Origin of the sequence: Streptomyces canarius, assembly GCF_014650735.1 — a bacterium.
In the GTDB taxonomy this organism is placed as follows: Bacteria; Actinomycetota; Actinomycetes; order Streptomycetales; family Streptomycetaceae; genus Streptomyces; species Streptomyces olivaceoviridis.
This window is the reverse complement of record NZ_BMVN01000033.1, coordinates 1-56,126: the sequence shown is the minus strand read 5'-3', so window position 1 is coordinate 56,126 and position 56,126 is coordinate 1. Positions and strand designations below refer to the sequence as shown.

Sequence of the window (56,126 nt, the reverse complement as noted above, 5' to 3'; positions counted from 1 at the left end):
ATCGAGAACCTCGTCGACGACACCCCGTCGATGCGGTTCAGCACGGCCATGGACCTGCTGCTGCTCCTGAACGTCGGCGGGGCCAAGCACACCACCGACAGCATGGTCGGACGGCTGGAGGCGGCGGGCCTGGCGGTCCGCGACATCCGGCCGGTCAACCCGTATCTGCACGCGTTCGACTGCATCGTCCCCGCATGACCGGCTCCCCGCGCCCCGAAGGGGCGCGGGGAACTGCCCTCACCGCTGTTCCGGCGGAGTGCTCAGCCGGCGTCGCGCTCCCAGAGGTAGAAGCGCTCTGCCATGGCGTCCTTCGGGGACCGCCAGGTCTGCGGGTCGTACGCGCTGACGTACGCCGACAGCCGCTCGCTGACCTCCTTGAAATCGGGATGGGAGGTGACCTTGGCGATGGCCGGTCCCGGCTCCCGCTCGGACTCGATCAGGTGCATGTACACGTCGCCGAACTGGAAGAGGCTGCGCCGGACGACTCCGACGAGGTGCGGCAGCTCTCCCCGGTCGGACTCCGCGAACACCTTGGCGATGTCGGTGGCGGAGCCCGGGGCCATGCGGGCGACGATCAGGGCCTGGTGCACGGTCGTCTCCTGTCCGGCTCAGTCGGCCAGGGCCGGGGCGGGCCGCTCGCCGGCCGCCGCCTTCTCGATCTTCTGCCGGATCAGCTCCAGCTGGATCTTCGAGTTCTTGTTGATGTTGTCGGTCATCCAGTCGTCGTCGACCGGCGCGTCCGGCTTCATCGCGAAGTCCTGGGTCCAGACCATCCGGGTGCCGGCGGGGACCTCCTCGTACCGCCAGTGGATGTCCATGTGGGCGAAGGGCCCGGTCTCCACCCGGCGGGCCCTGACGGTGCGGGTGGCGCGGTCCGGCTCGCGCTCGGAGACCCAGCTCCAGACGGTGCCGTTCTCGTCCGGGTGCATGGTGAGCCGGAACGTCGTCTTGTCGCCCTCCTTCTTGAGGACCTCCACCGACGCGTACTCGCTGAACAGCTGGGGCCAGCGCTCCAGGTCGTTGGTCATGTCCCAGACCAGGTCCAGCGGGGCGGCGATGGTGATCTCGTTCTGGGTGTGTCCTGCCATGTCAGGCTCCTGCCATCAGGGTGCTGTTGACGAGGTTGAGGAACTGCTGGGGTGTCTTGCAGCGCTCGGCGTCGACCGGCATCGGGGTGCCGTGCGTGTTCTCCAGCTCGCCGACGATGCCGAGCAGGCCGAGCGAGTCGACACCGAGGACGTCGAAGCCGGTGTCCGGCTTCTCCTTCAGCTGCTGCGGGCTGACGGTCACACCGGCGGCCTTCTTCATCAGTGCGGCGAGTTCTTCCACGGTGATCTGGGGCATGTGCTCTCCTCCTTCTCTGTACTCACTGCGCGGTGCCGCGTCGCAGCACCAGCGCCGAGTTCGACCCCATGAGTCCGCGGCTGAGGATCAGTGCCGTCCGCAGTTCGGCGGCGCGGGCGCTGCCGGTCACGAGGTCGAGGTCGTGGCAGACGTCGAAGACGTTCGGCGTCGGCGGGATCAGGCCGTGCTCCATCGCGAGCACGGCCGCCGCGGTGTCCAGGACGGGGGCCGCGCCGTACCCCCGGCCGATCCCGGTCTTGGGTGCGGTGACCGGTACCCGGGTGCCGTGCTCGCCGAGGGCGTCGGCGATCGCCAGCGCCTCGGCCCGGTCGGCCTCCGGTACCCCGAGGGCGTCGGCGAAGACGACGTCGACCTCCTCGGGGGCGCACCGGGCCTCCGCCAGGGCCTGCCGGACGGCCTGGGCGAGCCCCTCCCGGGTCCGGTCCCAGCGGGAGGCGCCGGTGAAGGTGGCCCCGTGGCCGGCCACGACGGCCTTGATGTCGGCGCCGCGGGCCCGGGCGGCTCCGGCCGCCTCGACCACGAGCATCCCGCCGCCCTCGGCGGGCACGAACCCGCAGGCCCCGTCCGTGAACGGGCGGTAGGCCCGGGACGGGTCCGTCTCCCTGCTCAGTTCCTCGTAGCCGAGCTGGCAGACCATCGAGTACGGCGCGAGCGGCGCCTCGGTGGAGCCGGCCACGATCACGTCGGTGCCGCGCCGCACGGCCCGGGCCGCGTGGGCGAGGGCGTCCAGACCGCCGGCCTCGTCGGAGGCGACGACCGAGCAGGGTCCCTTGAAGCCGCGGCGGATGGACACCTGGCCGGTGCTCGCGGCGTAGAACCAGGCGATGGACTGGTACGGCCCGACGAACCGGCTCCCCTTGCCCCACAGTTGCTGGAGTTCGCGCTGGCCGAACTCGCCGCCGCCGGACCCGGCGGCGGTGACCACGCCGATGGAGTACGGCGCGTCGGGGATGTCGGCCAGCGCGAGCCGGGCGTCGTCCAGTGCGAAGTCGGCCGCGGCCATGGCGTAGTGCGTGAACCGGTCGGTCTGGACGAGGAAGCGCTCCTCGATCGTGGCGGCCGGTTCGAAGGCGCGGACCTCACCGGCCACCTTGAGGGGAAGGTGCTCACAGCCCTCGCGGGTGACCCGGTCGAGGACGCTGAGGCCCTCCTGGGTGGCCTTCCAGAAGGTGCCGGTGGTGGTGCCGTTGGGCGCGACCACCCCGATGCCGGTGATGGTCGCGTGCCGGTCCTGCGGTTCGCTCATCGTGTCCTCACTCCCTCGGCCGGGTCAGGATCACCGCGGACTGGAAGCCGCCGAACCCGCTGCCCACGGACAGCACGCTGGTCAGTTTCCGTTCGCGGGCGACGCGCGGGACGTAGTCCAGGTCGCACTCGGGGTCGGGGATCTCGTAGTTCGCGGTCGGCGGGACGACCTGCTTGGCGAGGGCCAGGACGCAGGCGACGAGTTCGATGGCGCCGATCGCCCCGAGGGAGTGCCCCACCATGGATTTGATGGAGCTCATCGGGGTGTCGTAGGCGTGGTGGCCGAGCGCCCGCTTCACGGCCGCCGTCTCGTGGCGGTCGTTCTGCCGGGTGCCGGAACCGTGCGCGTTGACGTAGTCGATCGCCGTGGGGTCGAGACGCGCCTGGTCGAGGGCGTTGTCAATGGCCCGCGCCATCTCCAGGCCCTCCTTGGTCAGGCCGGTCATGTGGTAGGCGTTGCCGAAGGTGGCGTAGCCGCCGAACTCGCAGTACACGTGGGCACCGCGGGCCCGGGCGTGCTCCAGTTCCTCCAGGACCAGCACCGCGCCGCCCTCGCCCATGACGAAGCCGTCACGGTTGTTGTCGAAGGGCCGGGAGGCGTGCGCGGGGTCGTCGTTGTTCGGTGAGGTGGCCTTGATCGCGTCGAAGCAGGCCATGGTGATCGGGGAGATCGGAGAGTCCGAGGCTCCCGCGATGCATATGTCGGCGCGGCCTTCCTGGACGGTGTGGAAGGCGTACCCGACCGCGTCGAGTCCCGAGGTGCAGCCGGTGGACACGGTCTGCACGGGACCCTGGGCGCCGAAACGTTCCGCCACCGCGGAGGCCGCGGTGCTCGGCGAGAACGCCCGGTGCAGCTGCGGCTCCGCCCCGGTGTGGTCGACGTCCCAGCGCTGCCCGCGATGGCTGACCAGGACGTAGTCGTGCTCCAGCCGGGTGGTGCCGCCGACAGCGGTGCCCACGGAGACGCCGACCCGCCAGGGGTTCTCAAGCCCGAGGTCGAGACCGGAGTCCCGGAGCGCCTCCTCGCCGGCGACCAGGGCGAACTGTATGTACCGGTCCGCCCGTTCGACCTGCTCGGCGTCCAGGCCGTACGCGGCGGGGTCGAAGTCGCACTCGGCGGCGATCCGGGACCTGAGCCCGGTCGGGTCGAAGAACGTGATGCCCCGCGTCGCGGTACGGCCGTCGGCGAGCAGATCCCAGAACGCCGGTACGCCGATCCCTCCCGGGGCGACGACGCCTATGCCGGTGACCGCCACGCGCCGGTTCATGAGCGGACCCGTGCCCGGTCGGCCGGATCGGCGGCGACGGCGACGGCCTCCGTCTCCTCGGTGTCGACGTGGCCGAGGGCCGGCCGGGGGGCCAGCGGGCCCAGGTGGAAGACGATCCGCGCCTCCACGTTGCCGACGTTGCGGAAGCGGTGCCGCATGTTGATGGGGATCATCAGCCCCTGCTCGGGCTTCAGCGGGAGCGGCTCACCGTCCAGGTCCACCTCCAGCTGTCCGCACAGGACGTACACGAACTCCTCGGAGTAGGGGTGGTAGTGCTCACCGATGCGGTCGCCGGGCTGCACGATGGCCACGCCCATGAAGCCGCTGGTGGAGCCCACCGTGGCCGGGGTGAGCATGGCGCGCAGATCGCCGCCGCGCCGGGTGTTGGGCTCGATCTCGCTGAGGTCCACGATCTTCGGAAGGGATTTGATCACGACGTTCCTCCGTTGGTGTGCTGGCCTGCCGGGCTCAGGCGTCCGGCGAGCGGCGGTCGGTGACGAGGTCCATGCCGACGGGCTCGCCGTCCAGCAGGGTGCCCAGCGCGGCCTGACGACCGGGCTCCGGCAGCAGAGCGCGGGCGCCGGGACGTACGTCGACCAGCCGGACGACGACGTCGTCGCGCTGGAAGATCGTGCTGCGCAGCACCGGGCTGTCCGGGTCCCCCGCAGCCGCCTCGTCCTGCTGGGCGAGCAGCTCCGCCAGCCGCATCCCGCAGTCCGGCCGGGCCGGGTAGTACAGCGCCTGCCGCTCGCCCTCGGCGAGTTCGTCCGCGGTGACGTGGTGCACGGCCGGCAGCGCCGCCCGGGTGAAGAACACCCGCGCGGACTCCTGGTCGCCCAGGTCCCGCTCCTGCTCCAGGTAGGGGTTGATGGCCTCCTCGACGGCCCGCACCTCGGGCTGCCGGGCGACGTGCCGCAGCGCCGCGAGCAGGTCGCCGCGCACCTCGATGGCCCGCACGACCCGGTTGCCGTGCATGAACAGGGAGGTGCGGCACAGCCGGGTCGTCTCGTCGACGCGCGCCTGGGGCGAGGCGTAGTCCGCGAGGATCCCCGCGACCTTCTCCTCGCTGCCCGGCCTGACCGTGAAGGTCAGCGCGTGCCGGATCACGCCGTCCCCGATCCGCGGGGACGCCTGGAGCCGGCGCCGTGACGCCGCCCCGGCCGGCGCGCCGCCGGTCTCGCGGACGATGTGGAACCGCAGCGACCGGGTGTCCCGGACGCAGTTGTGCAGCGGTTCCACCATCCGCACGTGCTCCTCGCTGTTCACCCAGGTGAGGAACGGCGGGGCACTCTCCCACTCGCTGGTGATGAGCCATTGGGAGGGGTTCTCGATCGACTGGCACAGCTGGTCGCTGACGTGGCCGGGCACCTGCGCCACCTGGTTGCACAGCTGCTCGTATGCCTCCAGGAACTGCTGCTGGGCGCCGTCGTTGACGTCCACGAGCAGGACGACCCGGAGACGGGAGCCGTCGAACACGGACTGGGAGACCCTCTTCGACACCTGGCGCGTCGACTGGTCCGACATCTTTTCCGACAAGGTGGTCATGCTGCGCATCTCCTTCACGGGGGCAGAGGCGAACGCCGGCCGCCGATGACGCGACGTCAGTGCTTCTTGATCCTGTGCCGCTTCCCGCACAACGCGCGACTCGCGTGAACCACGTGGGTGATTGCGCACGCGAAAGCCGTCCCACAGGGCACAGAAACAGCAACGCGCCTCACATCCCGACCCTGCCTCTGGAGCCTTGATGCAGCACAAAGCCGATCACCAGGTGCCCGTCCTCGTCGTGGGCGGTTCGCTGGTGGGCCTGTCCCTCTCCCTGTTCCTGGGCCGTCTCGGCGTACCCCACATGCTCGTCGAGCGGCACTCCGGGACCTCGATCCACCCGCGTGGCCGCGGCAACAACCTGCGGACGATGGAGCTGTACCGGGTGGCCGGCATCGAGCCGGACATCAAGGCGGCGGCCTCGCTGCTCGCGGCCAACCACGGCATCCTCCAGACCCCGACCCTGGTCGGCGACGCCGGCGAATGGCTGTTCAAGCACATCGACCCGGGCGGCGGGCTGGCCAGGTTCAGCCCCACGGCCTGGTGCCTGTGCAGCCAGAACGACCTGGAGCCGGTGCTGCTGAAGGGGGCCCGCGCGCTCGGCGGGGACCTGCGGTACTTCCACGAGCTGGAGGGCTTCGAACAGGACCCCGAAGGAGTGACGGCGTTCGTCCGGGACCGGGACAGCGACGAGCTGTACACGGTCCGCGCGGACTACCTGGTCGCGTGCGACGGCCCGCGCAGCCCCGTCCGGCGCCGGCTCGGCATCGGGCAGAGCGGCCCCGGCGACCTCTTCGCGAACGTGAGCGTCACCTTCCGGTCCAAGCTGCTCGCCGAGACGGTCGGCGACCGGCACTTCATCTGCTGCTACCTCACCAACCCGGAGGCCGACGGCGCCCTGCTGCCGGTCGACAACAAGGAGCACTGGGTCTTCCACGCGCCCTGGCACCCGGAGCAGGGCGAGACGCTGGAGGAGTTCACCGAGGAGCGGCTCCAGCGGCACATCCGGCTGGCCGTCGGCGTCCCCGACCTGGACGTCGAGATCACCGGCAAGGCGTCGTGGCGCGCCGCCGAACGCGTCGCCGAGCGGTACACGGCGGGCCGGGTGCTGCTGGCCGGCGACTCCGCCCACGAGATGTCCCCGACCGGCGCCTTCGGCTCCAACACCGGCATCCAGGACGCCCACAACCTGGCCTGGAAACTGTCCGCCGTCCTCGACGGCTGGGCCGGGCCCGACCTGCTGGAGACGTACGACACCGAGCGCCGGCCCGTCGCGCTGGCGACCAGCGCCCGCGCCTCCGCCCGCTCGGTGGAGCACAGCCACCCGGGCTTCGCGCCCACGCCCGGCGTCGGCGGCGGCCCGCGCAGCGGCATCCTCCCCGTCGTCCTCGCCTACCGCTACCTGGAGGGCGCCCTCATCGGCGCCGACCCCGCCCAGCCGGTCGTACCCGACGAGGTGCGGCTGACCGCGGACCCGGGCAGCCGGGCGCCGCACCTGTGGCTGCGCCGCGCGGGCGACCGGCTCTCCACGATCGACCTCTACGAGCGGTCACTGGTGCTGCTCTGCGACGCCGGGTCGACCGCGGGCGGGGCCTGGCACTCCGCCGCCCGGGGGATCGCCCGCACGGACGGCGTACGCCTGGAGGCGTACCGGATCGGTACGGGCGCGAACGCCGACCTCGCCTACGACGGGAACGGCCCCGGAGCCGGCACCGACTGGGCGGCGCTCCACGGCACGACGGCGGACGGGGCGGTGCTGGTACGGCCGGACGGCTTCGTGGCCTGGCGCGCGACGTCCGCCGCGACCGACCCGGAGGGGGAGCTGCGGGCGGCACTGAGGGTGGTGCTGCGGAAGGGGTGACGGCGGTGCCGCGGAGGGGGTGAGGCGGGTGATCCCGGTGGCGTGGCCGGTGGCCGCCGGGACCACGCGGTCGGACGCGTACCCCGGCCGTCCCCGACGATCACCGAAGTCGCTCGGTCAGATCCGTACCTCGACCGTCTTCGCGAGCCGGTCGTGCAGGCCGCGGCCGTCGCGGTCCCAGACCAGGGCGGGGATCGCGAGGCAGAGCAGGACGCTGCGCAGCAGGGCGCGCCCCGGGTTGACCGTGCCCGTCCGCAGGGCCACGACCCGGATGCCGAAGAGGCGCTTGCCGGGGGTGAAGCCGACCGTGCCGACGGTCAGGACGCTCAGGACGAAGAAGACACCGAGCGCCCAGTTGCTCGTCGCGGGGGCGCGGTAGCCGTCCGTGATCAGGCCGTATGCGATCAGGACGCACAGCGCCCAGTCCACGGCGAGTGCGCCGAGGCGCCGTCCGGGCCGTGCGATCGAGTTCGGCCCGTGCTCCGGGAGACCGAGCTGTTCGCCCCGGTACCCGAAGTCGGCGCCCGCCTCTTCCATGGCCGCGCGCGGTCCGGAGAGCCACGATCCGATTGCCTGCCTGTTGTCCACGCCTCCACGGTACTGTGCCCGGTTTCGGGCACTACGCACAGGGGTGTGTCGGGGCTACGGTGGACATGTGGCCGGTTAACTTCTGCGAAACAAACGGGTCACGCCCGAGAAATCACCCGTCCCTAGGGTCGAGGCCAGCGTGTGCCACCGCACTGGCCGCACGAACGATCTACCACCCCGGCGAGGACGGTCGGGAGTAGGAGGAGCTGGATGTTCCAGAACGCCGACGAGGCCAAGAAGTTCATCGCGGACGAGGACGTCAAGTTCGTCGACGTCCGCTTCTGCGACCTGCCGGGCGTCATGCAGCACTTCACGGTGCCCGTTGAGGCGTTCGACCCGGACGAGGAGCTGGCCTTCGACGGATCCTCGATCCGTGGTTTCCAGGCCATCCACGAGTCCGACATGGCTCTGCGTGCCGACCTGTCCACGGCCCGTGTGGACCCGTTCCGCCGTGACAAGACCCTTAACATCAACTTCTTCATCCACGACCCGATCACGGGCGAGCAGTACTCCCGTGACCCGCGCAACGTGGCCAAGAAGGCGGAGGCGTACCTGGCGTCGACCGGGATCGCGGACACCGCGTACTTCGGTCCCGAGGCCGAGTTCTACGTCTTCGACAGCGTCCGTTTCGCCACCTCCGCGAACGAGTCCTTCTACCACATCGACTCCGAGGCGGGCGCCTGGAACACCGGCGCCCTGGAGAACAACCGCGGGTACAAGGTCCGCTACAAGGGCGGCTACTTCCCGGTGGCCCCGGTCGACCACTTCGCCGACCTGCGCGCCGAGATCTCCCTGGAGCTGGAGCGGTCCGGCCTGAAGGTCGAGCGCCAGCACCACGAGGTGGGCACGGCCGGCCAGGCGGAGATCAACTACAAGTTCAACACCCTGCTCGCCGCCGCCGACGACCTCCAGCTCTTCAAGTACATCGTGAAGAACGTCGCCTGGCGCAACGGCAAGACCGCGACCTTCATGCCGAAGCCGATCTTCGGTGACAACGGCTCGGGCATGCACGTGCACCAGTCGCTGTGGAGCAACGGCGACCCGCTGTTCTACGACGAGGCCGGCTACGCGGGCCTGTCGGACATGGCCCGTTACTACATCGGCGGCATCCTCAGGCACGCCCCGTCGCTGCTGGCCTTCACCAACCCGACGGTGAACTCGTACCACCGTCTGGTGCCGGGCTTCGAGGCGCCGATCAACCTGGTGTACTCGCAGCGCAACCGCTCCGCCGCGATGCGTATCCCGATCACGGGCTCCAACCCGAAGGCCAAGCGCGTCGAGTTCCGCGCGCCCGACTCCTCCGGCAACCCGTACCTGGCCTTCTCGGCCCTGCTCCTCGCGGGCCTGGACGGCATCAAGAACAAGATCGAGCCGGCCGAGCCGATCGACAAGGACCTGTACGAGCTGGCTCCCGAGGAGCACGCGAACGTCGCCCAGGTCCCGACCTCGCTGAACGCCGTCCTCGACGCGCTGGAGGCCGACCACGAGTTCCTCCTCCAGGGCGACGTGTTCACGTCCGACCTGATCGAGACGTGGATCGACTTCAAGCGCACCAACGAGATCGCCCCGCTCCAGCTGCGCCCGCACCCGCACGAGTTCGAGCTGTACTTCGACGTGTGACAGACGCGCCCAGGCGCCGACCGAGGCCCCGCCGCTCCCCCGGGAACGGCGGGGCCTCGGCGTGCCCGGCTCAGGTCAGCGCGGACGCCGACGGTACGACCACGCCGTAGAGGTCGGCGACGGTGGCGAGGGCGCTGTGGTGGAGCTGATCCGCGGTCACCTCGGCGTGCGGGGTGCGCAGGGGGCGGGTCGCGCAGGCGTCGGCCACCACGGTGGGGCGGTTGCCGCGCAGGAACGCGCCCTGGGCGGTGAACAGGACGCACATGTGGGTCATGAAGCCGGCGATCACCACGTCCTGGTGGCCGGCGGCGTCCACGTGCTCGCCCAGGTCGGTGCCGTGGAACGCGTCGGGGGCGCCCTTCACGACGACGGGCTCGCCGTCGGCGGGGGCGACCCGGGGGTGGATCCGACCGATCTCGGCGCGGATGTCGTACGGGGTGCCCGGGCCGCCGTCGTGGACGACGTGGATCACCCGGGCGCCCGCGGCCCGCGCCGTCGCCAGCAGTCCGGCCGCGGCGTCGAGCGCGGCGTCCCAGCCGGCCAGCTCCAGCACGCCCCGCGTGTAGGTGTTCTGGTAGTCGACCAGGATCAGCGTGGAGCCGGCCGGTGTGGCCGGGGTCTGGTCGAGGCCGTTCAGTTCGCGCAGCGTCGTGGTGGGCATGACCGCCCTCTCCTCGGTGGTGTGGTGGGTACGCCGATCACGCTAGGAGCCGCCCCCGCATGGCAGCAATGTCGGGTAACTTGCAGATCCGGACATCCGGAGGGGGAGGGCGTGGGCGGGAGCCGGCGGTTCATCGTGATCATGCTGTTCGACGGCGTCGACCTGCTGGACGTCACCGGCCCGCCGGAGGTGTTCGCGCTGGTCCGGCGGGAGACCGGCGGGGATACCGGTTACGAGGTGGTCCTGGCCGCCGCGGCCATGGAGCCCGTCACGACCGCCGCCGGGGTGCGGGTGCTGCCCGACCTCACCTTCGCGGAGGTGTCCGGGCGTGCCATCGACACGCTGCTGGTGCCGGGCTCGGTCGAGGTCGACGAGGAGCGGCGGGTGCGGGCCCTGGCCGATCCCGCCGTCGTCGCCCAGGTGCGGACGCTCGCCGCCCGCAGCCGGCGCGTGGCGTCCGTCTGCGTGGGCGCCCACCTGCTCGCCGCCGCCGGTCTGCTGGACGGCAGGCGCGCCACCACCCACTGGTCGACCGCCCGGCAGCTCACCGCCGAGCATCCCGCCGTCCGGGTCGACGCCGACCCGATCTTCATCCGGGACGGTGGGGTGTGGACCGGCGCGGGCATCACCGCCTGCCTGGACCTGTCCCTCGCGCTGGTCGCCGAGGACTTCGGGGAGGCCGTCGCCCTGCGGGTCGCCCGGCAGCTGGTCATGTACCTGAAGCGGCCGGGCGGGCAGAGCCAGTTCAGCGTGCCCGTCGAGCCCGTCTCCAGCACCCCGCGCATGGCCGGTCTGCGCCACTTCGTCGCCGAGCACCTCACCGGGCCGCTGACCATCGCCGACCTCGCCCGGCACGCCCACGTCAGCGAACGCCAGCTCGCCCGGATCTTCACGGCGGAGCTCGGCATGACCCCGGCCGCCTACATCGAGGCGGCCCGCGTCGAGGCGGCACGGAACCGGCTCGAAACCACGGACGACACCCTGGACCGCGTCGCCACCGCGTGCGGCTTCGGTACGGCCGACACGCTGATCCGGGCGTTCCGCCGCAAGCTCGACACGACGCCCACGGAGTACCGGAGCCGTTTCCGCCGCTCCGGCTGACCGGCTTCCGCCGCCGTGCAACCTTTCCCGCTTCTCAGACTTCCTATTGTCGGGAGATCATCCCTCCGGATCGTGTCGGACGAGAGAGGTTGAACGGGGATGCCGGAACAGAACGACTGGGAGCGCGAGTTCGATCACACCTGGGCGAACTCCGCCGAGCACAAGGAGCCCTCCGCCCGGGCCCGGATGCTCGCCGCCCGCTGGAAGGAGAACCCGCCGAACCCGGCGCCCTTCCGCGCCGACCCGGACCCGGCGCCACGCCGGTCCTCCTGGGTCTCGACGGCCGTGGTCCTCGGCTGCGTGGCGGTGGTCATCGTGCTGCTGGGGTACGCCCAGATGCGCTCGCCGTACTAGGAGCCGAGCCGGAAGCAGCGAGCGGACGACACGGGCAGGAGACGTTCATGCGGGCAGGCGTCGCGGCGGCACTCCGCCTCGCCGAGGGCGTGGCGCTGGCGGACGCGCTCGACACCGGCGACCCCGCGGCCTGGCTGGAGTTGGACGAGGGTGTGCGGGTGGCCGGGCGGAGCGGGCCGTCGGCCGTCGGCCGGGAGCGGTCGGCCGGCGAGCACGCCCTGCTCACCGCCCTGGCCGCCGACGATCCGCTGAGCGACGCCCGGCTCGCCGTCGCCCTGTGTCACCGTGACGGCAGGGTCCGGCACCGTGCGCTGGGCCGGGTGGCCGGCCGTCCGGCGCTGCTCCCCCTCGTGGTCGTGCGGTGCACCGACTGGGCGGAGCCGGTGCGGGCACGGGCCCGTGACCGGCTCGCCGAGGCGCTGGACGCCGTGACGGCCGCACCGCTCGCCCCGCTGATCCGGCGCCTGGGCGACCGTCACCGCGGTGACTTCGCCCTGGGCCTGCTCGGCGACGTCCTGCGGCGGGCGCCCCGGGAGCGGCTGGCCCCGCTGCTCGCGTCCGGCGACCGTGCGGTACGCCGGTTCGCGTACGGCCTCGCCGTCGAGGAGGGCTTCCTCTCCCCCGCCGAACTGGCCCGCGCCGCCGCCCGCGACGACGACACCGTCGTACAGACGCTGTGCGCGGACGCGGCGCTCACCGCCATCACGCACGACACCGCGGCGGAGGTGCTGGACGCTCTGCTCGGCGCCCGCAGCCCACGGGCCCGGTCGGCCGGCGTGACCGCGCTGCGGCGGCTGGGCCGGCCGGACCGGGCGCTGGACTTCCTCGCGGACCGGTCGGCGCTGGTGCGGGCCTGCGCCCGCTACGTCCTGCGGCAGCACGGGACCGATCCGCTGTCCTGGTACCGGGCGCGCTGCGCCGAGGCCGCCGACCCGGTACTGCCGCCCGGTGCCGCGATCGGGCTCGCGGAGTGCGGGACGCGCGCGGACGCCGCCCTGCTGTGGCCGCTGTCGGATCATCCGGCACCGGGGGTGCGGGCACGGGCCGTGGCCGGGCTGCGGACGCTGGACGTGACGGACGTACGGCGGATGTGGCGGATGCTCGACGACCCGGCACCCGGCGTGGTGCGCGAGGCGACGCTCGCTCTCCTGCCGTCGGCCGCCGGGCTGCCGGGGCAGGAACTGGTGCGGCGGCTGGACCCGGCACGCCCCCGCTGGGTGCGGGTGTCGGCGTGGCGGCTGCTGCACGCGCACGGCGAGGTCGTACGCCTGCGGGCGGCCGTGGCGCTGCTCGGCGGTCCCGACGAGCGACTGCGGACGCGGGCGGCAGCGGTGGTGCGGCGCGCACTGCGGTGGGGAGCAGGGAGCCGGGCGGAACCGGAGGTCGCCCTGCTGCTGGCCCGGGGTCGTGCCCTGCTGGGCTGACCGAAGGCACCGCACCGGTGACACACAGGGACATTTTGCTGCTCCTGGGGACGTTCCGGACCACTTCATGGCCATCCACAGGTGCACACTGGACAGCGGGACGAGTGCCTGACTGCGGGGTGATGCAAGATGCGGAGCCGGTTCCGGAGCGATCGGCGGCTGACCGTGCGTATGGGTCTGACGCTGTTCCTGCTCGGGCTTCTGTACGTGGGCTTCGTCGCCGCACTGATCGTGCTGCTGAAGTCCTGGGTGCTGGTCGCCGTCCTGATCGGGGCGCTGTTCGTGGCGCAGTTCTGGTTCTCCGACCGGATCGCGATGTTCGCCATGCGCGGGCGGGTCGTGGAGCGGGAGGAGTATCCCGAGCTGCACGCCGTGGTCGACCGGCTGTGCGCGATCGCGGACCTGCCCAAGCCGGCGGTCGCCGTGTCCGCGATGGACATGCCGAACGCGTTCGCGACCGGGCGCAGCCCCGAGCACGCGGTCGTCTGCGTGACCACCGGGCTGCTGCGCCGGCTGGAGCCGGCCGAGCTGGAGGGCGTGCTCGCGCACGAGCTGTCGCACGTGCGGCACAAGGACGTCGCCGTGATCACGGTCGCGTCGTTCCTCGGGGTGCTCGCGGGCCTGGTCGTGCGGTTCGCCCTCTACTCCCAGGTCTTCGGCTCGGGCCGCCGGGACCAGAACACGGCCGCGGTCTTCGCCGCGGTCCTGGGCGTCTCGGCGGCCGTGTACGCGATCAGCTTCCTGCTGATCCGGTCGCTGTCCCGGTACCGGGAGCTGGCGGCCGACCGCGCCGCGGCGCACCTGACCGGCCAGCCGTCGGCACTGGCGGCGGCGCTCACCAAGGTCTCCGGGGAGATCGCCCGGATCCCGACCAAGGACCTGCGCACGGCCCAGGCGTTCAACGCGTTCTACTTCACCCCGGCGACCGGCCGGGAACCCGGCATCGAGCGGTTCTTCTCCACGCACCCGACCCTGGAGCAGCGGCTGGAGCAGCTGGGCCGGATCTCGGCGGAGCTGGGCGAGGCCGCCACCCCGGGGAAGGCGGGCTGACCGGTGGGGCTGCTGGACATCCTGCTGGGCCGTACCAAACCGGTCGCGCCCGATCTCGACCAGCTCTTCGCGCTGCCGTCGGCGGCCGTGACGCTGGAGGTGGCAGCGGGTTTCACGCCGACCGGGGTCGGGGCGGTGTGCTTCGCCACGGTGGAGGGCGCGGCCTTCGAGCAGATGCACCGTGAGGTGCAGGCGCTGCTGGACGCGGACACCGACCGGACCGGCCCGCCGGTGGAGCTGCGCCGGGACGGCTACGGCTACTCCTGGCTGGTGTCCCGACGCTCCCCCGACCAGCTGCCCGAACTGGTCAACGATCTGCACGCCGTGAACAGTTCGCTGGAGGTCAACGGCTTCGGCCCGCAGTTGCTGTGCTCGCTGGCCGGGTTCACGGACGGCACCGGCCGGAAGCTGGCGCTCGTCTACCTCTACAAGCGCGGCACGTTCTACCCGTTCGCCCCGCTGCCCGGCGCCGCCGAGCGGCGGGACACCGCGCTGGAGCTCCAGCTCAGGGCCACGCTCGGCGACGACCTGCGGATCGAGCAGGACCTCGGCCGCTGGTTCCCGGTGTGGGGCGCCCCCGGCCTGTGACGGCCGGCGACGCCCCCGCTCACTTCCCGCTCTTCTCCCGCCCCTGCCGCCGGGCCTCGAAGGGCCGCTCACGGCGGTAGCGGCGCTCCCACTCGGCCTGCCGGTCCCGGCGGTCCCGGTACGCCCGGTAGCTGTCGGGCGGGGTGCCGGTGCCGGCCGGCGGGGTGGTGCCGGGCGAGCCACGGCCGTGCGTCGCGTACAGATACAGCAGGGCGACGGCGGCGAGCCACCAGAGGTGGTTTCCGGTTCCGAGGATCACCAGGACGACGGTCCCGGTCGCGAGAATGCCACGCATGACGGACCTCCTGGGGTGTCGGGGGATACGCGCGGGTTCGCCCAGCGTAGCGATGCCATGACGGTCCGTGCACCGCGTTTTTTCTGGGCGCGTGCGGCCGTGAGTGAATGGCCCGCATGGATGAACTCACCGATTTCAACCACCCGTACGACGGTGAACGGCTCAGCGGGGTGAGCGCCGGGCGGCCCGGCCGTACCACGGCACTCCTGTTGCACGGCGCGGGCAACGGCAGCAAGCAACGGCTGCTGCCCCTCCTGGCCGACTTCGCCGCCCACGGCTGCCGCGCCCTGGCGTTCGACTTCTCCGGCCACGGCGAAAGCACGGGGGCGCTCGCGGAGTTGAGCCTGCGGCGGCGGTACGAGCAGGCGGTGGCGGTGCTCGACGCGCACGTCCCGGAGGACGACCCGCTGATCCTGGTCGGCTTCAGCGATGGGGGTCCCCCCGCGCGAGCGAAGCCGAGCGTGGGGGAGGGCAGACGGTGGCGGACCTGGTACGGCACTACGGGCGCCGGGTGGCGGCGGTGGGCCTGTGCGCGCCCGCCGTCTACACGCCCGAGGCCTGGGACGTGCCGTTCGGCACCGGCGAGGGCCGCTTCTCGGAGCTGATCCGCACGCCCGAGAGCTGGCGCGACTCCCCCGCCCTGGAGGCGCTGCGCTCGTACGAGGGCCGGGCGGTGCTCGCGGTCCCCGGCACGGACACGATCATCCCCCCGGCGGTGACCCGAGCCGTCCAGGACGCGCTCTCGACCCGCGCCCAGTGCACCCGCTTCGACCTTCCCGACGCCGACCACATGCTGGGCCTGTGGCTCCACGACCACCCCGAGGACCGCCGGGAGTTCGTGAAGACCCTGCTGTAGCCCGGCCCGCGGGGCCGCGGGCCGGTGTCGGCGCGCGGCTCCACCGCCTCGCCCCGCGCGCAGTGTCAGTGGCACCGGCGACCATGGCGACAACACATCGCGAGCCGAAGGGGAGGCCGGTATGGCGGAGGGACGGCGGTACGTCGACGTGGTGGAGCGGCGGGCCCGGCTGGCCGTGCGGCACCGGCTGGCCGGGGCGGCACGGGCGGTGACGCCCGAGGAGGTCGCGGCCTCCCTGGTCGCCCTGCACGGCTCGGACCCGGCGACCGTGCACCTGCCGGTGGCCGCCCGGCTGACCGACCCCGCGCAGGCGGTACCGGAGACGGAACGGGCGCTGTACGAGGACCGCACGCTGGTGCGGATGCACGGCATGCGGCACACGGTGTTCGTGTTCCCGGCGGACCTGACGGCCGTCGTCCACGCCTCGACGGGCCGCACGGTGGCCGCCCGTGAGCGTGCGAGCCTGCTGCGGGACATGGCGCTGGCCGGCGCCCCGGGCGCGGCGTGGCTGGCGGAGGTCGAGGAGGCCACGCTCGCCGCGCTGGCCCGGCGCGGCCAGGCGACGGCGGCGGAACTGGCGGCGGACGAGCCCCGCCTGCGCGAGCGGTTCGTCCACGCGGCCGGGAAGAGCTACGAGGGCGTCCACACGGTCTCGACCCGCCTGCTGCGCGTGCTCGGCGTGGAGGGCAAGGCGGTCCGGGGCCGCCCGCTCGGCTCCTGGACGTCGAGCCAGTTCCGCTGGGCGCCGGCGCCGCCCCACCCCGAGCTGGACGTGGCCGGGGCCCAGGCGACCCTGCTGCGCCACTGGCTGCGGGCGTGCGGCCCGGCGACCGAGGCGGACCTGAAGTGGTGGACGGGCTGGACGCTCCGCGAGGTCCGCCGCGCGCTGGCGGCGATCGGTGCCGAGGAGGTCCTGCTGGACGAGGGCACGGGATACGTCGGTGCCGGGGACGCGGAGCCGGTGACGGGCCCCGGCGCGCCCTGGGCGGCGGCGCTGCCCGCCCTGGATCCCACGGCCATGGCCTGGCAGCGGCGCGACTGGTATCTGGACCCGGCGCTGCGCCCCCTGCTCTTCGACCGCAGCGGCAACGTGGGTCCGACCGTGTGGTGGAACGGCCGCGTAGTGGGCGGCTGGGCCCAGCGCGCGGACGGCGGGATCGTCTGGCGGATCCCCGGGGAGGGCGTCCGCCGGGAGGCCGCGGCCGAGGTCACGGCGGAGGCGGAGCGCCTGCGCGACCGGCTGGGCGCGACCCGGATCACCCCGCGCTTCCGGACCCCGCTGGAGCGGGAACTGACGGCGTGACGGTGCCGGGTGCCCCACGCCGGTGACGCGGGGTACCCGGCACCACGGCCGGCTCAGCGCGAGTAACGCATCAGGGCCCGCACCATGTGGCACGTGGTGTCGGACGGCGGGCGCATCCCGATCCGCTCCGCCGTGCCGCGGATCGTCTCGTTGCGGGCCTGGTCCGGCAGATACACCCCGGAGTCGAGCAGGGCTATGGCCAGGCGCATGGCCTTCAGGCGCCGGTTGTGCGTGACGTACCACTCGCGCGGCCGTCCGGCCGGCAGCGGTCGCTTCGCCACGGGCTCGTAGGGCGAGTCGAACAGCGCGGAACGCTTGGCGGTGGACTGGGTCGGCGACGGCTTCGGCTTCAGGGCGGCAGCGGGCACAGGCATCCTCCTGTCGCGGTCAGGGCACACGCCGGGGTCCGGCGCACCCTCGAACACTGCTTCTATTCTACGGGCCACCACTGACAAAATCCCCTGGCCACAAGGGCTTTCGGGGCTCCAGTGACGGGGGTGCCGAACGGGTTTCGCGTACCGTGTGCGGCATGGAGATCTGGATCAATCCGGCCTGTTCCAAGTGCCGCAGCGCGATCAGCCTGCTCGACGCCGAGGGGGCCGAGTACACCGTCCGCCGTTACCTGGAGGACGTGCCGAGCGCCGACGAGATCAGGGCCGTACTCGACCGGCTGCACCTCGAACCGTGGGACATCACCCGCACCCAGGAGCCGGTCGCCAAGGAGCTGGGGCTCAAGGAGTGGCCGCGGGACGAGAGCGCGCGGGACCGCTGGATCACCGCGCTCAGCGAGCACCCCAAGCTGATCCAGCGCCCGATCATCACCGCGGACGACGGTACGGCGCTGGTGGCCCGCAGCGAGGAGGCCGTACGGGAGGCCCTCTCCCACAGCGGCAACGGCTGAGAGCGGATCAACTCCGGGGTGACACAGGTCACTTCACCGGCTCCCGCAACCGCTGAGCAGCCTCGTTCGGTATCTCGTACATAGCGGCGTACGCTCCCCTACCTCTTCAGGAGGCGCGCATGTCGCGCAGGAGAACTCCCGGTACGAAGAAGAAGCTCGCGCTGCTCGTGAGCGCCGCGGCGGTGGCGGGCGGCGGGGCGTTCGCCCTGGCGTCCACCTCCGACGCCGCGCAGAGCCCGCAGGACGCCAGGACGCTGTCCGCCGGGGACTCGACCGTCTGCCAGGGGCTGGCCACGGCCCTCGGCAACAACGAGAGGTTCATCGCGGACCAGAAGGCGGAACCGGACGCGCAGTCGGCGGCCCGGATCGCCAACCGGCAGGCGGTCATCGAACAGATCAAGGTCCAGCAGAAGGCGTCCGGTTGCACCGTCGGGGAGCCGGCTCAGGGCTCCCAGGCGGCGCAGGGCGGCGACACCGGGCAGGGCGGCGGTCAGCAGGCGGGGGGCGCCCAGCAAGGAGGCGACCAGCAGGCCGCCGGCCGGCAGGTGTGCAAGGGATCCACTGTGACGCTCTCCGGCGAGGGCGGCGCCCCGGCCGCGTCCAGCGGCCAGTTCCCGGCGGGGACGACCCTGAAGATCACCAACCTGGACAACGACAAGTCCACCACGGTGAAGGTGACGTCCGTCTCCGGCAGTTGCGTCCTGCTCAACAACGCCGCCTTCGAACAGGTCCGGGAACCGGGCAAGTTCCTCATCCGGCGCGCGGTGATCGAGAAGGTGGGGTGAGGCTCAGGGAGCCGACAGGAATCCGGTGAGGTGGCGGATCAGGTCCGGTGGTGCCGTCTGCGGCAGCGCGTGGTGGGAGACGTCCGGCAGTACGGCCGTCTCCGCGTGCGGCAGCAGCGCACCGGCCCGCGCCACCACCTCGTGAGGGTCATGGGCCCTGCTGTTCGCGGCCACGAGCAGCAGGACCGGCACCCGCAGGGCACGCAGCGCGTCCGGCGCCGGCCGGGGCCTGGTCACCGGCTTCGCCGCCGGGAAGCCGGCGGCGGCCTCCTGGAGCGCCAGCCAGTCGGGGTCGAGCGCCGCTCCCCCGGTCTCCCACTCCAGGAAGGCGCGGACCCGGCGGGGTGCGGGCCGCAGCAGCATCGGCAGCGCGTGCAGCAGGTACGCCGTCTTGAACCCGGCGAAGCACAGGGTCGGGTCCAGGAGGAACAGACGGCGCACCCGGGCGGGCGCGCGCAGCGCGTGGTGCAGGGCGATCCAGCCGCCGTAGGAGTGGCCGCCGAGGTCGGTCACACCGACACCGAGGCCGTCCAGGACGGCGTCCAGCCAGTCGGCCAGGTCGGCGACCGTGCGGGGGCGGCGGTCGCCGGCCCGGCTCAGCCCGGGTGCGCCGGGCAGGTCCACGGCGTGCACCCGGCGGATCCGGGCGAGCCCGGCGGCCTGCGCGTACCAGGAGGCGGAGGTCGCTCCGCCGCCGCCCGGCAGCAGGAGCAGCGGCGGCGCGTCCCGCGGGCCGCAGACGTTGACGTGGGCCTCGCCGAAGGGTGTGGCGACCGTCAGCGCCTCACGGTCGGCGGGCCACTTCGCCATCACCTTGTCGTACGCAACCCGGTACGCCTCCCGGTCGTGTCCGGCCATGGCGCCGCCCCCTATCATCTCGCCCAGCAAGATATTCGTCGAGCGAGATGATAGCCGGGAGGCTGCCCGTGTCCACCCCGTCCGGCCCCGCCCCGGGGCCCGAACTGGAGATCGTCCACCTGCTGCGCGCCACCACCGTGGAACTCGGCCTGCACAGCGGCCGGTTCGCCCAGCGGAACGGCATGCACCCCACCGACGTGCGCGCCCTGATCGCGCTCATGGACGCGCGGCGCGCGGGCGAGGAGATGAGCGCCGGGCGGCTCGGCGGCGTGCTCGGGCTCAATTCGGCGGGTACGACCGCGCTCGTCGACCGGCTGGAGGGGGCCGGGCTGGTGCGCCGGGTGCGCGGCGAGCGGGACCGGCGCAGGGTCGTGATCGAGGTGGAGGACCGTGCGGTGGAGCTCGGCCAGGCCTTCTTCGGGCCGCTGATCGAGCGGTCGGTGGAGCTGCTGCGCGGCTGTGACGACCACCAGCTCGCGGCGATCAGGGACTTCCTCACCGGCGTACGGGAGGCCGCCGCCGGCGGGCGGTGAGCGGCCCGTACCTCACCCGGCGCGGCCTCACCGGGTGAGCCCGGACACAGAACGACCAGGTAACACGGGGTTCACAGACGAGCAATGGACGGGAAACGGCCTGTTGGCAGGCTGCCCGGCAGATCGAGCGGCGCACCGGTGCCGCAGCGCCGCAGCACCCGCGAGTGCACCCGACCCACCCCCGAAGGATGTGGCCCCGTGGCCTTCAAGGCTGAGTACATCTGGATCGACGGCACCGAGCCGACGGCCAAGCTGCGTTCCAAGACGAAGATCATCACGGGTGCCCCGGCCGGTCTCGACGCGCTGCCGATCTGGGGCTTCGACGGCTCCTCCACCAACCAGGCCGAGGGCCACTCCTCGGACTGCGTGCTCAAGCCGGTCTTCACCTGCCCGGACCCGGTCCGCGGCGGCGACGACATCCTGGTGCTGTGCGAGGTGCTCGACACCGACATGCAGCCGCACCCGTCCAACACCCGCGCCGCGCTGGCCGAGGTCGCCGAGCGGTTCGCCGCGCAGGAGCCGGTCTTCGGCATCGAGCAGGAGTACACCTTCTTCGACGGCTCCCGCCCGCTGGGCTTCCCCGAGGGCGGCTTCCCGGCCCCGCAGGGGGGCTACTACTGCGGTGTCGGCGCCGACGAGATCTTCGGCCGGGAGATCGTCGAGGCCCACCTGGAGAACTGCCTGAAGGCCGGTCTCGGCATCTCCGGCATCAACGCCGAGGTCATGCCGGGCCAGTGGGAGTTCCAGGTCGGCCCGCTCGCCCCGCTGGAGGTCTCCGACCAGCTGTGGGTGGCCCGCTGGCTGCTGTACCGCACCGCCGAGGACTTCGGCGTCTCCGCGACCCTGGACCCGAAGCCGGTCAAGGGCGACTGGAACGGCGCGGGCGCGCACACCAACTTCTCCACCAAGGCCATGCGCGAGGGCTACGACGCCATCGTCACCGCGTGCGAGTCGCTCGGCGAGGGCTCGAAGCCGCTCGACCACGTGAAGAGCTACGGCGCCGGCATCGACGAGCGGTTGACGGGCCTGCACGAGACCGCCCCCTGGGACAAGTTCTCCTACGGCGTCTCCGACCGCGGTGCCTCGGTCCGCATCCCGTGGCAGGTCGAGAAGGACGGCAAGGGCTACATCGAGGACCGCCGCCCGAACGCCAACGTCGACCCGTACGTGGTGACCCGCCTGCTGGTGGACACCTGCTGCACCGCGCTGGAGAAGGCCGGCCAGGTCTGATCCGTACCGCCGCGTCCGAGGGGCGTCCGCCATGACGGCGGGCGCCCCTCGCGCGCGTCACGCCCCGCCCCCACCCCGCCACTGTCCGGGGAATGAGACGACAATCCGGCCACCGGCGGGCGGCGGCAGGCCGCTGACCAGGGCGGAAATCCGGAATTCGGGGTGAACGCAACGTCAACTTCACGCCAAGGAAGCGTCCAAGCAGTGAGAGGAGGCTCCTGCCCGGCGCACGCCTCTGCTTCAATGGGCGCATGGACGGCTTCCAGCAGATCACCGCGACGGGTCGCCACGACCTTGAGCCGTTCTGGCCTTCCCGTCAGCACCACGACTTCGACCGTGTGTGTCGCCCCGCGAGGAACGCGCGGGCCCTCTAAAGCCGTACACCCCGGCCTTCGGCCAGCGCGGAACGACGTACGTCCTCCGGCGCGCCCGACCACGAATCGCGGCCGCCGCACCTTCCGACGAACTCCTCGCGCGAAAGAGCTGACCTCTCATGGCGACCTCCCGTTCCCTCTCCACCGCCACCCTGACCGCCCCCGCCGCGAACGGCACCCGGCACCGGCTGCGGGCCGTCGACCGGGACGAGGTGGTGGACGTCGCGGACTTCCTGCCGCCCGGCGCCACCTGGCTGCCCGCGCCGCAGCACGCCCTGCCCACCCTGCCGGGCCAGCCGCCGATGGTCGGCTACCTGGTGCTGGTCCCGGCCGACCAGCGGCCCCCGTTCCTGCCGGTCGCGGTCCCGGACCAGCAGGAGACCGAGCCGGACCCCGGCACCGAACCGCCGGTGCGGATCGACCCCGTGCGGCGCACCGCCAGCGTCGACGGCCGTGAACTCGACCTGACCTACCTGGAGTTCGAGCTGCTGGCGCACCTGGTGGCGCACCCGCACCGGGTGCACACCCGCGACCAGCTGGTCACCACGGTGTGGGGCTACGGCCACGTCGGCGACGGCCGCACCGTCGACGTCCACATCGCCCGGCTGCGCCGCAAGCTGGGCGCCGAGCACCGCCAGGCGATCCAGACGGTACGCCGGGTCGGCTACAAGTACACCCCACCGACCAACCGCTGACGATTCCGCCCCTGGCCGGGCCGCCGGCTCCATGACCTGGGCTCCACCGGGTCCGGTGCAGCGGTGCGGCCACCCGGGTGAGGGTCCCCCTCCCGCCGGGCCACCGACGCCCGCGGGCCTGGGCTCCGCCGGGACCGGTGCGCCCACCCGGGTACCACCCGAGCCTGACGGTCCCCCTCCCGCTGGGCCGCCAGCTCCCACGGGCCCGGGCTCCGCCGACCGCACGGCCCCGACGGAGCCCCCGCACAGCCGCCGGGACCGGTGCGGCCACCCGGGTACCACCCGAGCCGGTGCCGCCGAAGCCGCGCACGGCCGGGGCGGGGACGTCGGCGGTGCCGGGCCCGGTGGCCGTGGGGCACCGGTGAAGGCCGGGTGCCAGGGGCCCGGCAGCCGCGTCCCGCCGGACGTTCTGCCGTCGGCAGAGCCCCGCGTCGCCACGGCCCCGGACCGGGCACGATCCCGGCATGAGACTTCTCGTGCTGGGCGGAACGGAGTTCGTGGGACGGGCCGTGGTGGAAGCCGCGCTCGGACGCGGCTGGGAGGTGACCGTCTTCCACCGGGGACGGCACCGACCCCCGGCCGGGGTGCGGTCGTTGCACGGCGACCGCACCGCGCCCGACGGCCTCGCCGCCCTCGCGGCGGACGGCGAGGACTGGGACGCCGTGGTGGACACCTGGTCGGCCGCCCCGCGTGCCGTGCACGAGGCGGCCCGGCTGCTGCGCGGCCGGGCCGGGCGGTACGCGTACGTCTCCAGCCGGTCGGTGTACGCCTGGCCCTGTCCGCACGGCGGCGCGGAGGACGCCCCGCTGGTCGAGGGCGCCGCCGCGGACGCCGGGGCGACGGGCTACGCGCGGGACAAGCGCGGCGGGGAACTGGCCGCCGTCGGGGCCTTCGGCGCGGCCGACTCGCTGCTGGTCCGGGCCGGGCTGATCCTCGGCCCGTACGAGAACGTCGGCCGGCTGCCCTGGTGGCTGACCCGGATCGCCCGCGGCGGCCCGGTCCTGGCCCCCGGCCCGCGCGAACTGCCCGTGCAGTACGTCGACGTGCGCGACCTCGCCGAATGGCTGCTCGGCGCGCTGGAGCGGGGGCTGTCCGGGCCGTACAACCTGGTGAGCCCGCCCGGCCACACCACCATGGGCGAGCTGCTCCAGGCGTGCCTGCGGGTCACCGGCGCGGACGCGGAGCTGCGCTGGACCGGCCCGGAGCCGATCCTGAAGGCCGGGATCGAGCCGTGGACCGAGCTGCCGGTGTGGGTGCCGCCGGGCGGCGAGATGTACGACGCCGTGCACGGCGCGGACGTCTCGCGGGCGGTGGCTACGGGGCTGGTGTGCCGGCCGGTGGGCGAGACCGTCGCGGACACCTGGCGGTGGCTGACACAGATCGGCGGCAGCGCGCCCCAGCGCCCGGACCGGACCTGCAAGGGCCTGGACCCGGAGGTGGAGGCGAAGCTGCTGGCACGGACCGGGAGCGATCCGGCATGACCGCCGATGTCCGTGAACTTCCCTTGTGCGCACGGCGGTTGGGGCCGCTGTCGCACCGTGGTTCCGTGAGGAATTCGTGAGACCGCTGAACACCTCCGGGGCGGCGTCCGTATGGATGGGCGCCGCTTCACTCCTGTCGGGCGCCTCGATGCTGCCCCGCAAGGAAGTCAGAGGAGTTCCATGGGACGCAACACACGAAAACGCCGTACGCCGCTGGCCACCAAGGCCATAGCCGCATCGGCGGCCCTAGCGCTCGGTGGGGGCGGGCTGATCTGGGCGAACTTCTATGCCTCGGCTCACGAGTCGGACAACCAGTCGTGGGGAGGCAACCAGACGAAGGCCGCGACGGCGCAGGTCTCGACGATCTCCTGCCCGGACGTGGGCCAGAAGCTCACCAACGTGCCGGCGCAGGCCCGTACCGAGGTCGCCGGGGAACTGGCCAACCTCGACCGCCAGATCACCGACGCCTACCAGCGTCTGGCGACCACGCGGGACGCGCAGGCCAGGGACGCGAGCTTCGTGCAGAACTCCATCCTCCAGCCGCTCCAGGACCGGCGGAAGGTGATCCTCGACCGGATCAAGCTGGAGATCACCCGCGTCGGCGGCACCGCTCCCGGCAGCCTGGACACCCTGGCCACCTGCACGGCGCAGAACGCCAACCAGCCCACCGCCGGCGGCCAGCAGCAAGGCGGCCAACAGCAGGGCGGTCAGCAGCAGAACGGCGGTCAGCAGCAGGGCGGTCAGCAGCAAGGTCAGAACGGCCAGCAGGGTCAGAACGGCCAGCAGGGCAACATCGGCGGGCAGGCCGGCAACGGTCCGGTCGCGGCCGACTTCGTGGACATCACCAAGGTCCAGGCGAACGTCAAGGCCAAGCCGCGCGCCGGCCGCAACGCCTCGACCGGCACCTTCACCACGCGCTGCGGTGTGAACGCCAACAAGAACCACAACACCGACAACGTGATCGTGGCGCCCGGTGTGGCCAACGGCGCGCACCACCTGCACGACTACGTCGGCAACCAGAAGGTCAACGCCTTCTCCAGCAACCAGACGTTCCTCCAGGCCGCCACGAGCTGCCAGAACCAGAGCGACCTGTCGTCGTACTACTGGCCGGTCGTCCGCGTCCAGGACGGCACCCGGGACTTCGACCAGAACGCCGACGGCGGTGGCAAGGAAGGCAACGTCGGCCGCATCCTGACCCCGGTGCAGGCGCAGATCAAGTACGTGGGCAGCCCGCGGAGCAAGGTCGTGGCGATGCCGCAGTTCCTGCGGATCATCACCGGTGACGCCAAGACCACCACCAACGGCCTGGCCAACGCCAACGCGCACTGGAGCTGCACCGGCTTCGAGAACAAGGTCCAGCTGACCACGCAGTACCCGATCTGCCCGCGGGGCAGCAAGGTGGTGCGCACGTTCGCCTTCCAGAGCTGCTGGGACGGCCAGAACGTCGACAGCGCCAACCACCGCACGCACGTCGCGTTCGCCGACGCGGGCGGCAACTGCCAGAACGGCTTCAAGGCGATCCCGCAGCTGACGATGCGCCTCGTGTACGACATCACGCCGCCGACCGTCCAGAACGGCCAGGTGAAGAACGCCTACGCGGTGGACGGGTTCCCGGAGCAGCTGCACAAGGCGGCCACGGACCACGACGACTTCATCAGCGTCACGAAGAACGGTCTGGCCAACAAGATCGCCAACTGCGTGAACCGCGGTCAGAACTGCTCGTGATCCCGTAACGGGCGCAGGACAGAAGGCCGGTGACGATCCCCCCTCCCGTCACCGGCCTTCGCCGTGCCCGAAGGCGCTCGTCAGCCGCTGTGCGCGTGGTGGTCGGCGCCGTCCTCCAGGTCGCCGCCGAGCGTGCCGCGCAGCGCCTTGACCACCCCGTCGTCGCCGACGGCGACCCACTTGCGGCCGACCAGGTAGTGACCGCCGTAGTCCTTCGCGTCGTTGATCCACTCACGCTGGCCGCGGTCGGTGGCGAAGGTGGCGAGGATGAACCTGCCCTTTCCGGTGCCGCAGATGGCCTGGCGGATCTCGTCCGCGTCGGTCTGCATGTTCGGCGCGCACTTCACCTCGGCGGCCAGGTGCTCCAGACTGCCGGTCGCGGTGGGCGGCACGGACTCCGTCGTCCCGCCCGAGCCGCAGCCCGCCAGCGTCAGTACGGCCGCGACGCCGAGCAGCAGTCCTGTCAACCTCATCTGTTTCCTCCGGTCCGGTGGGCCGAGCATGCCCCGACGCCCTCGGATACGGCTCCCGCGCGCGCTGCGCTCAAATCCGGTGACCGGGCGCGCACGGGTGTGCGAGGGTGACGCGGTGAACCAGAACTGGGAAGACCGCGTGACCGCCGCCTGGGCCGTCTTCGACGCGTATCCGGAGGAGCGCGCCCACGAGTTCCGCGCCCTGATCGACACCCTCGTCGCCGAACTGCCGGACGACAGCCCGCTCGGGCCCTTCGAGCAGGCCTGCGCCTGGGACTCCACCGGGCACTCCGACAAGGCGGTGCCGCTGTACCGGGAGGCACTGGCCCGCGGACTCGACGGGTACAAGGGCCGCCGGGCGAAGATCCAGCTGTCGAGCTCGCTGCGGAACACCGGCCGGGCGGCGGAGGGCGTCAAGCTCCTCACCCCCGAACTGGACGCGCCCTCGGACGAGTTGGACGACGCGGTACGGGCCTGTCTCGCCCTGTGCCTGTCCAGCCTCGGCCGCGACCGCGAGGGCCTGTCCCTGGTGCTCGGCGCGCTCGCCCCCCACCTGCCGCGGTACCAGCGGTCGATGGCGAACTACGCCCGCGCGCTGGTCGAACCCCGGGTGTGAATCACTCGTCCGGCGGTGACCAACCACCGGCTCGCTCGTTCTCCCGGACGTGCAGTCACAGGATGTGTCCCAGCGTCACGCACCCTCCCCCGCCGGGAGCGCGGGCCCGGTCGACGTCGAGCAGGCCGAGGCCGCGCTCGTCGAGCACTACCCCCGGCTGGTCCGGCTCGCCTACCTGGTGCTGCCGCCGGGCCTCGGCCGCAGCCGCCGGGTCCTGACCGCACACGCCCTCGCCCAGCGCGCCCTGCCCCGGGGCCGCAGACAGCCGTCCGTGATCCCGGCCCAGGCCGCCGGCCGGGAGGGCGACCCCGGGTACGCCTACCTGCGCGAGCGGGTCCTGCGCACGGCCCTGGAGGCGGCCCGCCCCCGCAAGGGCCTGACCCGGCTCTCCCAGCTCCCTGCGCCGCTGCCGCAGGTGTGGGGCCTGAAGCTGTTCCCGCGCTCCGGCGGCGCCGACGAACTCGCCTTGGACCAGCGGCTGTCCGCCCTGTCCGGCCCGGCCCGCGCCGCCTACGTCCTGCGCGGCCTGGAGAAGCTGCCCGACCCGGACATCCGCGACCTGCTCGACGCCGCCGGGGTCGCCGACCCGGGCGGCGCGCTGGCCTCGGCGAACAGTGTGCCCATGCAGCCGGGGCTGCTCTCCTCACCCGAGTTCGACCCCTGCTCGCTCCAGGCCCGGCCCACCGATCTGATGCGCCGCCGCCAGCACACCAAGGCCGCCCTCGCCGCCGCGGCGGCGCTCGCGGTGTGCGGCGCGCTGGTCGCCCTGCCGGGCGGCGGCTGGGGCCCCGACGGCGCCGCCGCGCCCGCCTACGCCGGAAACCCGGCCGCCGAGGCCGCCCTCGACCCCGGCAAGGTGGTCCGGGTCTCCCCGACCGCCTGGCGGACCTCGGCCCGGACCGACTTCTCCGTGTGGCCCGCGCGCGGCCCGCTCACCGGCGACAAGGCCCTGCTGCGCCGCGCCCTCGCCGTCTGGGCCCGCCCCGGGGAAGCGGTCCGCGTCTCGGCGACCCCGGGCACGCAGACCGGCGGCCCGGCCGGCCCGCCCCAGTTGCTGTACGCGGGCGAGGTCGACGCCGCCCGGGTGGTGGTCCTCTACGACGGCCTGCGCATCGCCCGCTACGCCGAGCCGAAGAACGGCACGCGGGGCGCGGCGCTGGACTTCGCCCGGGTCGACGGCGCGACGGGCGCCGGGGCGAGCGCGCTGGTGCTGGGCCGCTCCGACGGCAACGTCCGCTACCTGACCGCCCCGTGGGTGACGAGGGCGGCGCAGCGGGACCTGACGAAGCCGGACGCGGGCGCGACGCCGCTCACCCTCGCCGACGGCGTCACCGCGCCGCTGGCCAGCCCCGCCGTGCGGACCGGCGGCTGCGCCTCGTGGACCGTGCTCCAGCTGACCGACGCCTCCGGCACCCGGCTCACCACCGACCTCGGCGAGCTGGTCCCGGCCCACCTCACGGCCGGCCGGCCCGGTGCGCCCGGGGAGGCGTCCGGCCCGCGGGGCCTGCGCACCTGGGCGCCGTTCGCCTGCTCCCTGGCGGCCGAGCGCTCGTCGGGCATCCGGAGCGTCAACGCCTGGGCGTACGCCGAGCAGCCGCTGCCCGAAGGCACCGGGCTCGGCGCGTGGGTGTGCACCCGGGCGGAGACCTGGCGCGGCGACGGCACGGCCGCGCTGGCCCAGTTCCGCACACCGGGCGGGGCGGCCGGGGCGGTCGTCGCCAAGGGCACGGATGTGCCGGCCTGTGGACCGCGTGATCCTCATGTGCTGGCCGGGGTGCTGTGGAAGTCGTCGGCGGGGACCTGGTACCTGCTGGCGGCGGGCAGCGAGGGGACGTCGTCGGTCTCCGCGACGGGCGGGGTCACGGCGTCCGCGCCGGGACCGCTGCTCGCCGTCAAGGCCGAGCAGGGCGCGCGGGCGGACCTGAAGGGGACCCTGACGGACGGCCGGGAGATCGGCGGGCTGCGCTAGCCGGCAGGAGCTCACGAGCGGCCGGAACCAATCGGTAAAGTGTTCGTATGAGTACCGGGGTGCGCCGCAGGATGGGTGTCGAGGAACGTCGGCAGCAGCTGATCGGCGTCGCCCTCGACCTGTTCAGCCGACGCTCGCCCGACGAGGTCTCCATCGACGAGATAGCCTCGGCGGCGGGCATCTCCCGGCCGCTCGTCTACCACTACTTCCCGGGCAAACTCAGCCTGTACGAGGCCGCGTTGGAGCGTGCGTCGGAGGATCTCGCGAGCCGTTTCGCCGAGCCGCACGAGGGTCCGCTGGGTGCCCGGCTGCTGCGGGTGATGGGCCGCTTCTTCGACTTCGTGGACGAGCACGGCCCCGGTTTCTCGGCCCTGATGCGCGGCGGCCCGGCGGTCGGCTCCACGACCACCAACGCGCTCGTCGACTCCGTCCGGCAGGCCGCGTACGACCAGATCCTGTCCCACCTGGGCGTGACCGAGGCCTCCCCGCGCCTGGAGCTGGTCGTCCGCTCCTGGATCTCGCTCGCCGAGTCCACGGCGCTGATCTGGCTGGACGGCCGGCGCATCCCGCGCGCCGAGCTGGAACGGCAGCTCGTCCACGACTTCGCGGCGCTCGCCGCCGTCAGCGCCGCCTACGACGAGGAGATGGCGGCGGTCCTGCGCGGCACCCTCAAGGAGGAGCCGGCCGAGAGTCCGCTCGGCGAACTGGTCGGCCGGCTGATAGCGCTCGCCTCCTAGGGCTTGATGCCCACCCCCGTCCACAGGCTGACCTCGGCGTCCGTGGGGGTGTCGGAACCGGTCCGGGTGGTGTCGGGGCGCCAGTGGTGGCCCACGGTGACGCCCGGGTCGAGGAGTTCGAGCCCGTCGAAGAAGCGGGTGACCTGCGCACGGGAGCGGAACTGCACCGGGGTGCCCGCGGAGGTGTAGATGTCGGTGACCTTCTGCCAGGTGTCCGGGTCGAAGTCGGGCGTGCAGTGGCTGAGCGCCAGGGCGCTGCCGGAGGGCAGGATGCCGAGCAGGCGACGGACGATGCCGTACGGGTCCTGGGCGTCGGTGACGAAGTGCATGAGGGCGTTCAGGGACAGCGCCACGGGCCGGCTCAGGTCCAGTACCGCGGTGAGCTCGGCGGAGTCCAGCAGCGTGTCGATGTTGTTGACGTCCGCCTCTATGTACGTCGTACGGCCCTCGCGGGTGCTGCGCATGAGGCGCTCGGCGTACTTGAGGACGAGCGGGTCGTTGTCGGCGTAGACCACCCGGGCGTCGGGGACCACGGACTGGGCCACCTGGTGCAGGTTGGGCTCGGTGGGGATGCCGGTGCCGATGTCCAGCCACTGGCGGATGCCGTGTTCCCGGGCGAGGACGCGGGTGGCCCGGTGCATGAAGGCCCGGTTCTCACGGGCGCACACGAAGATGGCGGGATACGCCTCGGCCACGCGTTCGGCGGCCTGCTTGTCGACCTCGAAGTGGTCCTTGCCGCCGAGGTAGTAGTCGTACATGCGGGCGGAGTGCGGCCTGCTGGTGTCGATACTCCGTGTGGGCTGCGAGCTGGTCATCCTGTCCCTTTCGGTGGGGGGTGCGTCGGCTGTCCGGGTCAGTGGGCCGTCAGGTGGTCGGCCAGGCCTCTCTTGACCCCCGTGACGAACGCCGTGATCTCTTCCGGCGTGTAGATCAGCGCGGGACCGTCGGGATCCGTCGACTGCCGCACGGCCACGCGTCCGTCGGCGAGTCGCTTCGTCTCCACGCACTGGCCCCCGTTGGGGCCGCTCCACGGGCACTCCCAGCCCTGGTCCCCCAGGTCCGAGGCGGGCATCCCGTTGTAGACACTGCCCTCGGCGATGGTCATGAGTACTCCTTGCGCATGCGGTCCAAGAGCGCCCTGCTGTCCGCGGACGAGGTCAGCAGCGACATGCGGTTGTGCGCCTCCAGATGCGCCACGACGTCGGAGCGCTGGTCGAGGTACACGGCGGCGGAGAGGAGCTCGCTGTAGACGATGTCGGGCAGTTCCGGCTCCTCGAACCGGAAGTAGGTGAAGGGAGCGCACGCCCCGACGTGCGCGCACGCCGAGAAGGGCACGATGTCGAGGCTGACGTGCTCCAGTTCCGAGACTTCGAGCAGCCGGTCGATCTGCTCCCGCATCACCTCGGGCCCGCCCACGACCCGGTGCAGCACGGTCTCCTCCATCACCACCCAGAGGGTGGGCGCGTCGGGCTTCTCCAGCAGGCTCTGGCGGCGCAGCCGCAGGTCGACGCGCCGATCGAGGTCCTCGGAGGTGTCGTTCGGGAAGCCGCCGCCCAGGGTCGCCCGGGCGTAGGCGGGCGTTTGCAGCAGCCCGGTGACGTAGTGCGGCTCGTAGGTCCGCAGCACCTTCGCACCGGTCTCCAGGCTCACGTAGGCCGTGAACCAGGCGGGTACCACATCGCGGTACGGGTGCCACCAGCCCGGCTCGTTGGCCCGTTCGGCGAGGGCGACGAACTCGTCGATCTCCTGCTGGTCGGCGCCGTAGGTCTGGAGCAGCTTCTCGACGTAGAGGATCTTCAGACCGACCTCGGCCTTCTCCAGCCGGCGGATGGTCAGGGGCTTCACCCGCAGGGCCCTGGCCGCGTCGTCCAGGGAGACGCCCGCGCCGAGGCGCATGTCCTGCAACCGTCGGCCGAGGATCATGCGGAGAACGGTGGGTGCACTGCTGCCGGCGCCCGCGCGTACCTCGTTCATGCTGCCCTGCCTCCTGAGAGTTCGTCACCAGGACCGAGGATATGGCGATGTGATGCGTCGATCGGACCGGATCACGTCCGGCTGAAATTATCAGGGAGGCAGTTGCAGTGTGAACTAGTCCGCGAGCATAGTTACTTGTGTGACGAAGCCCCCGTCACACGAGACGCACACGCGCCAACATCCATACCGGTAGGGCCAGTTGGTGAACGCGTCGTTTATCGCGCCCCTCCATGGAAGGCGACCGCCGTGTCCCCCCACACGACTTCCTCACTCCGGCACCTGGGCGGAGCGAACACCGACCGCGCGCACTGGCTCGAACTGCCGGGTCACCGCACGAGCGTCAGAACGGCGCGGCGTTTCGTCAGCGCACGGCTCTCCAACTGGCGGGTGCCCGAAGACGCCTGCGCGAACGCCGTGCTCCTGGTGTCCGAGCTGGCCACCAACGCGGTACTGCACACCCTCAGCCTGCGCATCCTGTGCGGTATCCGTCTGCTGTCGGACGCCGGCCTGCGCCTGGAGGTGCACGACCGGGACGACTCGGGCCGCCGCCTGCCCCGCCGCGTGCCGGGTCCCGACGACGAGGGCGGCCGAGGACTGCTGCTCGTGCAGGAGATCGCGGACAGCTGGGGAGTCGTCCCTTCGCCGCTCACCGGGGGCAACGCGGTCTGGGCGAACCTGGCCACCGGCCTATGAGCACCGGCGGGCGGCGAACCTAGCGCTCGAACTTCCGGTAGGAGGCAGCGAGGTCGCGCACCTCGGCGGAGGCGTGCAGGACGAACCCGTCGTCGCGCACGTGCTCGCGCAGCAGTTCGAGGACGGCCTCGGTCAGGCGCGTCTTGGTCTCCTCCGTGCGGCCGGCGAGCAGGCCGATCGTGACGTGGACGACGGCGTGCCGCTGCTCCTCGGGGTCCTCGTAACCGAACGCCGTGAGCGCGCTGGGCCGGAACTGCGTCTTGCACGCTTCCGGCTTCGCGTCCGCGATCTCGACGGTCGCCGTGTGCAGGGCGCGGGCGAAGCCGGCGCGGTCGAAGGCCGGAGTCATCACGGCGGAGTAGTCGACGGTGATCTGCGGCATGGGGCTCACTCCTGTTCCCGGGCAACGGTGTCACCCTAGCCCGGGTGCCGCCGCCCCGGTCCGGGCGCCTCCCTGCGGTGAGGTGGGGCGGACCCCGGGCGGGGGCCGCCCCACCTCACCGGTGCCCGCACGTCACCGCCGGGTGAAGACCGCCACGGTACGGCCGGGGACGGCGAACGTCCCCGAGTCCGGGGCGAACGCCGCGGTCTTCACGACCGGGTCCGCCCCCGACGCCTGCACCGGATGCAGCCGGTAGTGCTCCCCGGCCAGCGCGGCGATCCGCTGCTCCTGTGTTGCGGGCGTCGCGTTGAACACCACCACCAGGTCACCGAGGCGCATGGTGATCACACCCGGTGTCTCGTCCTTCCCGGACAGCGGGAACGACAGCTGTTCCTGCACCCGCGCGGCCGTTCCGAGCGAGAACGCCTTCTCGGTGGTGCGGATCTTCAGCAGGTCCCGGTAGGCGGCCGAGGCGCCGGTGATCTGCTCACAACCGACCTTCACGCTCGTGAGCAGCGGCCGGGCGTAGTCCCACTTGGAGGCGTTGTCGGCGGCCGGGGGCAGTCCGCGCCCGAAGCCGTTGCCGTCGGCGCAGTTCCAGTGGATGGCGTTGAACCAGTCCCCGCTGTCGAACGAGTTGCGGTCCAGGGACTTGGAGCGCAGCAGGTCGGTGCCGGCCTGGGAGAGCGCCGGGCCCTGGGAGAGGGCGGCCGTGGCCATCGCCAGGACCTGCATCCGGGCCCGGTCGGGCGCGGTCGTGTCCTTGGGCAGCTTGTAGGTGAGTGCGTCGAAGAGGGACTCGTTGTCGTGCGCGTCGACGTAGGCGAGGGCGTCGCCGGGCGCTGCCGCGTACCCGGCGGGTGCTCCGTTGTAGTCGACCCCGGCGCCGGTCACCTCCGTGCCGTCGGTGTCCGTGAACCGGTATTCGGCCAGGTTGCCGGTCAGACCGACCTTGATCAGGTCCTGGTAGTGCAGCAGCCGGGCCTTCTGCTCCTCCTTGCTGCCGTTGGCCGTGGACGTGTTGGGGTCGGTGTAGAGGCCGGAGGCGAAGCCCTGGACGCCGGGGTCGGCGTCGAAGGGGCTCCCGCCGCGCACCGCGTCCCGGGCACGGTCGGAGAAGGTGGCGATGCCGGTGCCGGCCATGTTGGCCTGCGTGGCCTGCACGAACCGGGCGTCGCCCGCGACCTCGCCGAAGTTCCAGCCCTCCCCGTACAGAATGATCCTCTTGCCGTCGACGCCGTCCTTCTGCACGGTCAGCGCGTCCAGCGCCTTGCGGACGGCCAGGATGTTGGCCTTGGGGTGGTGGCCCATGAGGTCGAAGCGGAACCCGTCCACCTTGTACTGCCTGGCCCAGGTGACGATCGAGTCCACCACCAGCTTGCCCATCATCGCGTTCTCCGGCGCGGTGTTGGCGCAGCAGGTACTGGTCGCCACCGAGCCGTCGGCCAGCAGCCGCTGGTAGTAGCCCGGCACGATCCGGTCCAGCACACTGGTCTCCGCCTGCCCGCTCGCCGCCGTGTGGTTGTAGACGACGTCCATCACGACCCGCAGCCCGTCCTGGTTCAGCGACTGCACCATCCTGCGGAACTGGACGGTACGGGCCGTGCCGTCCGGATCAGTGGCGTAGGAACCCTCCGGGACCGTGTAATGGAACGGGTCGTAACCCCAGTTGTAGGCATCCTTCGCGGCGGACTTCCCCACACACTCCTGCTGCCGGTCGGAATCGGCCGGATAGGAGGCCAGGTCACACTCCGGACCCGCCTGATCGGCCTTCCGCTCCGGAATCGTGGCGATGTCGAACGCGGGCAACAGATGGACGTACGACGTCCCCGCCCGCGCCAGCGCCCGCAGGTGCTTCGAGCCGTCGCTGTCCTTGTCCGTGAAGGCCAGGTAGGTCCCTGGGTGCTTCGCCGTGCGGTCCTCTACGGAGAAGTCCCGGATGTGCAACTCCTGGATCTGCGCGTCCTTCAGCGGCACGGCCCTGGGCTTGCGCAGCGCCGACCAGCCGGCCGGAGCGAGGGACCGGTCGTTCAGGTCCACGACCAGACTGCGTTCGGAGTTCGCGGTCAGCGCGACCGAGTACGGGTCGGTGACCTCGTTGGTGACCACCTTGCGGACGCTGGGCGCCCAGACCTTCACCACGTACCGGTAGGGCTTGCCCTTCCAGGAGGCCGGGCCGGTGACGGACCAGACGCCGGTGGTGTCGTCCCGGCGCATCTTCACGGCCGTGCCGTCGAGGTCGAGGTGGACGCTCTGCGCGGTCGGTGCCCAGACCGCGAGGGTCGGCCTGCCGTCGTGGAAGGTCGGCCCGAGGGCGGCCTTCGTCGCGCCGGGGTACAGGTCGTCCAGCACGCCGGCGATCTGCACGCCGGTCGCGGCCAGCACAGCCCCGCCCGCAGCGCGCTGCGAGGCCACCAGCTGGCCCCGGACCGCCGCACGCACCCGGTCCCGGTCGCGCGGGTCGACGGACCAGGCGGTGTAGTCCCTCAGATGCGGGAACCTCGCCTTCTGCGCGTCGGTCAGCGCGGTCTTCTCCAGCCGGATCCAGTGCTCGTCGTCACTGCTCAGCGTCCCGTTCTTGACGGTGATCGAGCCGTCGCGGGAGGAGAGCAGCTGGGTGGAGGCGGCGCCGTCGACGCCGTTCCAGGCGACGGTGTCCCGGTCGATCCAGACCGCCTTGGAGGTGGTCAGGTCCAGCGCGGCGGCGCTGCCGGCCGGCTGGGGCAGCAGGTACTGCTCCTGGCCGTTCACCAGCCAGACCTCGTTGCCGCTGGCCTTGAGGTCCAGGGACTGGTCGGCCGGGAGATCCTTCTCGTCGCCCTTGTGGATGATGTAGCTGAGGCTGGTGGCACCCTCGGTGAGCGGCACCTCGAAGACCGCGCCATAGGCATCAGTCTTCACCGGCTCCAGCGGGTCCGACCAGTCGGTGGGGTGCGCGGCACCCGTCCAGACGTGCAGGCCCCAGCCGTCGTAGTTCCCGTCGGCGCGGTGGTAGTGCAGGACCGCCTTGGACTTGTCCTGGGCGGGATAGTCGGGCCGTTCGGTGCGTACCTCGGCCTTGCCCTGCTCGATCCACACCTCACCCGTCCTGGTGACGTCGATGGACCGGTCGGCGGAGACGTCCTTGGTGCCGTCCTTGTCGATGACCAGGAAGCCGACGGTGGAGGCGCCGGGCTTGAGCCTGACGTAGGCGAAGGCGCCGTAGGCGTCCCGGCCCGTGAAGGGGTGGCCGGCCGGCCAGTTCGTGGCCTCGCCGTCGGCGAGGTCGCCCCAGGCGTACAGGCCCCAGTCGGCGTAGTCGCCGTCCGTGCGCTGGTAGTGGACGATCGCGTAGTCACGGGAGGAGGCCGTGGGGACCTCGGGCGCGGGCGGGGTGCCGGTGGTGCTGCTCGCCGTGGCGCTCGCGGTGTGCCCGGCCGAGTCGATGACGACGGCCTTGTAGCGCAGGGCGGTGCCGGCGGGCACGTCCTTGCCGAGGGTCTGGGTGACCTGGTAGGGGGCGTGGTCGGCGGAGCCGAGCGTCTTCCACGTGCCGTTTGCGACCTGGGCGGCGAAGACGACCCGGTTGAGCTGTCCGCCGTCGACGCCGGCCTTGAGGACGACCGTCCCGGTGGCGCCGGCGGCCGGGGCGGTCAGGGTGATCAGCGGCTTGGTGGCCGGCTTGTCGAGGGTGCCGGCGGCCTTGTAGACGACGGCGGAACCGGCCGGGACGGTGACGGTGACCTTCCTGTCGCCGTCGGACGTCACCGAGCCGGTGGCCCCGTAGACGCCCCGGTACGCCATGTCCGCGGATCCGGTCGCGAAGGTCGCCGTCTTCTCGGAGTCGGCGTTGTTGAACGCGACGACGTACTCCTGGCCCGTCCGGGCGTCGGTGCGCGTGACGGCGTAGACACCGGGCCCGTCGGCCGCGTACCGCTCGGTCTGCACTCCGTCGGTCAGGGCGGGGTTGGCCTTGCGGAGCCCCGCGAGCGCGGCGATCTGCCGGTACAGCGGGGCCTTGGTGTCGTAGGCGGCGCTCGCGTGGGTGCGGTCGGTGCCGATCTCGTCGTCGTCGAGGTAGTCGGCGACCTGGGAGGCGAACATGGTCTGGCGGGCGTCCTTGTCGCCGCCGGAGCCGGTGAAGCCCTGCTCGTCGCCGTAGTAGACGACCGGGTTGCCCCGGCTGAGGAACATCAGCTCGTTGGCGAGCCTGTCCTTCTTCAGGATCTCGGCGTCGGTGGCCTTCGGGTTGTCCTGCTTCAGGAAGTACCCGATGCGGCCCATGTCGTGGTTGCCGAGGAAGGTGACCTGTTCGTAGGCGTTGGCCTTGTCGGTCGTGTACGTGTAGTCGTCACCGAAGACGCTCGCCAGCTTGCGCGCGCTGCCGCCCTGGGAGGCGTAGGCGCGGGCCGCGTCCTGGAAGGGGAAGTCGAGGGTGGCGTCCAGGCGGCCCTGGGTGACGTACGGGGAGGTGACGGCGGTGTCGGCGGAGTAGACCTCGCCGAACATGAAGAAGTTCTTCCGTCCGTGCCCGGCCGCGTACCGGTCCAGCGCGGTCGCCCACTGGGTCCAGAACTCCATGTTCACGTGCTTGACGGTGTCGATCCGGAAGCCGTCGACGGCGAAGTCCCGCACCCACCGCTCGTAGATCTTCTCCATGCCGTGGACGACCTCGGGACGCTCGGTCCACAGGTCGTCCAGGCCGGAGAAGTCGCCGTAGGTGGTGGACTCGCCGGCGTACGTCGAGTCGCCCCGGTTGTGGTACATCGTCGGGTCGTTGAGCCAGGCCGGGACCTTGCTCCCGCTCGTGGCCATCGGGGTGTACGGGAAGGAGGCGCCGGAGACGGCCGGGAACTGCCGGCCGCCGTCGGCGTAGTCGGCGTCGTCGAAGGGCTTGCCGTCCTTGGTGAGGTAGGGGAAGGCGCCCTTGGACAGGTAGTCGTAGGACTTCTCGTCGTAGTCCACGACGTCGGCGGTGTGGTTGGTGATGACGTCGAAGAAGACCTTCATGCCCTTGGCGTGGGCCTTGGAGATGAGGGACTTGAGGTCGGCGTTGGTGCCGAAGTGCGGGTCGACCTGGGTGAAGTCGGTGATCCAGTAACCGTGGTAGCCGGCGGAAGCGTTGCTGCCGGTGCCCTGCACGGGGCGGTTCTTGAAGATCGGCGCCAGCCAGATGGCCGTGGTGCCGAGCCCCTTGATGTAGTCCAGCCGCTTCGTCAGGCCCTTGAGGTCGCCGCCCTGGTAGAAGCCCTTGTCGGTGGGGTCGTACCCGGTGGACAGGCGGGAGCCGGTCAGGCCGCCCCTGTCGTTGGAGGTGTCCCCGTTGGCGAAGCGGTCCGGCAGGACGAAGTAGAACTGCTCGCGGGTGGCGTCGTGCCGGGCGGGTACGGCGGCGAGCCGCGCGTCCGAGGGGGGCGCGGGCGGGCCGGCCGCGTGGGCGGCCAGCGGCTGGAGCAGCGCGGCGGCGAGGGCGACGGCGGTGACGGCCGCGGCCCGTCGACGGTGCGGGGTACGGCGCCTGCGCGGCGCCGGCCATCTCGGTATCACAGGTGATGACTCCTTGCGGGGGTGGCTCAGGGTTTGCGGCAAGGGGCGTGAAACCTCCCGCAAGAGGTTCCACGCTCCGTCAGGCGAGGGCTCAGCAGCTCGACTTGCCGGCGTAGAGCGCGAGGGCCGTGTTCGAGCCGAGGGTGGCGGTGAACTGCCCGCTGGAGTTCACCGCCACGGGGGTGTTGTTCTGGACGTTGCAGTACGTCCCGGCCGGGAGGGACGTCTGGTAGGTGCGGGTCAGGGACGAGGACTCGTGGTTGATCGCCACGTAGCCCTTGGTCCCCCGGCCGAACGCGATCGCGTTGTTGCCGTTGTCCCACCAGTTGGTGACCGCCTGTCCGCGGGTCGCGTTACGGAAGGCGACCATGGACTTGATCTCCGGCCAGGCGTGCTGGCACTTCCAGCCGTCCTGCCAGCAGGCGTTCACCTGGCCGCCGTTGGGCGGACCGGCGTCGGCGTCCGACCACTCGTAGCCGGAGTTGACGTCCGGGGCGCCGTACGGCCAGGCGAGCATGAAGACGTTGGCCAGGGTGTAGTCGGCGCCGCTCTTGTAGTTCAGCGTGCTGCCGTTGCGTTCGGTGTCGTGGTTGTCGACGAAGACGCCCGCGACCGAGCTGTTCAGATAACCCCAGCCCTCGCCGTAGTTGGTGAGGTAGGCCAGCTTCTCGCTGGTGAAGACGCGCTTGAGGTCGTAGGCGTAGCGGAACTCCTGGACGTCTCCGTTGCCGGTGTACTCGGAGGGCTGGACGGCCTCTCCCGCGCCGTAGATGACCTCCTGCTTCCAGTAGGCGGACGGGTTGGTCAGGCGGCTCTTGATGTTCGCCAGGTCGCCGGCCGGGATGTGCTTGGCCGCGTCGATGCGGAAGCCGTCGACGCCGAGGGTGAGGAGGTCGTTCAGGTAGCCGGCGATGGTCGTGCGGACGTACTCCTCGCCGGTGTCCAGGTCGGCGAGGCCGACGAGTTCGCAGTGCTGCACGTTCCAGCGGTCGGAGTAGTTCGACACCTGGGAGGTGCAGTCGTCGAAGTCGTGGACCGAGTACAGGCCCGGGTAGTCGTACTTCGTGTACGACGAGCCGCCGGTGCCGGTGCCGCTGCCGGCCGACATGTGGTTGATCACGGTGTCCACGACGACCTTCACACCGGCCGCGTGACAGGTGTTCACCATGTTCCGGAAGGCCGTGCGGTCGCCGAGGCGGCCCGCGATCTTGTAGGACACGGGCTGGTACGACGTCCACCACTGCGCCCCCTGTATGTGCTCGGCGGGCGGGGAGACCTGGACGTATCCGTAGCCGGCGGGACCGAGGGCGGTGGTGCACTCCTTGGCCACCGAGGCGTAGTTCCACTCGAAGAGGACGGCGGTGACGTCCTTGGTGCCGGGCGGGGAGGCCTCGGCGGCCGTCGGGGTCATGCCAACCAGAGCGGCGGCTGTGAGGGCGACCGCCGCGGGGAGGGTTCTGCGTGCCATGTGGGGTTCCTTCGACGTTGAAGGCAACGGGACCGCTGAAGGCGCTTGCTGAAATATTTCAGCAAGCTTGCGGTGACGCAGATGTTAAAGGCCCGCTGGCCGAAAGGCAGCGGGCCGTTGTGAACTTGATGCAAGAACTTTCAGACGGGGCCTCAGAACCGGCCCCGCGTCCGGCTGTCAGTCCGTCGTCGTCCACCAGACGGTGGTGTCGGCGGGCACCTTGGTCTCGCCGTCCGCCTCGGTCACCTCGCCGCTGGTGAGCAGGACGCGGCCGTACGACGGGGTCGTCACCGACTCGCCCGTGGTGTTCGCGACGCACACGAAGTCGCCGCGCCGGAAGGCCAGGACGCCCTCGGGCGCCCGCAGCCACTCCACCGTCTCCCCCGCGCCGAGGTCCGGGTGGGCGCGGCGCGCGCGCAGCGCGGCCCGGTACAGCTCCAGCGTGGAGCCGGGGGCGCCGGTCTGCGCCGCCACGCTCAGCCCGGCCCAGTCGGCGGGCTGCGGCAGCCAGCTGCCGCCGCTGCCGAAGCCGTAGGAGGAGCCCTCGCGGGTCCACGGGATCGGGACCCGGCAGCCGTCGCGGAAGCCGTCCTGGCCGGCGCCCCGGAAGTACGCCGGGTCCTGGCGCACCTCGTCGGGCAGGTCCACGACGTCCGGGAGGCCCAGTTCCTCGCCCTGGTAGATGTACGCCGAGCCGGGCAGGGCGAGCATCAGGAGGGTGGCCGCGCGGGCGCGGCGCAGGCCCAGCTCCCGGTCCCCGGCGGTGCGGATCTGGGTGCCGAGGCCGGGCGGGTTGGCGAAGCGGGTGGCGTGCCGGGTGACGTCGTGGTTGGACAGCACCCAGGTGGCGGGGGCGCCGACCGGGCGCATGGCCTCCAGGGTGCGGTCGATGACCGTCCGCAGCTCCTCCGCGTCCCACTCCGTGCTCAGGTACTGGAAGTTGAACGCCTGGTGGAGTTCGTCGGGGCGGACGTAGTTGGCGGTGCGCTCGACGGTCGGGGTCCATGCCTCGGCGACGAAGATCCGCCCGCCCGTCTCCCACCACCGCCCTTCCGACGAAGGCCCTTCGGGCCCCCTTTTGTCCGCGTACTCGTCGAGGATCGTGCGCCACTGGCGGTAGATCTCGTGCACGCCGTCCTGGTCGAAGAACGGCATGACATCGTTGCCCAGCAGCTTGAGCTGGTCGTGGGCGCCGAGGTCGGGCAGGCCGTCGGCCTTGACCAGGCCGTGGGCGACGTCGATGCGGAAGCCGTCCACGCCCATGTCCAGCCAGAAGCGGAGGATGGAGCGGAACTCGTCGCCGACGGCCGGGTGGTCCCAGTTGAAGTCGGGCTGCTCGGGGGCGAAGAGGTGCAGGTACCACTCCCCGTCGGCCACCCGCGTCCAGGCCGGGCCGCCGAAGATGGACTCCCAGTCGTTGGGCGGGAGTTCGCCGTTCTCCCCCTTGCCGGGGCGGAAGTGGTAGCGCTCGCGGAGCGGGGAGCCGGGGCCCTCGGCGAGGGCGCGCTTGAACCAGTCGTGCTGGTCGGAGGAGTGGTTCGGGACCAGGTCCACGATGATGCGCAGGCCGTGCGCGTGGGCGTCGCGGATGAGCGCGTCGGCGTCCAGCAGCGAGCCGAACATCGGGTCCACGGCGCGGTAGTCGGCGACGTCGTAGCCGGCGTCGGCCTGCGGGGAGGCGTAGAAGGGGCTGAGCCACACGGCGTCGACGCCGAGGTCACGCAGATAGGGCAGGCGGGAGCGTACGCCCTCCAGGTCGCCCATGCCGTCGCCGTTGCTGTCGGCGAAGCTGCGCGGGTAGACCTGGTAGATGACCGCGTCCCGCCACCAGTCGCGGCGGTCGGCGACGGTGACGGCGGAGTGGCGGGCCGGTGCGGCAGGGTGCTGCTGGCTCATGGCGTCCTTGATACGTAACGGGGGCATGGTGGGCGGTCGGTGGGTACGGCGGTGAGGCGGGCCGCGGTGACAGCGGGGTCTGGGGGTCCCCCCGGGTCGAGCGAAGCCGAGAGCTGGGGGAGGCACCGCGGCCGCCTGGTCGGTGCGGGCGTCAGCCCTTGGTGCCGCCGGCGGTGAGACCGGTGACGAGGTTCTTCTGCACGAGGTAGAAGAACACGGTCACGGGTATCGCGATCAGCACCGCGGTGGCGGCCATGTAGTTCCACTGGGCGTCGTGCTCGCTGACGAACGTCTGGAGGCCGACGGCGAAGGTGTACTTGGAGTCGTCCAGCAGGAAGGTGGTCGCGAAGGCGACCTCGCCGACGGCGGTGATGAACGTGTAGAACGCGGCCACGGCCAGGCCCGGCCGGGCCAGCGGCAGGATGAGCCGGAAGAAGGTGCCGAAGGGGCTGAGCCCGTCCACGCGGCCGGCCTCGTCGATCTCGAAGGGGATGGTGTCGAAGTACCCCTTGAGCAGCCACGCGCTGTACGGCACGGCGGTGGTGGAGTTGATGAGGATCAGCGCCCAGTAGGTGTCGATGAGGCCGAGCTCGCTGAAGATCTCGTACATCGGCACGATCAGGATGGCGATGGGGAAGGCCTGCGTGAGCAGCAGGACCCACATCAGCTGCTTGTAGCCGGGGAAGCGCATGCGGGAGACCGCGTAGCCGGTGGTGGCGGCGACGAAGACACCGATGAGCGTCGTGCCGAGGGCCACGATCATCGTCGACTTGAACCAGTCGAGGAACCCGGTGTGCTCCAGCACGAAGCTGTAGTTGGAGAAGCTGAACTTGCCCGCGATGTCGGCCGGGTGCAGGTAGTCCTCCTTGTCCGGGCCGAGGGACAGGTAGAACAGCCAGGCCACCGGGGCCAGGGCGATCAGGCTCGCCACGGCGAGGCCGCCGTGCAGCAGGGCGGCGCCGACCGGGCCGCGCTCGCCGCGCCGGCGCACGCGGCGCCGGGGCGCGGCGGCGGGGGCCGGGGCGGTCTCGGTCTTGTCCAGGGTCGTGGTGCTCATGGCGGCGGCTCCTGCGGCGTCAGACGGCGAGCTGGTCATTGCGCTTCAGCCAGCGGAAGTAGAAGGAGGTGAAGACGGTCAGGATCGACAGCAGCAGCACGCCGTACGCGGCGGACTGGGCGAAGTCGCGCGGCTGCTGGCCGAAGCCGAGCTGGTAGGCCCAGGTGACGAGGATCTGGGCGTCCGGGGCGGAGTTCTTGCCGAACAGCAGGAAGATGATGACGAACTGGTTGAAGGTCCAGATGACGCCGAGCAGCACGACGGTGGAGCTGACCGAGCGCAGGCCGGGCAGGGTGACGTGCCGGAAGCGCTGCCAGGCAGTGGCGCCGTCCATCTCGGCGGCCTCGTAGAGCGAGGAGTCGATGGACTGGAGGCCGCCGAGCAGGGACAGCATCATGAACGGCACACCACACCAGGTGTTGACCATGATCGCGGAGAACCGCTGCCAGAAGGTGTCCTCCAGCCACTCCGGCTGGGGCAGGTGGAGCGAGCCGAGGATCTGGTTGAGCACGCCGGAGTCGGCGAGCATGATCCGCCAGGAGAAGACGGTGACGAAGGTCGGCACGGCCCACGGCAGGACGAGCAGCAGCCGGTAGGCGGTACGGCCGCGCAGCTTCTGGTTGAGCATGAGCGCGAGACCGAGACCGATGCCGTAGTGCAGGGCGACGCAGGCGACCGTCCAGAACACGGTCCACAGGAAATGCGACCAGAACCGGTCGTACGCCGTCGGGCCGAACAGGATGTCCCGGTAGTTGTCCAGGCCGATGAACTTGTAGGTGGCGTCGATGTGGTTGACGCCGATCGTGCGGGCCGAGTTCAGGCTGTTGGCGTCGGTGAGGGTGAGGTAGAAGCCCCGCACCAGCGGGTAGCCCACGAGGACGCCGAGCACGACGACCACCGGGGCGATCATCGCGTAGGCGTACCAGTACTTCTGCAAACCGTTCCGGACGCGCTGCCCCAGCCCGGGCCGCGGCGCGCGGTCACCGCGGCGCTTGCCGGTCGCGCGGTCGATGGCGACTGTCATGGTTCGACACCTTCAAGAGATCAAGGGGTTGGGCCGGGCACAGGGCGGTGGCCGTCGGATCCTTCCCCCCGTTCGCTCAGGAAGGATCCGACGGCCACGCGGGCTTACTTGCTGAAGCCGCTCACCAGCTTGGAGATGGCCAGCTCGGCGTTGCCCAGGCCCGTGTCCAGCGACTCCTTGCCGCTGGCGACCTTGGGCAGCTCGGTGTCGAGCGGACCCCACAGGGAGCTGTACTCGGGCAGCGCCGGGCGGGGCTGGGCGGCGGCGAGGACGCCCTGGTAGCCGGCGATGCCCGGGTCGGCCTTGACCTTGTCGGTGTAGGCGTCGGAGCGGGTGGGCAGGGTGGAGTTCTTCAGGGCGATGGTCTCCTGGGACTGCGCCGAGGTCATGAACTTGACGAACTTCAGCGCCGCCGCCTGGTGGGCCTTGTCCGAGCCGGCGTAGACCGAGAGGTTGTGGCCGCCGGTCGGGGCGCCCGCCTTGCCGGCGGAGCCGGCCGGGACGGTGGCGATGCCGAGGTTGGACTTGTCCTGGAAGGCGCTGCCCTTGTAGAAGTTCGTGATCTCCCAGGGGCCCTGGATGATCGCGGCGACCTTGCCGTTGACGAACGCGTCCTGGATGTGGGCGTAGGCGTCGGCGGTGGCGTCGGCCTTGTGCAGCCCCTTGCCGGAGAACAGGCTCAGCCAGGTGCCGTAGCCCTTCTTGGCGGCGGGCGAGTCCACGGTGATCTTCTTGGCGGCGGCGTCGACGGTGTCGGTGCCCTCGCCGTACAGGAAGGGCTGGGCGTAGTAGGCCTGGGTGGAACCCCAGTAGCCGTCGGCCCCGGCCTTGTCCTTGATCTTGGCGGCGTCGGCCTTCAGCTCGTCCCAGGTCTTGGGGGCCTCGGTGATGCCGGCCTTCTTGAACAGGGCCTTGTTGTAGACCAGCGCGAGGGTGTCGGTGACCAGCGGCACGCCGTAGGTCTTGCCCTCGTACTGGGCCTGCTTGATCAGGTTCGGCTCGAACTTGCCCTGGTCGGCGAGGGCCTCGGTGCCGTCGAGGGGCAGGAAGAAGCCCTTCTTGGCGAAGGCGGGGGTCCAGCCGACCTCGGAGCGCAGCACGTCCGGGGCGCCCTTGGCGCCGGCCGCGGTGTCGAACTTGTTCTGCGCCTGGTCGAAGGGGACGTTGACGTACTTGACCTTGACGTCCTTGTTGCCAGCCTCGAACTGCTGGATCAGGGCCTTGTACGCCGGCGCCTCATTGGTGGCGTTGGAGGTGTCCCACCAGGTGATGGTGACCGGGCCGTCCGACTTCCCGCTGTCGCTGTCGCTCCCGCCGCACGCCGTCGCCGTCAGGGCGAGGGACGCCACCAGCGCGGAGGCCGCTATGCCACGCCGCATGAGTTCTCCTTGAGGGTAAAGCCCGAGTGGTACAGGGGACGGTCCCGTCCGCCCCTGCGACTTGCCGACTGCGCCGTTGCCGCGGCCGGGCGACTGGGAACGTAACAGCCATGTAAGCGTTGCGAAAGACCTTGCAGAAAAAAAGTGCAAGGGGACACGATGGTTACCCCGTCGTGACCAGCCGTCGACCACGGCGCAACCCAGTGGTGCTGGCGCTGAGCGGCGATGACGACAGGTGTGCAAGACTTGCAAGCTCTTGCCACCGAGAATCCCGAGGGAGCGCGATGACGCAGCAACCCACGGCAGGCCGTGCGCCCGCCCGCGCCCGGCGTCCGGCCGGTGTGCAAGGAGGGATACGACCGGTACAGTCCAGTGCCGTGACCACACGGCTTGCGGACATCGCCGCGCAGGCGGGGGTGAGCGAAGCGACCGTCAGCCGGGTCCTCAACGGCAAGCCCGGAGTCGCCGCCACCACCCGCCAGTCCGTGCTCGCCGCGCTGGACGTGCTGGGCTACGAGCGCCCGGTGCGGCTGCGGCAGCGCAGCGAGGGCCTGGTGGGCCTGATCACGCCGGAGCTGGAGAACCCGATATTCCCGGCCCTGGCCCAGGTCATCGGCCAGGCGCTGACCCGTCAGGGCTACACGCCGGTGCTCGCCACCCAGACCCCGGGCGGATCGACCGAGGACGAGCTGACCGAGATGCTGGTGGACCGCGGGGTCGCCGGGATCATCTACGTCTCCGGGCTGCACGCGGACACCACCGCCGACATGCAGCGCTACGAGCGGCTGCGTGCCCAGGGCGTGCCGTACGTGCTGGTGGACGGGTTCTCGCCGAAGGTGCAGGCGCCGTTCATCTCCCCCGACGACCGGGCGGCGATGGCGCTGGCGGTCACGCACCTGGTGTCGCTGGGGCACACCCGGATCGGGCTGGCGCTCGGACCGAAGCGGTTCGTGCCCGTGCAGCGCAAGATCGAGGGCTTCGTCCGCGCGGTGCAGGACCAGCTGGGGCTGCCCGCCCAGACCGTCGAGACGGAGTTGGTCCAGCACTCGCTGTACACCCTGGAGGGCGGTCAGGCGGCGGCGACGGCGCTGATCGAGCGGGACTGCACGGCGGTGGTCTGCGCCAGCGACATGATGGCGCTGGGCGCGATACGGGCGGCCCGGCAGCGGGGCCTGGAGGTACCCCGGGACGTGTCGGTGGTCGGGTTCGACGACTCCCCGCTGATCGCCTTCACCGACCCGCCGCTGACCACGATCCGCAAGCCCGTCCCGGCGATGGGGCAGGCGGCGGTGCGCACGCTGCTGGAGGAGATCGGCGGGACACCGGCACCGCACAGCGAGTTCGTGTTCATGCCGGAACTGGTGGTGCGCGGTTCCACCGCTTCGGCGCCGAATGTCCTCCGTACGTCGTAGAAGGTGCGCCGCGGACCCAACCTTGGGATGATCGGCCGAGGAAGCCTTGTCTGGCAGACTTTGTGCCTATGAGTGACTCGACCGTGACAGAGCCGGAAGGTCGCGAGGAGGTGGCCGTTCCGCGGCCCGTCACGGGCGAGGTCCCACGCGGTCCGCTGGGCCGGCTGCGGCGGCCGAGGCGGCCCCGGCTGTGGTTCGAGATCCTTTTGATCGCGGTGAGTTACTGGACGTACTCACTGATCCGCAACGCCGTGCCGGAGCAGCGGTCCGCGGCGCTGCGCAACGCGGACTGGATCTGGCGCACCGAGCACGCGCTGGGCATCGCCGTCGAGCAGTCCGTCAACCACGCCGTCAACTCGGTGACTTGGCTCATCATCGGGATGAACTACTACTACGCCACACTGCACTTCGTCGTCACCATCGGGGTGCTGGTGTGGCTCTACCGATGGCATCCCGGCCGCTACGCGGCGACCCGGATGGTGCTGTTCGCGACCACGGGCGTGGCCCTGGTCGGTTACTACCTGTTCCCGCTCGCGCCGCCCCGGCTGATGCGCGGCGGGCGCTTCGTGGACACCGTGATGGCCCACCACACCTGGGGCTCGATGGCCTCCGGCGACCTCAAGCACATGTCGAACCAGTACGCGGCGATGCCGTCGATGCACATCGGCTGGTCGCTGTGGTGCGGCCTGACGGTCTTCGCGCTGGCGTCGGTGCCGTGGGTGCGCGTGCTGGGGCTGCTGTATCCGACGGCCACCCTGCTGGTGATCGTCTCCACCGCCAACCACTTCTGGCTGGACGCGGTGGGCGGTGTGCTCTGCCTGACCTTCGGGTTCACGGTGGCCCGGGTGTGGTACGGCAGCCTGCCGCACGCGCTGCCCCGGCTGGTCCCGGCCCGGACCCCCGCGCCCGCTCAGGCCCTGTCGCCGTAGAACAGCTCCTCCACCACCGTGCGCGCCCGGCGCGTGGTACGGCGGTACGCGTCCAGCATGTCCCCGGCGTGCCCGGCGCCGTAGCCCAGGTAGCGGCCCACGGCGGCCAGCTCGCGCGGCTCGGTCGGGAAGGTGTCCCCGGCCCGGCCGCGGACCAGCATGACCGCGTTGCGCACCCGGGTGGCCAGCACCCACGCCTCGTCCAGGGTCTCCGCGTCCTCGGCGGACAGCAGCCCGGCCTCGCGGGCGGCGGCCAGGGCCTGGCGGGTGCGGGTGGTGCGCAGGCCCGCCTCCCGGTGGCCGTGGCGCATCTGGAGGAGCTGGACCGTCCACTCCACGTCGGACAGCCCGCCGGGGCCGAGCTTGGTGTGCAGCTTGGGGTCGGCGCCGCGCGGCAGCCGCTCGGACTCCATGCGGGCCTTCAGCCGGCGGATCTCGCGGACCCCGTCCTCGGTGAGGCCTGTGGCCGGGTGGCGCAGCGGGTCGATCAGCTCGACGAACCGCCGGCCCAGGTCCGCGTCGCCGGCGACCGGCTCGGCCCGCAGCAGCGCCTGTGACTCCCAGACCAGGGACCAGCGGCGGTAGTACGCCTCGTACGACTTCAGGGTGCGCACCAGCGGGCCCGACTTGCCCTCCGGGCGCAGGTCGGCGTCGATGAGCAGCGGCGGGTCGGCGCTGGGCAGCTGGAGCAGGCGGCGCATCTCGGCGACGACCTTGTTCGCGGCGGCCGACGCCTCGTGCTCGTCCACGCCGTCCTGCGGCTCGTGCACGAACAGGACGTCCGCGTCGGAGCCGTAGCCCAGCTCGTGCCCGCCGAAGCGGCCCATCCCGATGATCGCGAACCGGGTGGGCAGGGTGTCGCCCCAGCCCTCCCGGACCACCGCGCGCAGGGTGCCCGCCAGGGTCGCCTTGGTGAGGTCGGAGACGGCCGCGCCGACCCGGTCCACCAGGGCGCCCTGGTCGGCCTCGGCGGGGCTGGTCTCGGTGCCGTAGGAGCCGACGATGTCGGCGGCGGCGGTGCGGAACAGCTCACGGCGGCGCACGCCACGGGCCGCGGTGACACCCTGCGCGGCGTTCTCCGCGCGGCCCACGGCCGCCAGGATCTCCTGCTCCAGCGCGGCCCGCTGCCGCGGCGCGAGGCCGCCGCCGAGCGCCGCGGGGCCCGCTCCGCTGCCGTCGCCCAGCAGGGCCACCGCCTCGGGGGCGCGCATCAGCAGGTCGGGGGCGAGGCGGCCCGCCGACAGGACGCGGGCCAGGTTCTCGGCCGCCGCGCCCTCGTCGCGCAGCAGGCGCAGGTACCAGGGGGTCTTGCCGAGCGCGTCGGAGACCTTGCGGAAGTTCAGCAGGCCGGCGTCCGGGTCGGCGGAGTCCGCGAACCAGCCGAGGAGGACCGGCAGGAGGGTGCGCTGGATCGCCGCCTTGCGGGTCACGCCGGAGGCCAGGGCCTCCAGGTGGCGCAGGGCGGCGGCCGGGTCGGCGTAACCGAGCGCCACCAGGCGTTCGCGGGCCGCCTCCGGGCGCAGCCGGGCCTCGCCGGGGGCCAGTTGGGCGACCGCGTCGAGCAGCGGGCGGTAGAAGAGCTTCTCGTGCAGCCGGCGTACGACGCCGGTGTGCCGCTTCCACTCGCGGTTCAGCTCGGCCACCGGGTCGGCGCGCAGGCCCAGGGAACGCCCGAGGCGGCGCAGGTCCGGCTCCGCCTCGGGCACGAGGTGGGTGCGGCGCAGGCGGTAGAGCTGGATGCGGTGCTCCATGGAGCGCAGGAAGCGGTACGCCTCGTCCAGGCGGGCGGCGTCCTCGCGGCCGACGTAGCCGCCCGCGGCGAGGGCCGTCAGGGCGTCCAGGGTGGTGCCGCTGCGCAGGGCGGGGTCGGTGCGGCCGTGCACCAGCTGGAGGAGCTGGACGGCGAATTCGACGTCCCTGAGGCCGCCGGGGCCCAGCTTGAGTTCGCGGTCGATCTCGGCCGCGGGGATGTTCTCGACCACCCGGCGGCGCATCTTCTGCACGTCCGCCACGAAGTTCTCGCGGTCCGCCGCCTTCCAGACGAGGGGTTCGAGGGCGTCGATGTACGCCTGGCCGAGCGCCCCGTCCCCGGCCACCGGGCGGGCCTTGAGCAGGGCCTGGAACTCCCAGGTCTTCGCCCAGCGTTGGTAGTAGGCGAGGTGGCTGCTGAGGGTGCGCACGAGGGGGCCGTTGCGGCCCTCGGGGCGGAGGTTGGCGTCCACCGGCCAGATGGAGCCCTCGACGGTGGTTTCCGAACAGATCCGCATCAGGTGCGAGGCGAGTTTCGTCGCGGCCTTCAGCGCCTGGGGTTCGGGGACGCCCTCGGCCGGCTCCGCCACGAAGATCACGTCCACGTCGGAGACGTAGTTCAGCTCGTGGCCGCCGCACTTGCCCATCGCGATCACCGCGAGGCGGCAGGCGGCGGCGTCCTCCGGGGCCGCGCGTTCGGCGAGGGACAGGGCCGCGCGGAGCGTGGCGGTGGCCAGGTCGGCGAGCTCCGCTGCCGCCTCGGCGACGTCCGTGGTGCCGCAGACGTCGCGGGCGGCGATGGAGAGCAGGCAGCGGCGGTAGGCGACGCGGAGCGAGACCGGGTCGGCGGCCTCCGCCAGGCCGCGCTCGAACTCCGCGACACCCGGGTGGAGGTCGTGCGGCTCGTAGGTGACCAGGGCCTGCCAGTCGCCGGGGTGGCGGGCGAGGTGGTCGGCGAGGGCGGCGGAGGCGCCGAGGATGCCGAGCAGGCGGTCGCGCAGGGGCTTGGCCGCGATGAGGGTGTCCAGCAGTTCCCGGTGGGCGGTGGGGGTGGGCTGGGCCTCCAGGAGGCGGACCAGGCCGTGCAGGGCGAGGTCGGGGTCGGCGGTGGCGCCGAGGGCTTCGAGGAGGACGGGGTCGTCGCGGACGGGGGCCAGTTCGGGGCCGTCGAGGAGGCGTTCGGCGGCGGACGGGTCGGTGAAGCCGTGCCGCAGCAGACGGGTGAAAGTGCTGCTTCTGCGCCCCGGCGTCATGTCCGTGGTCTCCCCTCGGATCCGCTGTCGTCCTGGCCAGAGCCTATCCGGAGGGGGCGGGGGGTGGGTCGGCGGTTGTGGCGGACGGGGTTGGGGGGCCGGGGTGCGGTGCGGGGTGCTGTCCGGCGGTTGCGGGGAGGGGGGCGGAAGCCGCGCCCATGGCGACCGCCGCCCTCCGCCCGGAAGCCCCACCCGCAGGGGCCCTCGCCCCGGCACACCCCCGAAGCCTGCGGCACTGCCACCCCGGCAGACCCCCAGCCCTCTCGGCATCCCGGCCCCGGCCGGCCCCACCAGCCCCTTCCGCCAGACGGCACCCACCGTCGACGGGAGCCGGTCCGCGCCGGGCAACCGGTCCGCGCCGGGCAACCGGACCGCGCCGGGCAACCGGACCGCGCCGGGCAACCGGACCGTGCCGGGCAACCGGTCCGCGCCGGGCGGCCGGACCGTGCCGGGCAACCGGTCCGCGCCGGGCAGCCAGTCCGCGCCGGGCAGCCAGTCCGCGCCGGGCAGCCAGTCCGCGCCGGGCAGCCAGTCCTATGCCTGCGGCGGCCCGTCCGGGTGGGACGTGGCTCGGGTCGCGCCTGCCGTTGGGTGGGGGTCGGGGCCGCGCCGGGTGGTGTCCGTCCTCGGTCCGGCGGGCTGTTGCTCGTGCAGTGCCGGGGTTTTCGCCGGCCGCTGCGGGCGGACACCACCCGACACGTCCCCTTCCCGCCGTGCGCGAGTGCGGGCCGTCGTGGGTTCCCGCGCGACCTCCTGCCTCGGTTGGCCCCGCCGTGGGCCCCTGCGGGACGTCCCGTTCCCTGTCACGCCGTGCGCGAGTGCGGGCCCTCGGGGGTTCCCGTGTGCCCTCCTGCCTCTGCCCATCCTGCCTCGTGCGGGGTGGATCGGCGCTGCTGGTGGGGGAGGCTCGTCGTCAGGAGGTCGTGCAGGGTCTGGGCCGCCCTCGGGGCCGCGTCTCCGCAGCAGTTGTTGAAGAGGACGTGCACCTCTTCGGCCTGGGCGGCTGCCTGCCGGATGGGGGGCAGCCAGGCGGAGAGTTCCTGCTCGGTGTAGCTGTGGCGGAAGCGGTCCTCCTTCGTGCCCTTTCCCCAGTGGGGGCTGCGGCCGTGGAAGCGGATCAGGTGCAGGTGGGGGGTGGTGACGGGGGCGGGGGGCGGGGCGTCGGGGGTGTCCGTGGCCACCGCCGTCGCGTTCAGGTCGCCGAGGAACGCCGCCGTACGGGCTGCCTGGGCGGGGTGCCACCAGGCGGGGTCGCGGAACTCGACGGCGAACGGCCAGTCGTGGGCGCGTTCGCGGGCCGTGCGGATGAATGCCTCGGCCTCCGGGCCGGGGGTGAGGGAGGGCGGGTACTGGAAGAGGAGGGTGCCCAGGCGGCCGGCGTCGCGGAGGGGGGCCAGCGCTTCGGCGTAGCGGGTCCAGACCTCCGTGCGCAGGGCCTCGTCGCGGGGGTGGTCGCGCAGGTCCGCGGGGAGCGTGGCGGGCCGGGTACGGTGGCCGGTGAGCAGGGAGAACGCCTTGACGTCGAAACGGAAGCCGGGAGGCGTGCGTTCGGCCCAGAGGGCGGCTGTGCGCGGGGCCGGGAGAGCGTAGTACGGGGAGTCCGCCTCGACGAGGGGGAAGCGCGTGGCGTAGTGGCGTAACCGCTTCTCGGCGTCCCGGTGGCCGGGTGGGTACCAGCCGCTCCGGAGCAGCGCCGGGTCGGTCCAGCCGCACGTGCCGATGAGGATGTCCGCCATGCGGGCGTGGGTACCCGCCGTTCACCGGGTTTTCACCCGTGGGGTTGGCCGACGTGGGCCATGGGCACATTGGCGTGAGCATGCTCTGTCCGCACCGCCAGCCGCCCATCCCTACCCGGAGGTTGAAGTGTCCGGCAGTTCCGTGTACCGCCGTGCCCGCGCCGTCGTGGCGTCCGCGGCAGCCCTCGCCGCAGCCGCGGTCGGGCTGTGGACCGGGCTCGGCGAGGGGTCCGCGCACGCCGCGGGCGCTGTGCCCAGCCCGGACCACGTGGTCGTCGTGGTCTTCGAGAACCATGCCTACAGCCAGGTCATCGGCTCCTCCAGCGCGCCGTACATCAACTCGCTGAAGGCGGGGGGTGCCAACCTGACCCAGTCGTACGCCGAGACCCACCCCAGCCAGCCGAACTACTTCGCGCTGTTCTCCGGGTCGACGCAGGGGATCACCGACGACAGCTGCTACACCCCGGGGTTCTCCTCGGCGCGCAACCTCGCGTCCGAGCTGATCGCCGCCGGCCGCACCTGGGCCAGCTACAACGAGACGCTGCCGAGCCAGGGCTCCACGACGTGCAGCAGCGGCACCTACGCCCGCAAGCACAACCCCTGGTTCGGGTTCAGCAACGTACCGACGTCGACCGCCAAGACGTTCGCCCAGTTCCCGACGGACTACTCGACGCTGCCGCAGATGTCGTTCGTGGTGCCGAACCTGTGCAGCGACATGCACGACTGCTCGGTGTCCACCGGTGACACCTGGCTGAAGAACAACCTGGGCGCCTACGCGACCTGGGCCAAGACCCACAACAGCCTGCTCGTCGTCACCTTCGACGAGGACAACCGGCTGAGCGGGAACAAGATCCCGACCGTGTTCTACGGGCAGCCCGTCGCCGCCGGGTCCAGCTCCTCGACCACGTACAACCACTACGACCTGCTGCGCACCCTGGAGGACTCCCAGGGCCTGACCACGCACGCGGGCAACGCGGCCTCCGCCCAGGACATCACCGGGATCTGGGCGTCCTGACGTGTACGTAGCGGACAGCCGTACGAGTACGTCCGCTCAGGGTGCCGTCCGGCCTTCGGCCGGGCGGCGCCGTGCGGCGGTCGCGCCGACCGTGCTCGCGCTGGGGACGGTGAGCCTGGTCACCGACGTCTCCTCGGAGATGGTGACGGCGGTGCTGCCGTTGTACCTGGTGAGCGGTCTGGGTCTGTCGCCGTTGGGGTTCGGGCTGCTGGACGGCGTCTACAACGGGTTCTCGGCGCTCGTGCGCCTGGTGGGCGGGCACTTCGCCGACCGGGGCGGCGGGCGGCACAAGTGGGTCGCCGGGCTGGGGTACGGCATCTCGGCCGTGTGCAAGCCGCTGCTGCTGGTGGCGCACGCGCTGACCCCGATCGGGCTCGTGCTCGCCGCCGACCGGACCGGCAAGGGGCTGCGCACGGCACCCCGGGACGCGCTGATCTCGCTCGCCAGTACGCCGGAGACACGCGGGCGGGCCTTCGGGGTGCACCGGGCGATGGACACGGCCGGGGCCCTGCTCGGGCCGCTGGTGGCGTTCCTGATCCTGCGGGCCACCGTCGACGGGTACGACGCGGTGTTCACCGTGAGCTTCTGCGTCGCCGTGCTGGGTGTCCTGGTGCTGGTGCTCTTCGTGCCGGGCGGGCGGGGTGACGCGGTCCCGGCCGAACGGCCGACTCTCCGCGCGGCCCTCGCCCTGCTGCGCGGCCGTGATCTGCGCCGGATCACCGTGTGCGCGCTGCTGCTGGGCCTCGCCACGGTCAGCGACTCCTTCGTCTACCTGCTGCTCCAGCGCCGCCTCGGCGTCCCCGACCGCTGGTTCGCGCTGCTGCCGCTCGGCACGGCCGCCGCCTTCCTGCTGCTGGCGGTGCCGCTCGGCCGGCTCGCGGACCGGGTGGGCCGCTGGACGGTCTTCCTGGCCGGCCACGGCGCCCTGCTCGTCGTGTACGCGCTGCTGCTCACCTCCTGGCACGGCACGGGCCTGCCGTACCTCGTGCTCGCCCTGCACGGCGGCTTCTACGCCGCCACCGACGGGGTGCTGATGGCCGCGGCCTCGGACAGCGTGCCGGAACGGCTGCGCTCCTCCGGGCTGGCCGTCGTACAGACCGGGCAGGCGCTGACCCGGTTCGCCTGCTCGCTGCTGTTCGGCGCGGCCTGGACGGTGTGGGGCGACCGGGCGGCGCTGGCGGGCGCGGCGGTGGCGCTGGCCGCGTGCGCCGCGTTCTCCCTCACCCTGCGCCCGAAGGGAACGGTGCCCGCATGACCGTACGCACCCGCATCCTGATCCTGGTCTCCGCCGTCGCCGTGCTGGCGGCGGTCGGGCTGGCGTCGGTGCTGCACGCCTCCGCGCGGGCGGACCGCCGGGACCAGGCGCAGGCGGGCGGGCCGCGCGTCACGCCGGGGACGGTGACGCTGCGCCGGCCGGGGCGGCTCGTGTTCCGGAACATGGCGTGGGGGCCGCACCGCGACGAGCTGACCAGCGTCCCGGCCTCCGCGCCGGACGCGCCGCGCACCGCGTCCGGCCTGAAGTGCCTGCGGTTCTACGCCGCCTCGGGCACCGGCGTGTGCCTCCAGGCCGTGCACGGGCCCGTCTCGGACACCTACCGCGCGCTGATCCTGGACGCGCGCCTGCGGACCGTGGCCCGCTACGACGTGCCGGGCATCCCCTCCCGCGCCCGGGTCTCCCCCACCGGGCACTTCGCCGCGTGGACGGCGTTCGTGGGCGGCGACTCGTACGCCGGGACGGACTTCTCCACGCGCGCGGCCATCGTGGACACCCGCGACGGGAAGCTGATCCCGTCCCTGGAGTCCTTCCGGATCGTCAAGGACGGGCGTCCGTACCGGGCGGCGGACGCCAACTTCTGGGGAGTGACGTTCGCGGCCGACGACCGCACGTTCTACGCGACGCTGGCCACCAAGGGGCGGACGTACCTGGTCCGCGGCGACCTGCGCCGCCGTACGGTCACCACGCTGCACGCCAACGTGGAGTGCCCGTCCCTGTCGCCGGACGGCACCCGGGTCGCGTACAAGAAGCGGGTCGCGGGGCTGCCGAAGGACGCGCCCTGGCGGCTGTACGTCCTCGACCTGCGCACGATGCGCGAGACCCCGCTCGCCGAGCCGCGCAGCGTGGACGACCAGGCGGTGTGGAAGGACACCCGTACCCTCGTGTATGCGCTGCCCGGGGACTACGGCGCCGACCTGTACGAGGTCCCGGCGGACGGCTCCGGACGGCCGCACCGGATCAGCACGGCGGCGGTGTCACCGGCGTACCTCGGCTAGTGTCCTGCGCCGGTAGTCCGTCGTTAGATCCAGCATGAGTTCTTCTGCCGGGGTGCCGCGTCGTGGCCCGAAGCTGCAACCGCTGCTGCTCGCGGATGACGAGCGTGCTGTCCTTGAACGCTGGACCCGGCGGGCGAACTCCGCCCAGGCTCTGGCGTTACGGGCGCGCATCGTGTTGGCCTGTGCAGGCCGTGACATCCCACCCATCGTCCAGGTGGCCCGGGACCTGCGGATTTCCGCGGACACGGTCCGCAAGTGGCGTCGGCGGTTCCTGGCCGAGCGGCTGGACGGCCTGGCCGACGAGCCCCGGCCGGGCCGGCCGCCCACCATCGGTGTCGATCAGGTCGAAGCGGTCGTGGTCGCCACCCTGGAAGAGATCCCGAAGAACGCCACGCACTGGTCGCGGAAGTCGATGGCCGAACACAGCGGCCTGTCGAAGTCCACCGTCGGCCGGATCTGGCGGAGATTCCAGCTCAAGCCGCATCTGACGGACACCTTCAAGCTGTCGACGGACCCGCTGTTCGTGGAGAAGGTCTACGACGTCGTCGGGCTGTACTTCAACCCGCCCGAGGGCGCGGTGGTCCTCTCGGTGGACGAGAAATCCCAGATCCAGGCCCTGGACCGCTCCCAGCCCGTGTTGCCGATGATGCCCGGCATGCCTGAGCGGCGCACCCACGACTACGTCCGCAACGGCCTGACCACGCTGTTCGCCGCATTCGACGTCGCCACCGGCGAGGTCATCAGCTCCCTGCACCGCCGACACCGGGCGGCGGAGTTCAAGAAGTTCCTGACCCGGATCGACAAGGAGGTCCCTGCGCACCTGCAGATCCACCTGATCTGTGACAACTACGGCACCCACAAGAC

At 72.1% G+C, this 56,126-nt stretch carries 53 protein-coding genes (1 of these 53 running past the window's edge); 28 read left to right on the top strand and 25 right to left on the bottom strand.

Going from position 1 to position 56,126, the window contains the following annotated elements:
- A protein-coding gene (locus IE294_RS33535; protein ID WP_229917547.1) for a methyltransferase crosses the window boundary here: on the top strand, window positions 1-198 show its end. It extends 867 nt beyond the left edge of the window; only the last 198 of its 1,065 coding nucleotides appear in the window; the start codon falls outside the window, past its left edge; it ends in the stop codon at window positions 196-198.
- A 62-nt stretch (window positions 199-260) separates the two neighbouring features.
- Here the strand turns inward: IE294_RS33535 and IE294_RS33530 are convergent, their stop codons facing one another.
- From IE294_RS33530 to IE294_RS33500, 7 genes are read right to left on the bottom strand one after another with little or no spacing between them, the layout of a single operon-like run.
- Complete coding sequence (locus IE294_RS33530; protein ID WP_189819364.1) at window positions 261-590, bottom strand: TcmI family type II polyketide cyclase; 330 nt, start codon at window positions 588-590, stop codon at window positions 261-263.
- 18 nt (window positions 591-608) lie between these two features.
- The gene (locus IE294_RS33525) at window positions 609-1,088 is read right to left on the bottom strand and encodes an SRPBCC family protein (protein WP_189892401.1); all 480 of its coding nucleotides are present in this window, start codon (window positions 1,086-1,088) and stop codon (window positions 609-611) included.
- 1 nt (window position 1,089) lies between these two features.
- The gene (locus IE294_RS33520; RefSeq protein WP_014672284.1) at window positions 1,090-1,344 is read right to left on the bottom strand and encodes an acyl carrier protein; all 255 of its coding nucleotides are present in this window, start codon (window positions 1,342-1,344) and stop codon (window positions 1,090-1,092) included.
- A 22-nt stretch (window positions 1,345-1,366) separates the two neighbouring features.
- A complete protein-coding gene (locus IE294_RS33515) occupies window positions 1,367-2,611 on the bottom strand; it encodes a beta-ketoacyl synthase N-terminal-like domain-containing protein (RefSeq protein WP_189892399.1) in 1,245 nt (414 codons plus the stop codon).
- A 7-nt stretch (window positions 2,612-2,618) separates the two neighbouring features.
- Window positions 2,619-3,878, bottom strand: a complete 1,260-nt coding sequence (locus tag IE294_RS33510; RefSeq protein WP_189892396.1) for a beta-ketoacyl-[acyl-carrier-protein] synthase family protein — start codon at window positions 3,876-3,878, stop codon at window positions 2,619-2,621.
- A complete protein-coding gene (locus tag IE294_RS33505; RefSeq protein WP_229917544.1) occupies window positions 3,875-4,312 on the bottom strand; it encodes a cupin domain-containing protein in 438 nt (145 codons plus the stop codon). The genes IE294_RS33510 and IE294_RS33505 overlap by 4 nt, the downstream gene beginning before the upstream one ends.
- A gap of 34 nt (window positions 4,313-4,346) precedes the next feature.
- Complete coding sequence (locus IE294_RS33500; protein WP_189892395.1) at window positions 4,347-5,423, bottom strand: SchA/CurD-like domain-containing protein; 1,077 nt, start codon at window positions 5,421-5,423, stop codon at window positions 4,347-4,349.
- Between the two features lie 199 nt (window positions 5,424-5,622).
- Here IE294_RS33500 and IE294_RS33495 point away from each other — a divergent pair, with 199 nt between their 5' ends.
- Window positions 5,623-7,281: an FAD-dependent oxidoreductase gene (locus tag IE294_RS33495; RefSeq protein ID WP_189892393.1), complete on the top strand. Its 1,659-nt coding sequence runs from the start codon at window positions 5,623-5,625 to the stop codon at window positions 7,279-7,281.
- Window positions 7,282-7,398: 117 nt separating this feature from the next.
- On the opposite strand, the gene IE294_RS33490 is transcribed toward IE294_RS33495, so the two are convergent.
- Window positions 7,399-7,869 carry an RDD family protein gene (locus tag IE294_RS33490; RefSeq protein WP_189892392.1) on the bottom strand — a complete coding sequence of 157 codons (471 nt, stop codon included), beginning with the start codon at window positions 7,867-7,869 and terminating at the stop codon, window positions 7,399-7,401.
- A 210-nt stretch (window positions 7,870-8,079) separates the two neighbouring features.
- On the opposite strand from IE294_RS33490, the gene glnA reads away from it, so the two are divergent.
- On the top strand, window positions 8,080-9,489 hold the full coding sequence (glnA, locus tag IE294_RS33485; protein WP_189892390.1) for a type I glutamate--ammonia ligase: 1,410 nt from the start codon (window positions 8,080-8,082) through the stop codon (window positions 9,487-9,489).
- Window positions 9,490-9,559: 70 nt separating this feature from the next.
- On the opposite strand, the gene IE294_RS33480 is transcribed toward glnA, so the two are convergent.
- A complete protein-coding gene (locus tag IE294_RS33480) occupies window positions 9,560-10,150 on the bottom strand; it encodes an isochorismatase family protein (protein WP_189892388.1) in 591 nt (196 codons plus the stop codon).
- 141 nt (window positions 10,151-10,291) lie between these two features.
- Between IE294_RS33480 and IE294_RS33475 the strand changes: the two genes are divergently transcribed.
- The 5 genes from IE294_RS33475 (at window position 10,292) to pspAB (ending at window position 14,667) form a co-directional block, all read left to right on the top strand.
- Window positions 10,292-11,251: a GlxA family transcriptional regulator gene (locus tag IE294_RS33475; protein WP_189892457.1), complete on the top strand. Its 960-nt coding sequence runs from the start codon at window positions 10,292-10,294 to the stop codon at window positions 11,249-11,251.
- 99 nt (window positions 11,252-11,350) lie between these two features.
- Window positions 11,351-11,605, top strand: a complete 255-nt coding sequence (locus tag IE294_RS33470; RefSeq protein ID WP_189892386.1) for an SCO2583/SCO2584 N-terminal domain-containing protein — start codon at window positions 11,351-11,353, stop codon at window positions 11,603-11,605.
- Window positions 11,606-11,652: 47 nt separating this feature from the next.
- Complete coding sequence (locus IE294_RS33465; protein ID WP_189892384.1) at window positions 11,653-13,029, top strand: hypothetical protein; 1,377 nt, start codon at window positions 11,653-11,655, stop codon at window positions 13,027-13,029.
- A 129-nt stretch (window positions 13,030-13,158) separates the two neighbouring features.
- A complete protein-coding gene (htpX, locus tag IE294_RS33460; protein WP_189892382.1) occupies window positions 13,159-14,079 on the top strand; it encodes a zinc metalloprotease HtpX in 921 nt (306 codons plus the stop codon).
- Window positions 14,080-14,082: 3 nt separating this feature from the next.
- Window positions 14,083-14,667, top strand: a complete 585-nt coding sequence (pspAB, locus tag IE294_RS33455; RefSeq protein WP_189892380.1) for a PspA-associated protein PspAB — start codon at window positions 14,083-14,085, stop codon at window positions 14,665-14,667.
- Between the two features lie 19 nt (window positions 14,668-14,686).
- On the opposite strand, the gene IE294_RS33450 is transcribed toward pspAB, so the two are convergent.
- A complete protein-coding gene (locus IE294_RS33450) occupies window positions 14,687-14,962 on the bottom strand; it encodes a hypothetical protein (RefSeq protein ID WP_189892379.1) in 276 nt (91 codons plus the stop codon).
- A gap of 107 nt (window positions 14,963-15,069) precedes the next feature.
- Between IE294_RS33450 and IE294_RS33445 the strand changes: the two genes are divergently transcribed.
- The 3 genes from IE294_RS33445 (at window position 15,070) to IE294_RS33440 (ending at window position 17,121) form a co-directional block, all read left to right on the top strand.
- A complete protein-coding gene (locus tag IE294_RS33445; RefSeq protein WP_373315884.1) occupies window positions 15,070-15,567 on the top strand; it encodes an alpha/beta hydrolase in 498 nt (165 codons plus the stop codon).
- The gene (locus tag IE294_RS49845) at window positions 15,528-15,818 is read left to right on the top strand and encodes a hypothetical protein (RefSeq protein WP_373315883.1); all 291 of its coding nucleotides are present in this window, start codon (window positions 15,528-15,530) and stop codon (window positions 15,816-15,818) included. Before IE294_RS33445 ends, IE294_RS49845 begins: the two co-directional genes overlap by 40 nt.
- Before the next feature lie 121 nt (window positions 15,819-15,939).
- Complete coding sequence (locus tag IE294_RS33440; protein ID WP_189892377.1) at window positions 15,940-17,121, top strand: winged helix DNA-binding domain-containing protein; 1,182 nt, start codon at window positions 15,940-15,942, stop codon at window positions 17,119-17,121.
- Window positions 17,122-17,174: 53 nt separating this feature from the next.
- On the opposite strand, the gene IE294_RS33435 is transcribed toward IE294_RS33440, so the two are convergent.
- The gene (locus IE294_RS33435) at window positions 17,175-17,489 is read right to left on the bottom strand and encodes a hypothetical protein (RefSeq protein WP_189892375.1); all 315 of its coding nucleotides are present in this window, start codon (window positions 17,487-17,489) and stop codon (window positions 17,175-17,177) included.
- 161 nt (window positions 17,490-17,650) lie between these two features.
- Between IE294_RS33435 and IE294_RS33430 the strand changes: the two genes are divergently transcribed.
- Window positions 17,651-18,022 (top strand): arsenate reductase family protein, encoded by a 372-nt coding sequence (locus IE294_RS33430; RefSeq protein ID WP_058080287.1) that lies wholly within the window; start codon window positions 17,651-17,653, stop codon window positions 18,020-18,022.
- Window positions 18,023-18,141: 119 nt separating this feature from the next.
- Window positions 18,142-18,807, top strand: coding sequence for an SCO2207 family protein (locus tag IE294_RS33425; protein WP_189892373.1), 666 nt, complete (start codon window positions 18,142-18,144; stop codon window positions 18,805-18,807).
- A 3-nt stretch (window positions 18,808-18,810) separates the two neighbouring features.
- On the opposite strand, the gene IE294_RS33420 is transcribed toward IE294_RS33425, so the two are convergent.
- Window positions 18,811-19,665: an alpha/beta fold hydrolase gene (locus IE294_RS33420; RefSeq protein ID WP_189892371.1), complete on the bottom strand. Its 855-nt coding sequence runs from the start codon at window positions 19,663-19,665 to the stop codon at window positions 18,811-18,813.
- A 68-nt stretch (window positions 19,666-19,733) separates the two neighbouring features.
- Between IE294_RS33420 and IE294_RS33415 the strand changes: the two genes are divergently transcribed.
- The 5 genes from IE294_RS33415 (at window position 19,734) to IE294_RS33395 (ending at window position 25,703) form a co-directional block, all read left to right on the top strand.
- A complete protein-coding gene (locus IE294_RS33415) occupies window positions 19,734-20,198 on the top strand; it encodes a MarR family transcriptional regulator (RefSeq protein WP_229917540.1) in 465 nt (154 codons plus the stop codon).
- Between the two features lie 198 nt (window positions 20,199-20,396).
- A complete protein-coding gene (gene glnII / locus IE294_RS33410) occupies window positions 20,397-21,428 on the top strand; it encodes a glutamine synthetase (RefSeq protein WP_189892368.1) in 1,032 nt (343 codons plus the stop codon).
- A gap of 493 nt (window positions 21,429-21,921) precedes the next feature.
- Complete coding sequence (locus IE294_RS33405) at window positions 21,922-22,497, top strand: winged helix-turn-helix domain-containing protein (protein ID WP_189892366.1); 576 nt, start codon at window positions 21,922-21,924, stop codon at window positions 22,495-22,497.
- A gap of 464 nt (window positions 22,498-22,961) precedes the next feature.
- Entirely contained in the window at window positions 22,962-23,978 is a 1,017-nt protein-coding gene (locus IE294_RS33400; protein WP_189892364.1) for an NAD-dependent epimerase/dehydratase family protein, read from the top strand.
- 180 nt (window positions 23,979-24,158) lie between these two features.
- Window positions 24,159-25,703 (top strand): DUF1996 domain-containing protein, encoded by a 1,545-nt coding sequence (locus IE294_RS33395; protein ID WP_189892362.1) that lies wholly within the window; start codon window positions 24,159-24,161, stop codon window positions 25,701-25,703.
- 80 nt (window positions 25,704-25,783) lie between these two features.
- On the opposite strand, the gene IE294_RS33390 is transcribed toward IE294_RS33395, so the two are convergent.
- Window positions 25,784-26,176 carry a hypothetical protein gene (locus tag IE294_RS33390; protein ID WP_189892360.1) on the bottom strand — a complete coding sequence of 131 codons (393 nt, stop codon included), beginning with the start codon at window positions 26,174-26,176 and terminating at the stop codon, window positions 25,784-25,786.
- A gap of 97 nt (window positions 26,177-26,273) precedes the next feature.
- Here IE294_RS33390 and IE294_RS33385 point away from each other — a divergent pair, with 97 nt between their 5' ends.
- From IE294_RS33385 to IE294_RS33375, 3 genes are read left to right on the top strand one after another with little or no spacing between them, the layout of a single operon-like run.
- Complete coding sequence (locus IE294_RS33385) at window positions 26,274-26,792, top strand: tetratricopeptide repeat protein (protein ID WP_189892456.1); 519 nt, start codon at window positions 26,274-26,276, stop codon at window positions 26,790-26,792.
- A 49-nt stretch (window positions 26,793-26,841) separates the two neighbouring features.
- The gene (locus IE294_RS33380) at window positions 26,842-28,761 is read left to right on the top strand and encodes a hypothetical protein (protein WP_189892358.1); all 1,920 of its coding nucleotides are present in this window, start codon (window positions 26,842-26,844) and stop codon (window positions 28,759-28,761) included.
- A 47-nt stretch (window positions 28,762-28,808) separates the two neighbouring features.
- A complete protein-coding gene (locus tag IE294_RS33375) occupies window positions 28,809-29,498 on the top strand; it encodes a TetR/AcrR family transcriptional regulator (RefSeq protein ID WP_229917538.1) in 690 nt (229 codons plus the stop codon).
- On the opposite strand, the gene IE294_RS33370 is transcribed toward IE294_RS33375, so the two are convergent.
- The 3 genes from IE294_RS33370 to IE294_RS33360 are packed head-to-tail and all read right to left on the bottom strand — an operon-like array spanning window position 29,495 to window position 31,472.
- Window positions 29,495-30,313, bottom strand: a complete 819-nt coding sequence (locus IE294_RS33370; protein ID WP_189892357.1) for an SAM-dependent methyltransferase — start codon at window positions 30,311-30,313, stop codon at window positions 29,495-29,497. The genes IE294_RS33375 and IE294_RS33370 overlap by 4 nt on opposite strands.
- A gap of 38 nt (window positions 30,314-30,351) precedes the next feature.
- Window positions 30,352-30,603 (bottom strand): DUF397 domain-containing protein, encoded by a 252-nt coding sequence (locus IE294_RS33365; RefSeq protein WP_014672316.1) that lies wholly within the window; start codon window positions 30,601-30,603, stop codon window positions 30,352-30,354.
- Complete coding sequence (locus tag IE294_RS33360) at window positions 30,600-31,472, bottom strand: Sco1979 family transcriptional regulator (protein ID WP_189892355.1); 873 nt, start codon at window positions 31,470-31,472, stop codon at window positions 30,600-30,602. The genes IE294_RS33365 and IE294_RS33360 overlap by 4 nt, the downstream gene beginning before the upstream one ends.
- Window positions 31,473-31,718: 246 nt before the next feature.
- Here IE294_RS33360 and IE294_RS33355 point away from each other — a divergent pair, with 246 nt between their 5' ends.
- Complete coding sequence (locus tag IE294_RS33355) at window positions 31,719-32,165, top strand: ATP-binding protein (protein WP_189892353.1); 447 nt, start codon at window positions 31,719-31,721, stop codon at window positions 32,163-32,165.
- A gap of 19 nt (window positions 32,166-32,184) precedes the next feature.
- On the opposite strand, the gene IE294_RS33350 is transcribed toward IE294_RS33355, so the two are convergent.
- From IE294_RS33350 to IE294_RS33320, 7 genes are all read right to left on the bottom strand, one after another.
- Window positions 32,185-32,547, bottom strand: coding sequence for a 5-carboxymethyl-2-hydroxymuconate Delta-isomerase (locus IE294_RS33350; RefSeq protein WP_189892351.1), 363 nt, complete (start codon window positions 32,545-32,547; stop codon window positions 32,185-32,187).
- Window positions 32,548-32,679: 132 nt separating this feature from the next.
- Entirely contained in the window at window positions 32,680-38,073 is a 5,394-nt protein-coding gene (gene pulA, locus IE294_RS33345) for a pullulanase-type alpha-1,6-glucosidase (protein ID WP_189892349.1), read from the bottom strand.
- 91 nt (window positions 38,074-38,164) lie between these two features.
- Window positions 38,165-39,541 (bottom strand): alpha-amylase, encoded by a 1,377-nt coding sequence (locus tag IE294_RS33340; protein ID WP_189892347.1) that lies wholly within the window; start codon window positions 39,539-39,541, stop codon window positions 38,165-38,167.
- Window positions 39,542-39,718: 177 nt separating this feature from the next.
- The gene (locus IE294_RS33335; protein ID WP_189892345.1) at window positions 39,719-41,437 is read right to left on the bottom strand and encodes a glycoside hydrolase family 13 protein; all 1,719 of its coding nucleotides are present in this window, start codon (window positions 41,435-41,437) and stop codon (window positions 39,719-39,721) included.
- Window positions 41,438-41,588: 151 nt separating this feature from the next.
- Window positions 41,589-42,494, bottom strand: a complete 906-nt coding sequence (locus tag IE294_RS33330; RefSeq protein WP_189892344.1) for a sugar ABC transporter permease — start codon at window positions 42,492-42,494, stop codon at window positions 41,589-41,591.
- Window positions 42,495-42,513: 19 nt separating this feature from the next.
- Window positions 42,514-43,518, bottom strand: a complete 1,005-nt coding sequence (locus IE294_RS33325) for a carbohydrate ABC transporter permease (protein ID WP_189892342.1) — start codon at window positions 43,516-43,518, stop codon at window positions 42,514-42,516.
- Between the two features lie 104 nt (window positions 43,519-43,622).
- Window positions 43,623-44,897, bottom strand: a complete 1,275-nt coding sequence (locus IE294_RS33320; protein WP_189892340.1) for an extracellular solute-binding protein — start codon at window positions 44,895-44,897, stop codon at window positions 43,623-43,625.
- A 377-nt stretch (window positions 44,898-45,274) separates the two neighbouring features.
- Between IE294_RS33320 and IE294_RS33315 the strand changes: the two genes are divergently transcribed.
- A complete protein-coding gene (locus IE294_RS33315) occupies window positions 45,275-46,309 on the top strand; it encodes a LacI family DNA-binding transcriptional regulator (RefSeq protein ID WP_268252826.1) in 1,035 nt (344 codons plus the stop codon).
- A gap of 68 nt (window positions 46,310-46,377) precedes the next feature.
- Entirely contained in the window at window positions 46,378-47,238 is an 861-nt protein-coding gene (locus tag IE294_RS33310) for a phosphatase PAP2 family protein (RefSeq protein ID WP_189892336.1), read from the top strand.
- Here IE294_RS33310 and IE294_RS33305 read toward each other — a convergent pair.
- Both IE294_RS33305 and IE294_RS33300 read right to left on the bottom strand, forming a co-directional pair.
- Window positions 47,220-50,240, bottom strand: coding sequence for a bifunctional [glutamine synthetase] adenylyltransferase/[glutamine synthetase]-adenylyl-L-tyrosine phosphorylase (locus tag IE294_RS33305; protein WP_189892335.1), 3,021 nt, complete (start codon window positions 50,238-50,240; stop codon window positions 47,220-47,222). The two genes, IE294_RS33310 and IE294_RS33305, sit on opposite strands and share 19 nt — an antisense overlap.
- Before the next feature lie 803 nt (window positions 50,241-51,043).
- The gene (locus IE294_RS33300) at window positions 51,044-51,976 is read right to left on the bottom strand and encodes a DUF72 domain-containing protein (protein ID WP_229917536.1); all 933 of its coding nucleotides are present in this window, start codon (window positions 51,974-51,976) and stop codon (window positions 51,044-51,046) included.
- Window positions 51,977-52,103: 127 nt separating this feature from the next.
- Between IE294_RS33300 and IE294_RS33295 the strand changes: the two genes are divergently transcribed.
- The 4 genes from IE294_RS33295 to IE294_RS33280 all read left to right on the top strand — a co-directional run.
- Entirely contained in the window at window positions 52,104-52,991 is an 888-nt protein-coding gene (locus tag IE294_RS33295; RefSeq protein ID WP_189892333.1) for an alkaline phosphatase family protein, read from the top strand.
- A 1-nt stretch (window position 52,992) separates the two neighbouring features.
- On the top strand, window positions 52,993-54,246 hold the full coding sequence (locus tag IE294_RS33290; protein ID WP_189892331.1) for an MFS transporter: 1,254 nt from the start codon (window positions 52,993-52,995) through the stop codon (window positions 54,244-54,246).
- Window positions 54,243-55,262: a TolB family protein gene (locus IE294_RS33285; protein ID WP_189892329.1), complete on the top strand. Its 1,020-nt coding sequence runs from the start codon at window positions 54,243-54,245 to the stop codon at window positions 55,260-55,262. The genes IE294_RS33290 and IE294_RS33285 overlap by 4 nt, the downstream gene beginning before the upstream one ends.
- Window positions 55,263-55,296: 34 nt before the next feature.
- Window positions 55,297-56,126: IS630 family transposase (locus IE294_RS33280; protein ID WP_189892327.1), on the top strand; the 830-nt coding region annotated here is incomplete at its 3' end.

What these genes read in the sequence shown, in the direction of transcription:
- IE294_RS33525 (WP_189892401.1), bottom strand. Translation starts at nt 1,088, where the DNA reads ATGGCAGGACACACCCAGAACGAGATCACCATCGCCGCCCCGCTGGAC.
- IE294_RS33520 (WP_014672284.1), bottom strand. Translation starts at nt 1,344, where the DNA reads ATGCCCCAGATCACCGTGGAAGAACTCGCCGCACTGATGAAGAAGGCC.
- IE294_RS33515 (WP_189892399.1), bottom strand. Translation starts at nt 2,611, where the DNA reads ATGAGCGAACCGCAGGACCGGCACGCGACCATCACCGGCATCGGGGTG.
- IE294_RS33510 (WP_189892396.1), bottom strand. Translation starts at nt 3,878, where the DNA reads ATGAACCGGCGCGTGGCGGTCACCGGCATAGGCGTCGTCGCCCCGGGA.
- IE294_RS33500 (WP_189892395.1), bottom strand. Translation starts at nt 5,423, where the DNA reads ATGACCACCTTGTCGGAAAAGATGTCGGACCAGTCGACGCGCCAGGTG.
- IE294_RS33495 (WP_189892393.1), top strand. Translation starts at nt 5,623, where the DNA reads ATGCAGCACAAAGCCGATCACCAGGTGCCCGTCCTCGTCGTGGGCGGT.
- glnA (WP_189892390.1), top strand. Translation starts at nt 8,080, where the DNA reads ATGTTCCAGAACGCCGACGAGGCCAAGAAGTTCATCGCGGACGAGGAC.
- IE294_RS33480 (WP_189892388.1), bottom strand. Translation starts at nt 10,150, where the DNA reads ATGCCCACCACGACGCTGCGCGAACTGAACGGCCTCGACCAGACCCCG.
- IE294_RS33475 (WP_189892457.1), top strand. Translation starts at nt 10,292, where the DNA reads ATGCTGTTCGACGGCGTCGACCTGCTGGACGTCACCGGCCCGCCGGAG.
- IE294_RS33470 (WP_189892386.1), top strand. Translation starts at nt 11,351, where the DNA reads ATGCCGGAACAGAACGACTGGGAGCGCGAGTTCGATCACACCTGGGCG.
- IE294_RS33465 (WP_189892384.1), top strand. Translation starts at nt 11,653, where the DNA reads ATGCGGGCAGGCGTCGCGGCGGCACTCCGCCTCGCCGAGGGCGTGGCG.
- htpX (WP_189892382.1), top strand. Translation starts at nt 13,159, where the DNA reads ATGCGGAGCCGGTTCCGGAGCGATCGGCGGCTGACCGTGCGTATGGGT.
- IE294_RS33450 (WP_189892379.1), bottom strand. Translation starts at nt 14,962, where the DNA reads ATGCGTGGCATTCTCGCGACCGGGACCGTCGTCCTGGTGATCCTCGGA.
- IE294_RS33445 (WP_373315884.1), top strand. Translation starts at nt 15,070, where the DNA reads ATGGCCCGCATGGATGAACTCACCGATTTCAACCACCCGTACGACGGT.
- IE294_RS33440 (WP_189892377.1), top strand. Translation starts at nt 15,940, where the DNA reads ATGGCGGAGGGACGGCGGTACGTCGACGTGGTGGAGCGGCGGGCCCGG.
- IE294_RS33430 (WP_058080287.1), top strand. Translation starts at nt 17,651, where the DNA reads ATGGAGATCTGGATCAATCCGGCCTGTTCCAAGTGCCGCAGCGCGATC.
- IE294_RS33425 (WP_189892373.1), top strand. Translation starts at nt 18,142, where the DNA reads ATGTCGCGCAGGAGAACTCCCGGTACGAAGAAGAAGCTCGCGCTGCTC.
- IE294_RS33420 (WP_189892371.1), bottom strand. Translation starts at nt 19,665, where the DNA reads ATGGCCGGACACGACCGGGAGGCGTACCGGGTTGCGTACGACAAGGTG.
- IE294_RS33405 (WP_189892366.1), top strand. Translation starts at nt 21,922, where the DNA reads ATGGCGACCTCCCGTTCCCTCTCCACCGCCACCCTGACCGCCCCCGCC.
- IE294_RS33400 (WP_189892364.1), top strand. Translation starts at nt 22,962, where the DNA reads ATGAGACTTCTCGTGCTGGGCGGAACGGAGTTCGTGGGACGGGCCGTG.
- IE294_RS33395 (WP_189892362.1), top strand. Translation starts at nt 24,159, where the DNA reads ATGGGACGCAACACACGAAAACGCCGTACGCCGCTGGCCACCAAGGCC.
- IE294_RS33390 (WP_189892360.1), bottom strand. Translation starts at nt 26,176, where the DNA reads ATGAGGTTGACAGGACTGCTGCTCGGCGTCGCGGCCGTACTGACGCTG.
- IE294_RS33375 (WP_229917538.1), top strand. Translation starts at nt 28,809, where the DNA reads ATGAGTACCGGGGTGCGCCGCAGGATGGGTGTCGAGGAACGTCGGCAG.
- IE294_RS33370 (WP_189892357.1), bottom strand. Translation starts at nt 30,313, where the DNA reads ATGACCAGCTCGCAGCCCACACGGAGTATCGACACCAGCAGGCCGCAC.
- IE294_RS33365 (WP_014672316.1), bottom strand. Translation starts at nt 30,603, where the DNA reads ATGACCATCGCCGAGGGCAGTGTCTACAACGGGATGCCCGCCTCGGAC.
- IE294_RS33360 (WP_189892355.1), bottom strand. Translation starts at nt 31,472, where the DNA reads ATGAACGAGGTACGCGCGGGCGCCGGCAGCAGTGCACCCACCGTTCTC.
- IE294_RS33350 (WP_189892351.1), bottom strand. Translation starts at nt 32,547, where the DNA reads ATGCCGCAGATCACCGTCGACTACTCCGCCGTGATGACTCCGGCCTTC.
- IE294_RS33340 (WP_189892347.1), bottom strand. Translation starts at nt 39,541, where the DNA reads ATGGCACGCAGAACCCTCCCCGCGGCGGTCGCCCTCACAGCCGCCGCT.
- IE294_RS33335 (WP_189892345.1), bottom strand. Translation starts at nt 41,437, where the DNA reads ATGAGCCAGCAGCACCCTGCCGCACCGGCCCGCCACTCCGCCGTCACC.
- IE294_RS33330 (WP_189892344.1), bottom strand. Translation starts at nt 42,494, where the DNA reads ATGAGCACCACGACCCTGGACAAGACCGAGACCGCCCCGGCCCCCGCC.
- IE294_RS33325 (WP_189892342.1), bottom strand. Translation starts at nt 43,518, where the DNA reads ATGACAGTCGCCATCGACCGCGCGACCGGCAAGCGCCGCGGTGACCGC.
- IE294_RS33320 (WP_189892340.1), bottom strand. Translation starts at nt 44,897, where the DNA reads ATGCGGCGTGGCATAGCGGCCTCCGCGCTGGTGGCGTCCCTCGCCCTG.
- IE294_RS33310 (WP_189892336.1), top strand. Translation starts at nt 46,378, where the DNA reads ATGAGTGACTCGACCGTGACAGAGCCGGAAGGTCGCGAGGAGGTGGCC.
- IE294_RS33305 (WP_189892335.1), bottom strand. Translation starts at nt 50,240, where the DNA reads ATGACGCCGGGGCGCAGAAGCAGCACTTTCACCCGTCTGCTGCGGCAC.
- IE294_RS33300 (WP_229917536.1), bottom strand. Translation starts at nt 51,976, where the DNA reads ATGGCGGACATCCTCATCGGCACGTGCGGCTGGACCGACCCGGCGCTG.
- IE294_RS33285 (WP_189892329.1), top strand. Translation starts at nt 54,243, where the DNA reads ATGACCGTACGCACCCGCATCCTGATCCTGGTCTCCGCCGTCGCCGTG.